The sequence below is a fragment of the Pseudonocardia sp. genome, assembly GCF_029263155.1.
Classification (GTDB): domain Bacteria; phylum Actinomycetota; class Actinomycetes; order Mycobacteriales; family Pseudonocardiaceae; genus Pseudonocardia.
Genome location: NZ_JAJCYB010000032.1, coordinates 1 through 56,728, shown reverse-complemented (window position 1 = coordinate 56,728; position 56,728 = coordinate 1). Strand labels below are relative to the sequence as shown.

Sequence of the window (56,728 nt, the reverse complement as noted above, 5' to 3'; positions counted from 1 at the left end):
CGAGTCGTCTCGCATGGTCATGTCGGATCGGCCGCGCGTCGCCCGGATCGCCTATTCCGGAGCGGCCGCGGGCCGTAGGACGTGACGGTAGAACAGCGCGCCCACCACCGCTCCTGACACGGGCCCGATCACGTAGACCCACCAGCCGTCGAACTGCATGCTCACCAGCATCGGTGCCAGTGTCCGTGCCGGGTTGAAGGAGCCACCCGACACCGGCAACGTCGCGAAGATCCCGGCCGCCACCATCAGCCCGACGGCGAGTCCCGGCGCCAGCGGGCCGGGCGAACGGTCGTCGAGCACCGTCGCCATGATCGTCACCATCAGCAGGAAGGTGATCAGGAACTCGGCGAGCAGCGCCGCGGGCGCCCCCCGGTCCCCCGGGGTGGTGGCGCCTAGGGCGAGCTCGGCGGCGCGTCCGTCCAGGCCGAAGATCGCCCAGTTGCTCAGCGCGGCCAGCAGCGCGCCGACGGACTGCGCGGCCAGGTACCCGGGCACCGCGCGCCACGGGAAGCTGCGCACGACGGCCAGGCCGATCGTGACGGCCGGGTTGATGTGCGCCCCCGACAGGTGGCCCACCGCGTAGACGGCGACGAGCACCGCGAACCCGAACGCGAGGCTGATCGCCGCGCTGTTCAGTGCGGCGTCGGGGGTCAGCAGCTGGGCGGTCGCGAGCACCGTCGCCGTGCCCAGCCAGACGAAGAAGAAGGTGCCGACCGCCTCGGCGGCCCAGGCCCCGAGCCGGACCCGGGCCGGCGACGGCGGGCGTTCCCCGACCGTGCCACCGGCCGGGGAACGCTCCGTCTCAGACACCGGCGAGGTCGCGCGGGCGCAGGACGACCTTGCTGTAGCCCTCCTCGCGCTTGTCGAAGCGGGCGTAGGCGTCCGGCGCCTCGGTCAGCGGCAGCTCCTTGGAGACCACGAAGCTCGGCGTGGCCCGGCCCTCGATGATGAGGTCGCGCAGCTGCCGGTTGTAGGCCTTCACGTCGGCCTGCCCGGTGCCCATCGTCAGGCCGCGCTCGAAGAAGGTGCCGATGTCGATCAGCAGCCGACCCTCGGCGGCCTCCGGGCTGGGCGCGCCCGGGTCCGACGGCAGGTACAGGCCGACGGTGCCGATCCGGCCGGTGGCGCGGACGGTGTGGATGAGCTGGTTGAGCACCACCGCGGGCTGCTCCTCGCCCGCGGAGACCGTCGCCTGGTAGCCGACGGCGTCGATGCCCTTGTCGGTGCCGTGCCCGCCGGTGCCCTCCTTGATCGCCTCGACCGGGTCGCCGGCGCTGAAGTCGACCGGCACCGCCCCGATCTCCTCGGCCAGCCGGAGCCGGTCGGCGACCTTGTCCACGACGAAGACCTTGGAGGCGCCGCGCAGCAGCGAGGAGTAGGCGGCCATCAGGCCGACCGGTCCGGCGCCGTAGACGGCGACCGTGTCACCGGGCGAGACCTGCGCCATCGCCGCACCGTGGTAGCCGGTGGGGAAGATGTCGGCGAGCATCGCGAAGTCGTTCTCGTGCTCGGTACCCGCCGGCAGCGGCAGGCAGTTGAAGTCCGCGAACGGCACCCGCAGGTACTCGGCCTGGCCCCCCCGGTAGGGGCCCATCGAGACGTAGCCGTAGGCGCCGCCGCCGAAGCCGGGGTTGACCGTCAGGCAGAACGCGGTCTTGCCGGCGAGGCAGTTGGTGCAGAACCCGCAGGCGACGTTGAAGGGCATGCAGACCCGGTCGCCCTTCCTGATGCTCGTGACGCCGGACCCGACCTCCTCGACGATGCCCATGTTCTCGTGCCCGAACACCAGCCCGGACTCCGCGCCGGTGCGGCCCTCGTACATGTGCAGGTCCGAACCGCAGATCGCGGTGGTGGTGATCCGGACGATCACGTCGGTCGGGGCCTCGACGCGCGGGTCCTCGACGTCGGTGACCTGGACGTCGTACGGGCCCTGGTAGACGACTGCTTTCACTGGTCCTCCTCGGTGTCATGAGCGGAGTCCCTCGGGTAGCCGTGCGGGTCGGGCCCAAACCGACACCGACCGATTTCCGGCGGGGCCGCGCTCCGAGGGCGCGGTCCCCGGTGCCGGGCGGGGAGTGCGGCTAGGCTGACCGATCGTCCGACTGCGGCCCGAGGAGTGACGTTTGGCCCCGCGCACCCGCCCCAGCCCGGCCCGCGAGCGGCTGCTGGACTCCGCAGTGCGCGTGTTCGCCCGTCGCGGTTACCACGCCACGGCGGTGGCCGAGGTCCTGGAGGTCGCGGGGGTCCCGTCGGGCGTGCTCTACCACCACTTCGGGAGCAAGGAGGCCCTGGCGGCCGAGGCGGTCGTCCGGGCCGGCCGGGAGGTCGCCGCCGTGTTCGCCGAGGCGGACGGTGGTGTGGTCGATCGGCTGCACGCCCTGCTCGACCACTGGCAGCGGAAACTGGTCGACTCCGGCTACGTCGAGGGTTGCCCGATCGCCTGCTCAGCGCTGGAGTCGGTCGGCGCGGCGCCCGCCGTCCGCGACGCGGCCGCCGCGGTCTACCGCGGTTGGATCCGCGGCATCGCCCACGGGCTGCGGGCCGAGGGATGCGACGGGGAGACCGCCGAGCGGGAGGCCACCGTCGCCCTCGCCGCGCTGGAGGGCGGGATGCTGCTCGCCCGGACCACGCGGTCGACCGGCCCGCTGGACGCCGCACGGCTGGTGCTCGACGACGTGCGGCGCCGACACCCGGTCCGGTGACCCGGGTGTCCACATCTGCTGCCCCGTGACGTCCTACCTTCCGACGGTGACGGTCACCGTCGGAAGGAGGTCCCGATGGGATTCGTCGGTTTCATGAGCAGCGCGGCCGGGCGGTTGACCCGGATCCTGGCCGGAATCGTGTTGATCGTCGTCGGTCTGGCGGTGGTCGGCGGCATCGGCGGGGTGGTCCTCGCGGTCGTCGGTCTCGTGCCGCTGGCTGCGGGGGTGTTCAACTTCTGCCTGCTGGGGCCGCTGTTCGGGGTGGGTCTGCGCGGCGGGTCGCGGACGGGCGGGTGAGCGCTTCCGGTCCGCGGCCCCGTGCCGCGGACCGGCATACTCGCGGGGTGCAGGAACCGGAGCTGCGGGCCGCCCTGGTGGCCGCCCTGCCGCGGCTGCGCCGGGTCGCCCACCGGATCGCCTGCCCGCCGACCGAGCCCGACGACCTGGTGCAGGACACCGTCGAGCGGGCCTGGCGTGAGCGCTCCGGCTTCCGCGGAGGGGCGGCGGTGTCCACGTGGCTGCACCGGATCCTGGTCAACCGGGCGATCGACCTGTGTCGCGCGACGCGGCGGGCCCGTGCGGGCTCGGCCGGGACGGCCGATCCCGATGACATCGGCGACTTCGAGGTCGACGATCCCGCGGCGCTGGCCTGCCGGGCGTCGGACGTGCGGGCGCTGCGCGCGGCCCTGTCGCGGCTCCCGACGGCGGACCGGACCGTCCTCGCCCTGCATGACGGCGAGGGTTGGACGGCCCGGCGGGTGGCTGAGGTGTGCGGGCTGACCACCGCCGCGGTGCAGAAGCGCGTACAGCGCGGGCGGATACGGCTGGTCCGGGAGCTGGCCACTCCCGCCGAGCGGGCCGGGCGCCCGGCGCCGGAGTGCCGGGCCGCACGGGCGGACGCACCCGCATTCGCCGAGGGTGCGCTGTCCGGCCCGCGCCGGGCGGCGGTCGAGGAGCATCTCGGCAACTGTGACCGGTGCCCGTCGCTGTTGCAGGCGCTGATCGGGCTGCGGCGCGCCTGGGAGCGGGCGCCGGGCCCGGGGCCGGTGCCGCCCGAGATCCTGAGCAAGGTCGAGGACCTGCTCGGTGCCGACGTGCTCGTCGATCCCTGGGCGGCGACGCGGTCGCGGTGAGCCGGCCGTCGTGGTCGGCAGGTCGGGGCCCCGCTGGTGCGGGGCAGGATGGGCCCATGTCAATCACCGACCGACTCGGGGTGGACCTGTCCTCCGCGGCGGCTGTCGTGCTGGCCACCATCGGGATGTACCTCGCCCTGCTGGTTCTGGTTCGGCTGTTCGGCCAGCGCAGCCTGTCGTCGATGTCGGGTACCGACATGGCCTGCGTCGTCGCGCTCGGCGCCGTGATCGGCCGGGCCTCGCTGCTCCAGGTGCCCACCCTCGGAGCCGGGCTGATCGCGCTGGGCACGCTGTTCGTCCTGCAGCGGCTGTTCCTGCTGGGGCGGCGGCGGGTGGGTGGGCTGCTGTCCAACGACCCCGTCGTGCTCGTCGACGACGGCCGGGTCGATCTGCAGGCGCTGCGCCGTGCGCGGGTCGGTGAGGACGACCTGCGGCAGCGGCTGCGGCTGGCCGGGATCACCCGGTGCGAGCAGGTCGCTCTGGCCGTGCTCGAGCGCAACGGCGCGATCAGCGTGCTGCGGGCGCCCGGGAAGCTCGATGCGTGGCTCGCCGCCGACCTGCCCGGTGGCGTCCGGTGAGCGCCGTGCTGGTGCCGGGGGTGTCCGGCACCGGGAAGTCGACGGTGCACGACCTCGCCGAGACCGAGCCGCTGGTGCGCGCCGACGGGTCCGGCACCCTCAGGCTCGTCGGGATCGCCGACCCGTAGGCCGTCGCCGCCCCGCTCCGGTCGCCGCCTCGAACGCGTGGCCGACCTGCAGCACCAGCAGGTCACCGTGCGCCGGGCCCACGATCTGCAGCCCGACGGGCAGCCCGTCGGGCGTGAACGCGGCGGGCACCGACAGCGCCGGGTGCCCGGTGGCCGAGATCAGGTACGCCGAGGCCATCCAGTCCAGGTAGTGCGGGTGCGGGACGCCGTCGATCGTGGCCGGGTGCTCCAGCGTCGCCTCGAACGGCGGCACCTGGGACACCGGTGCGAGCAGCACGTCGTAGCGGGTGAAGAACTCGCGCATGCGGTGGAACAGGGCGGTGCGGGCGACCTCGGCCCGGGCCAGGTCGTCGCCGCTCAGGCGCCTGCCGTCGGCGATGTTCGCCGCGAGCGCGGGCTTGAGCCGGCCGGGGTGGGCGTCGAGCGTGGGCCCCATCGACAGCGCGAACAGCCACGCCCGCCAGGTGCGGAACACCTCGTCGGCGCCGCGCAGGTCGGGACAGGCCGGTTCGACGACGCAGCCCAGCTCCTCGAACACCGCGGCCTGCGGGGCGAGCGCGGCGGTGACCGCGGGATCGACGGTGACGGCGCCGCCGAGGTCCGGGGCCCAGGCCACCCGGAGACCACGGAGGTCACGGTCCAGGCGCACGCCGAAGGTGGAGCCCGGCGCGGCCAGCGCGATCGGCGAGCGCGGGTCCGGGCCGGCGAGCACGGACAGCAGCAGCGCCGCGTCCGCGACGGTCCGGGCCATCGGGCCCTGCACCGCCAACGTCGCCCACGGCGCGGTGCTCGGATACGTCGGGACCCGGCCCGGTGACGGACGCAGCCCCACGACGTTGCAGAACGACGCGGGGTTGCGCAGCGACCCGCCCATGTCGGAGCCGTCGGCCAGCGGGTGCATGCCGCAGGTCAGCGCCGCCGCCGCGCCGCCGCTGCTCCCGCCGGCGCTGCGGGTGAGGTCGTAGGGGTTGGCGGTGGTGCCGAACACTGGGTTGAACGTGTGCGACCCGGCCGCGAACTCCGGCACGTTCGTCTTCCCGACCGTGATCGCCCCCGCGCCGCGCATCCGCTCGATCACGAGCTCGTCGGCGTCGGGCACGTGGTCGGCGAGCAGTGGCGAACCGAACGTCGTGCGGATCCCGGCGGTGAGGTGGGTGTCCTTGTGCGCGACCGGCAGGCCGTGCAACGGGCCCACCGCCTCCCCGGCCGCGAGCCGGGCGTCGGCGGCGTCGGCCGCGGCGAGCGCGCGCTCGGGCACGCGCGTCACCACCGCGTTGACGTCGCCGTCGACCTCCTCGATGCGCTCCAGGTGCGCGGTCACCAGCTCGCGTGCCGAGATCTCCCGCCGCCGGAGCGCACCCGCCATCTCACGCGCGGTGAGAAGGCAGGGATCCATCAGTGGTCGAGCGCGTGGGGGTCGCGGCCGGCGGACATGAGGAAGCGGTCGCGCCAGGACACGTCGGCGGGTACCGGGGTCAGCGGCTCGGCGAAGATCCCCTGGTCCCGCCAGTACTGCGCCTCCGGCTCGGTGATCTCCCACAGGCCCCTCGCCTGCTCCTCGGTCAGCGGGCAGGCCCGCGACCCGAGGTGCATCGCGATGTCGTGGGCGAGGAAGGACCGGGCCACGGCGAGCCGCACGAGATGGTCGCGGACGGTGACGTCGCCGACCTTCGTCTCCCCGTCGGTGACCGTGCGGGCGGCGGCGCAGGCGGCCTCGGCCAGGCGCCCGACGGCGGCGGCCGGGTCGTCGCCGACCTCCCCGGCGGTGCCGCCGAGCGCCTCGGGCACCGCCGCGTCGTCGCGGGCGTGCCGCGCGATGGCCTCGGTGATCGGCGTGGGACGGTCGTGTCCGGGGAACAGCGGCGGCAGCACGGTCGCACCGTCGCCGGGCCGGACCCGCCCGATCACCTCGACCAGCACCTGCTCGGAGATCACGAACAGCTCAGCCTCGCGGATCATGCACATGCTCCTTCATCGGTTCCGAGACCACGCGGGTGGCCACATCGGCGTGGCCGTGACGGCGACACCAGCTCAATATGTAGCGCGCGTGCTCTCCGCACCAGCGATAGACCACCGATGCGGGCACCGTCGGCTCGCCGTGCTCGCCGCGCCGCCAGATCAGGTCGCCGAGGTACTCCCGCCCGATCTTCGCCGCCGTGTCGTACCGGACGTTCGCGGCTGCGGCGAGCGTGTGGTGGCTGACCGCGCGCCCCGACGCGATCGCCCCGGCCATGCGACCCGCCGTGCGCCCGCGCCCGTGCGCGAAGTAGGCGTGGATCGGCGGGATCGCGGGCTGCTCCGGGCGCGCCGGGGTGCCACCCGCCGCCACCTCGCGCACCATCTCGAACAGCACCTGCGGGCCCGCCGACTTCGAGTAGATCCCGCGGACCTCCTCGTGCACCACGACCTCCTCCAGGTGGTCGCGCTCCGCGCCGTGGCCCTGCGTCGCCATTACGACCGGGGACGCCCGGTCCGCGTCGCGCAGGATCTGCAGCACGTCGAGGCCGTCGAAGGTGAACTCGGCCTCGGAGTTCCACATCAGGTCCGAGACGACGATGTCGTGGCGCAAGCGGCCCCGGACCGCGCGGACGACCTGCGCCCGGTCGAGCGCGACGGTCACCGAGCCCGCCGGGAACCGGGCGGCCAGCGCCGGTTCGATGATGCGTCCGAGCGGCGACGCCACCAGGATGCGCAGAGGCTCGTCCACGATGCAAGATCTTGCATGCAGGTGCGGACTTCGGGCAAGGATGCAGCCGGATCGGGTCCGGTCTGGCCAGTCCTCCCCGTTACGGACGCCGCGGTTCTCGGCAGGATTCCAGGCGGCGCAGGTCGGTGCCCCGACCCGCGTGCGCCGCCGGGCCCGAGGGGGTGTGGGGACGCCAGGTGGCCGCCTCCGGGCGGCCTCCTGCCCCCGCCCGGTCCCGCGAGCCGACGCATCCGCGTACCTTCCGGCCATCTGCGCAGGTCCGGACATGCGCAGATGAGCGCGACATGCGCAGCTCCCGCCCCCGGCCCGACGGACCGGCGAGGAATTCGGGTGCCCGAGGGTCGGGGTGGAGCTAGGGTCCGCGCCATGCCTGGTTGACGTCCGGTACCGCCCGCGGCCCGTCCGCTCGCCCGACGCATGGTCGGGTGGGCGCTGCTGGCCGACTCGATCCCGCTCTACCCGCTGTACGCGCTGCTCTTCGCCGACACCGGGCTCACCGACGCGGAGATCTCCGCGCTGTTCGCGATCTGGGGCGCCGTCGGACTGGCCGCCGAGGTCCCCTCGGGTGCGCTCGCCGACCGGTACTCCCGCCGCAGCTGCCTCGTCGTCGCCGGCCTGCTCCAGGCGGGCGGGTTCGCGCTGTGGGTCACGCTGCCCGGGTTCGCGGGGTTCGCCGCGGGGTTCGTGGCGTGGGCGCTGGGCGGCGCCCTGATCTCCGGTGCGCAGGAGGCGCTGCTCTACGACGGGCTCGCCGCCGTCGGGGCCGAGGAGCACTACGCGCGGGTGCAGGGCCGGGTCGTCTCCGCGGAGCTGCTGTCGCAGGTCCCGGCGACACTGGCGGCAACCGCGCTGTACGCCCTCGGCGGCTACCCGCTGGTGGGTTGGGTGAGCGTCGGGGTCGCGCTCGGTGCGTCGGCGTTCGCCACCCTCCTGCCCGAACCCGCGCGTACCGACGCAGACGACGGCGGGGACGGGGACGGCTACGTCGCCACGCTGGTCGGCGGCGTGCGGGAGGCGGCGGCGAGCCGGCCGGTGCGCACCGCGCTGGTGGCCGCGGCGGTGGTCGGCGGATTCGACGCCGTCGACGAGTACTTCCCACTGCTGGCGCAGGACCAGGGCGTGCCGGTCGAGCTCGTGCCGTCGGCGATGCTGGTGATCGCGGTGGCCGGCGCCGCGGGAGCGGCCTGCGGGGGCGTTGCGATGCGGCTGCCCCCGTGGGCCCTGGGCCTGGTGTTCGGCGGGTCGCTGGTGTTGTTCGGGGGGTCCGGCCTGCTCGGCTACCCGGCCGGCCTGGTCGTGGTGGCGGTGTTCTACGGGCTCTACTGCTTGGTGCTCGTCGTCGTCGACGCCCGGCTGCAGGAACGGATCGACGGTTCGGCCCGGGCCACCGTCACGTCCGTGGCGGGGTTCGGGGTGGAGACCGTCGGCCTGGTGTTCTTCGGGGTGTGGGCGGCCGGTGGCCCGGCCGCGATCGTGGGGGTCTGGCTGCTCGCGGCGCTGGCGCTGCCGTGGTGGCTGCGGGCCCGGCCCCTCAGGTGAGCCCGCGCACCGCGCGGCGGGCACGTTCGATGTTGGGCGGCGCGGGGACGTCGGGCAGCAGGTCGGACGCGGCACGCAGGGAACGCAGGGCGATCGTGGCGCCGAGATCGGTGGTGGGCAGCCCGGGAAGCCCGTAGCAGCGCCGGGCCCAGCGCGGGAGGGTGGCGAGTGCGAGCGTGGCGATCGCCGGGATCGCCACCTTGACCGTGCGCGGGGCCCGGCCCTTCGGGGCGAACAGGTTCATCGTGGCCCGGCGTGCCTCGTCGGTGAGGCGCAGGTCCGGGCGGCGACGCTCGAGGTATGCCGCCATCTCCGCACGCGACGACGGCGCGTCGATCAGGCCGATCACTCTGGCCGCGCGCACGCTCTCGGCCAGGTACGCGTCGGCGCCGGGGCCGTCGACGATGCCCGCTCGCAGCGCGACGTGCGCGTAGGACTCCACCTCGGTGGCGTGCACCCACAGCAGGTTCTCGGGCTCGTCGAGGCGGAAGGTCTCGCCCGTGTCGGGGTCGAACCCGCGCAGGCCCGCGTGCAGCTTTCGCACCCGCGCCGCGGACCGCTCGACGTCCGCGGTGCTGCCGAACGTGCGCGTGCCGACGAACTCGACCGTGCGCTGGAACCGCGACCACGCCCGGGCCGGGTCGAACAGCGCCGAGTTCTGGTACGTCCCGCCCATCACCCGCGGTTCCAGTGACTGCAGCAGCAGCGCCCGGAACCCGGCCACCCACATGACCGGCTCGATGTGCACCCGCCAGGTCACCGAGCCGGGCCCGAACAGCCCGAGGTCCTCACGGGTCAGCGCGCTCGTCATCCCTCCATGGTGCGCCGGTTCCGTCGCGGTGGCGCGCCGAGTTGCAGCATGGCCACCTTCACGCAACGAGATTGCATGAAGGTGGCCTTCCTGCAATCAGGACGGCTCCTCGGCGGCGCGTTCCCGGGCCGAGCGCGCTCAGGACGGGTCGGTGAGGAACGCCGTGGCTGCCGCGGCCAGGTGCGCGGGATCCTCCACCCCGCACAGCTCGCGCGCGGAGTGCATCGACAGCACCGGGATCCCGACGTCGACGGTGCGGATGCCGAGCCGCGTGGCCACGATCGGGCCGACGGTCGACCCGCAGGGCACCGTGTTCCTCCCGACGAACACCTGCGTCGGCACCCCGGCGTCGCGGCAGGCCCGCTGCCACGCCGCCGCACCCGGGGCGTCGGTGGCGTAGCGCTGGTTCGCGTTGACCTTCAGGGCCGGGCCGCCGTTGGGCACGCTGCGGTGCCCGGGATCGTGGTGGCCGAGGTAGTTCGGGTGGGCGGCGTGGGTGACGTCCACCGAGAGGCAGCGCGACGCCGCGAACACCGGGCCGCGGGCGTCGAACCCACCGGCCAGGCGCGTCAGCAGCGTCTCCAGCAGCGGCCCGCCGGCCCCGGTCGCCGTGTTGCTGCCGATCTCCTCGTGGTCGAAGCCGACGAACACCGGGATGACCCCGTCCGCGCGCTGCGCCGCCGCCAGCAGTGCGCCGAGTCCGGCGTGCACCGACGCGAGATTGTCCAGCCGTGGCGCCGCGAGCAGTTCCTCGTGCTCGCCGAGCCGGGCAGGCGGGTGCACGTCGTGGACGACGAGGTCGAAGGCCGCCACCTCGTCGGGATCGACGCCCGCCTCGCCGCTCACGAAGTCGATCAGGTCGCCCTCGTCGGGGGCGCCCAGGCCCCAGACCGGCAGCAGGTGCTGCTGGGCGTCGAGCTTGACGCCCTCGGAGTTGACGCCGCGGTCGAGGTGGATCGCGAGCTGCGGGACCCGCAGCAGCGGGCGGTGCACGTCGACGAGCACGGTCGAGCCGCCGTAGAGCGCGAGCCGCCCGGCCAGGCCCAGGTCACGGTCGAGCCAGGAGTTCCACAGCGCACCGCCGTAGACCTCCACGGCCGCCTGCCGCCACCCGCCCGCACCGACGTCCGGGTTCGGCTTGACCTTCAGTGTCGGCGAGTCGGTGTGCGCGGCGAACACCCGCAGCGGCGAGCCGCGCTCCGCGCCCGCGGGTACCGACCAGGCCAGGATCGTGCCGTCGCGCACGAGGTAGCGCCCGCCCGGACCGCCGATCCACGGCCCGGTCTCGGACTGCTCGGTGAACCCGGCGGCGCGCAGCCGGCGGACGGCCTCGGCCACCGCGTGGTACGGCGTCGGCGAGATGGCGATGAAGTCGGCGAGGTCGTGCGCGAGATCGGCCACCGGTGCATCCTGCCCTCGTGTGGGACGTGGTGGTGGTGGGGGGCGGGTCGGCGGGCTGCGCGCTCGCCGGGCGCCTCGGGGCGCGCACGCTGCTGCTGGAGGCCGGGCCGGTGGTGCTCTCCCCGGATCAGCGTGACGTCGCCTCGCTCCCGACCGCCGGGCCGTACAACTGGTCCTACGACGCCGAGCTGCGCACCGGGCAGCCGCACGTCGTCCCGCGGGGCCGCGGGCTCGGCGGGTCGAGCGCGATCAACGGCGCCAACTGGGTGTGGGCCACCCCTGCGGACGCCGACGGCTGGGGTCCCGGCTTCACCTGGGCGGACCTGCGGCGCTGCTACCGGCGCGCGGAGTCCGACGCGGTGCACGGCACGACCGGTCCGGTTCCCGTGCACCGACCGTCCGGCGCGCTGCTGCACCCGGCGGCGACGCGGTTCCTCGACGCGGCGCAGCGCCTGGGTTTCCCGGCCGAGCCCGACAAGAACGCGGGCGCCACCGCGGGCGCCGGGCCGGTGCCGAGCAACAGCGTCGACGGGGTGCGCGTCAACGCGGCGATGGCGTACCGGCCGGTGTCGGTGCGCGGGGACGCCGACGTCGACCGGGTCCTGTTCGACGGCTCCCGCGCGTGTGGCGTCGTGCTCGCGGACGGCGAGGTGATCGAGGCGGGGCAGGTCGTGCTCGCGGCCGGGGCGGTCGGCACGCCGCGGCTGCTGCTGCGCTCCGGGATCGGGCCCGGGCGCCCGCGCGTCGACCTCCCGGTCGGGCAGGGCTTCTCCGACCACCCCGCCGTCTTCGTCCCCTTCGTCGACGACGACCCGGCGCCGCACCCGCACGCTCCCGGCAGCCAGGCGGCGCTGAACCTCGACGCGGGCGCCGACCCCGCGGGCGACGTCGAGGTGCTGGCGTTCGTCCGCCCGTTCGCCCCCGGCGGGCCGCGCCACCTCATGTGCGCGCTGCAGCGCCCCGACAGCCGCGGCGAGCTGACCGCCGACCGCATCGACTACCACTACCTGCGCACCGAGCACGACCGCCGCCGGCTCCGCCACGCCATCCGCACCGCCGCCGAGCTGCTCCGCGCCGGGGTCGGCCGCCGCGTCGAACCGGGGGGCGATGTGCTGGGCAACGACCGCGCCCTCGACGGCTGGATCGCCGCCCACCTGACCACGTCGGTGCACCTGTGCGGCACCGCGGCGATCGGCCGGGTCGTGGACGCGCAGCTGCGCGTGCTGGGGGTGGAGGGACTGCGGGTGGCCGACACCTCGGTGCTGCCGACGGTTCCGCGCCGCGGCCCGGCCGCGACGGCGGTGGCGATCGGGGAGCGCGCGGCCGAGCTGCTCGGCGCCGCTCACGCCAGGCCGGACGCCGCCAGCGGGTCGTAGCCGTCGGCCTGCAGCAGCGCCTGCATCTGCCGCCGCCGCACGCCGATGTTCGACCCCTCGATGACCGGGTAGGCCAGCGCGTCGTGGAGGTACCGGAGCAGCGGGAAGCCGTTGTCGTAGGCTGACACGCCCACCAGCCCGATCAGATCGTTGATCACCGCCACGCCGGTCTCCGAGCCGAGCACCTTCGCGTGCAGCGCCCACTCCAGGCCGGACGGGTGCTGGGACAGCGCCGCGTCCAGCGCCCGCCAGGACAGCAGCCGGACGGCCTCGATGCGGGCCTTGGCGTCGGCGAGGACGTCGGCGACGGCCTGGTGCTCGATGATCGGCACGGCCCCGCCGCGCTTCTCGGTGCACGCGAACCGCAGCGCGACGTCGAAGGCCTGCCGCATCGCGGCCACGGCGAACGTGCCGATGGACGCCCCGCTGCCGACGAACGCGGCGCGGGTCAGCTCGACGCCCTGGCCCTCCCGCCCGACCAGGTTCGCCCGGGGCACACGCACGTCCACGAGCCGGATCCGGGCGGTCAGGCAGCCGCGCAGGCCGGGGAGGTCGTAGTAGTCCTCCACCTCGATGTGGCCGGCGAGGTGCTCGCGCTCGGCGACGATCACCGACACCCCGCCCGGGGCGCGGCACACGATGGTCATGATGTCGGGCCCGTCGCCGTCCCAACCGGGCAGGTGCGAGGCCCACGCCTTGCGCCCGTTGACGACCCAGTGGTCGCCGTCGGGGACGGCCGTCGTGCGGGTGCCCTCGGCCGGGGCGGGGGCGTCGAAGTTCGCGCTGCCCCCGGGTTCGGAGTAGGCCATGGCGGCGACGGGGGCACCGGAGTCGGCGAGGAAGGGCGCCACGAACCGGTGGATCTGCTCGGGCGTGCCCGCCGCGTACACCGGGACGAGCGCGATCAGCGGGCCGGCCATCGAGATGACGAAGTCGGGGCTGTGCGCCGCCCACTCCTCGACGAGGATCGCCGCGTCCACACCGCTACCCGCCGCGCCGCCGAACGGCACCGGGATCAGCCCCTTGAGGAACCCGGCCGCGACGGCCTTCTCGAACGCCGGGCGGGCCAGGGCAGCGCGGCGCGGCGGGTCCGGCTCGGCGCGTACCGCCTCGGCGAGATCCCGCAGGTGGGCCTCGGCGAACTGCCGTGCCACCTGCGTGAGCTGCTCCTGCTCGGGGGACAGCGAGAACGAGACCACGGGTGCTCCTCCGTCGACGGGTCGGGGAGCTCAGCCTCCGTGCGGCCCGCCGCGCAGTCTTGTCACTGCGCGCACGGTGGCTGTGCAGTTCGGGCACCGCCCGAGCGGCGGACCTCGGTGGGCGTGCACCCGAACTCGCGGCGGAACGCGCGGCTGAACGACGCCGGGTCGTCGAACCCGCAGGCGAGCGCGACCGCGGTGACCGTGGCCGTCGTGTCCGGGTCGGCGAGCAGGGCCGCGCTGCGCTCGAGCCGCAGCCGTCGGACGGTGGCCGCGAACGACCCGTTCCCGTCGGCGAACGCCGCGTGCAGGGTGCGCGGCGCGATCCCGAAGCGCCGGCACACGCTGCGCACCGACAGCGTCCGGTCGCCGAGCCGTCCGCGCACGTGGCGCAGGACCGCGGCCCGCAGCAGGTCCCGGGGCCGGTCGGGAACCGGTCCGCCCGCGACGGTGGCCGTCACGGCGCTGGCCAGCGCGTGTTCGAGATCGGCGGCCGGGCCCGCGGTGGTGTCGACGTCCCAGAGCGACGTGAGGATCGATGCCACCACGCGGCCCGGGCCGGCCGCGTCGAAGCACCCGCCCAGGCGCCGGCCCAGCGCGCTGGGGCGTCCGTCGAGCACGTCGTGGGGGAGCCGGTAGGACAGCATCTGCCACGGGGCGTCGAAGTCGAAGTGGTAGGGCTCGCTCGTGTCGACCACCGTGAACTGGCCCGGTCCGACCACCGACTCCGTGGCGCCCTGCCGCACCGCGCAGCGGCCCGCGACCTGCAGGTTCACGAAGTAGTACGCACCGTCGGTGCGGGAGACCTCGGACGGGCCGTGCGTGGTGCGCTGCGGTCGGGACCGGATGTGCGCGCGCACGACCCGGTGCAGCGGGCGCGTCTCCACCCGCGCGGCGAACCCGGGAGCGTCGTCGGTGCGGTGCGGGGTCAGCGGGACGAACGCCTGGCAGATCACCTCGTGCCAGTAGCCGAACTGCTCGTGGTCGGGCCGCGCAGTGACGTCCCAGACCGTCATGCGACCGCCCTCCTCCGTCGGTCGGATTGTCGTCCGGGCCGCCGCGGACGGTCAATCGCCGATCGGCCGGGCGGGCTGCAGGAACCGGCGCAGCGGGGCGAAGACGTCGTCGCGGCCGCGCAGCTCGTCGGGTGTCATCCAGGCCAGCTCCGACGCCTTGTCCGGCTCCGCGACCCGCGCCCGCCCGCCCGTCACCGTGCAGGCGACGAACAGCGTCACGTAGTGCCGCCCGATCTCGGGCATCGGGTCGTCGGTGAAGCCCAGCCGGGCGGTGGCGACCACGGCCAGCCCGGTCTCCTCGGCCACCTCGCGCACCGCGGTCCGCTCGGGCGACTCCCCGAACTCCTGGTGCCCACCCGGCAGCCCCCAGGTCCCGGCGCCGTGCGCACCGTGGCGGCGCAGCACCAGCCAGCGGTCCCCGTCGGCGACGACCGCCGCCACCCCGACGCGCACCTGAGCCATGTCGCCGACCCTAGGGTGGACCCGTGAACCCGCTCCTCTCGCCCGACGCGCCCGCGTTCCCCGACTTCGACGCCATCCGCGAGGAGCACTTCCGGCCCGCGTTCGCGGCGGGGATGGTCGAGCAGCGGGCGGAGGTCGACGCCCTCACCGCCGATCCCGCTCCGGCGACGTTCGCGAACACGGTGGAGGCGCTGGAGCGCTCCGGGGCCACGCTGCGCCGCGTCGGCGCCGTGTTCTTCACCCTCGCCGCCTCGTGCAGCACGCCGGGCATCCGGGCGATCGAGGCCGAGATCGCGCCGCAGCTCGCCGCGCACGCCGACGCGATCACGCTCGACCCGGCGCTGTACGCGCGACTGGACGCGGTGCCTGCCGACGGCCTGGACCCGGAGTCCCGGCGGCTGCTGGAGCGCCATCTCCGCGACGCCGTCCGTGCCGGTGTCCGGCTCGGCGGGGCCCAGCAGCAGCGGCTGCGGGAGCTCAACGCCGAGCTGTCCGCGCTGTCGACCGAGTTCGGCGCCCGCCTGCTCGCCGGGGCCAACGACGCCGCGGTGCTGGTGCGCGACGTGGCCCGGCTCGACGGCCTGTCCGCCGACGCGATCGCCGCCGCCGCCCGCGCCGCCACCGACCGCGGCCACGACGGCGCCTACCTGATCACGCTGGTGCTGCCGACCGGGCAGCCCGCGCTCGCGTCGCTGACGGACCGGACGCTGCGCGAGGAGCTGCACACCGCGTCGGTCACCCGCGGCGCGCTCGGCGACGGCAACGACACCCGCGAGCTCGTCGGTCGCACGGCCGCGCTGCGGGCGGAGCGGGCCGCGCTGCTCGGACACCCCAACCACGCGTCCTGGGTGGTCGAGATCGGCACCGCGGGCACCGTCGAGGCGATCGACGCGATGCTCGCGCAGCTGGTCGCGCCCGCCGTCGCGAACGCCCGAGCCGAGGCCGCGGAGCTGTCCGAGCTCGCAGGTTTCCCGATCGAGCCGTGGGACCGCGCCTTCTACGCCGAGCGCCTGCGCCGCGAGCGCTTCGACCTCGACGCCGCCGCGCTGCGCCCGTACTTCGAGCTGGAGCGCGTGCTGCACGACGGGGTCTTCCACGCCGCCGGCAAGCTCTACGGCCTGCACTTCACCGAGCGCCACGACCTGCCGCGCTACCACCCCGAGGTGCGCACGTTCGACGTGGCCGACGAGCGCGGGCCGCTGGGCGTGTTCGTGGCCGACCTGCACTCGCGCGACTCCAAGCGCGGCGGCGCCTGGATGAACTCCTTCGTCACCCAGTCACACCTGCTCGGCACGCGCCCGATCGTGCTCAACACGCTCAACATCGCGCGCGGCGAGCCGACCCTGCTCACCGTGGAGGAGGTGCGCACGCTGTTCCACGAGTTCGGGCACGCGCTGCACGGACTGCTCTCCGACGTCCGCTACCCGACGTTCTCCGGTACCGGGGTGCCGCGCGACTTCGTCGAGTTCCCGTCGCAGGTCAACGAGATGTGGCTGGACGATCCCGAGGTGCTGGGGAACTACGCCCGCCACCACGTGACCGGCGAGCCGCTGCCGGTCGAGGTCGTCGAGCGCCTGCGGGAGGCGCGCCGCTTCGGGGAGGGCTTCGCCACCACCGAGTACCTCGCGGCCACGCTGCTCGACCTGGCCTGGCACCGGCTCGGCCCCGACGACGCCGTCGACGACGTGCTCGCGTTCGAGGCCGCCGCGCTGGCCGAGGCGGGCGTCGACATCGCCGTCGCGCCGCCGCGGTACCGGTCGACCTACTTCAACCACGTCTTCGGCGGCGGCTACAGCGCGGGCTACTACTCCTACATCTGGAGCGAGGTGCTCGACGCCGACACCGTCGACTGGTTCGCCGAGCACGGCGGGCTGCGCCGCGAGAACGGCGACGCGTTCCGGCGCGCCCTGCTCTCCCGCGGCGGCGCCGTCGACCCGATGGACGCCTACCGGGCCTTCCGGGGCCGCGACCCGGAGATCGGACCGCTGCTGACCCGCCGCGGCCTGGCCGACCGATGAGATCCGGGCGTCACTGACGTCGGAACCCGGGACGACAGCTCGGGAGGGGCGGACAATGGGTGATCACGAGGACCGGTACGGGTGGATCGCGGCGGAGTTCGGCAGGCGGGTCGAGGCGGTCCCGCCGGAGGCCTGGGACGCCCCGGCGCCGTGCGCGGGATGGGCCGCCCGGGACGTGGTGCGCCACCTCACCGAGTGGATCCCGGCGTTCTTCTACGACCGCTGGGGCATCGACGGCGCCCCGATCCCGCCGGTCGACGACGACCCGGTGGGCGCCTGGACGGCGCTGGACGCCACCCTGCGCGCGGCGTTGTCCGACCCGGCGGTCGCCGCGTCCGAGCGCGACACCCCGATGGGCCGCCGGACGTTCGCCGCGACGCTGGACATGATCGGCACCACCGACGTCTTCCTGCACACCTGGGACCTCGCGCGCGCCACCGGCGGCGACGAGCGCCTCGATCCCGCCGAGGTACACCGGCTCTACGAGGGCATGCTCCCGCTCGACGAGATGCTGCGCACCAGCGGTCACTACGGCCCGCGGGTCGAGGTGCCCGCCGACGCCGACGAGCAGACCCGGCTGCTGGCGTTCATCGGCAGGCGGCCGTAGCCGGCCACGGCTAGGCCGCGACGGTCGCCTCCAGGATCACCCGGGTCGCCTCGGCGGGCGCGTCCCACTGCGGGAAGTGGCCGCAGCGCTCGAACCAGTGCAGGCGGGCGTCGGGGAACCGGCCCGCGGCCCGGGCGGCCTGTGCCGGCACGGTGACCAGGTCGCGCCGCCCCCAGCCGATGACCAGGCGCCCCGGCGCGGTCGCGGCGGGGGCCCCGGCCTGTCGGGGCCCGTCGACGAGCGCGCGCAGGGTGGCGTCGGTGCCCGGTGCGTCCGCCAGGCCGGCCACCTCGTTGATCGCCGTGGCCGCCGGGACCGCCCACGGCCGCGCCGAGAACTGGGCGAGCAGCGCGGTCCGCCCCACCGGGTTGCCCAGCAGCGTCGGCAGGGCCGGGCGCAGGCCCCGCACCAGCGCCACCGACGCGCGCAGGGACGCCGAGAAGACCCTGAGCTCGCGGTCGTTCCAGAACCCACCCGGGTCCAGGGCGACGACGTGCCGCCCGATGCCCCGGCGGGCCATCTCCAGCACCATCCGCGCACCCAGCGAGCTGCCGACGAGGTCGGCGCCGGTCAGGTCGTGGTCGGTCAGGAACCCGGCCACCGCGTCGGTGAGCGCCGCCACGGACGGCTCACCCGCCAGTGGCGGGGTGCCGCCGAACCCGGGCAGGTCGAGCAGCACGACCTCCCGTTGCGTGGCCAGATCGGGGACGATCCGGTCGAAGGAGTGCCGGGATCCGCCCAGTCCGTGCACGAGTACCAGGGGTGACCCGCTTCCGCGGCGTTCGTGCTGGAGTTCCATGACCACGACGGTAGGTGGACCCGCCCGCAGCGGCAGGCCGAGCGGGCCGGTCGGGTCACGGCGGCGTGGACCCCGTTCCGGCCCGACCGCCGCCGCCGATCCCCCGCTGCGCGCGGTCCGCGGCCGGGGGACGGTGCAGCAGGGTCATCGCGGCGCCGGCGAGCAGGCCCCAGAACGCGGAGCCCAGCCCGAGGAACCCGGTCCCCGCGGCGGTCACCACGAACGTGACGGCCGCGGCCTCCCGCCCCGCGGGCTCGCCGAGCGCCGCGGCCAGCGACGCCGCGAGCGCGCCGAGCAGCGCCAGCCCGGCGACCGCCTCGACCAGGACCGGCGGTGAGCTGACGACGACGGCCGTGGCGAGCCCCGCACCGAGGCCGAGCACCGCGAGCGCCACCCCGTTGCTGACCGACGCGATCCAGCGTCGCTCCGGGTCCCCGGCCTCCGGACCCGCGACCAGCGCGGCGCTGATCGCCGCGAGGTTCACCGCGTGCCCGCCGAACGGGGCGCCGGCCAGCGTGGCGAGCCCGGTCGTGCCCAGGATCGGCCGCAGCGGGGGGCGGTAGCCGAACTGCGCGAGCACCGCCATCCCCGGCACGTTCTGCGAGGCCATCGTGACCAGGAACAGCGGCAGCCCGATCCCGACCAGCGTGGACGGCTCGAACGCCGGCGCCGTCCAGACCAGCGCCGGGGCGAGCGACCCGGTGCCCGGCCCCGGTCCGGTCGCCACGATGACGCCCACCGCGACGACCAGCGCCGCCGGCACGGCCCACGGGCGCGCGAACCGCCCCACCAGCACCCAGACGGCGACGACCGGCGCGGCGAGCAGCGGCACCTCGGCCACCGCCCGCACCGGCGCCAGGCACAGCGGCAGCAGCACCCCGGCCAGCATCGCGCCTGCCACGTGCGACGGGATCGCGGCCACCAGGCGGGCCAGCGCCGGCACCAGCCCAGCCACGACGATCAGCACCCCGCACAGCAGGAACGCGCCCACCGCGGCCGCGAACCCGCCCGGCGGCGCCCCCGCACCGATCAGCAGGGCCGCGCCGGGCGTCGACCACGCGATGCTGATCGGCATCCGGTGCCGCAGCCCCAGCCACACGGCCAGCAGGCCGGAGGTCAGGCACACCGCCAGCAACCCCGACGCTGCCTGCCGCTCGTCCGCACCGGCCGCGCGCAGGCCCGCGAGCACGACGGTGAACGCGCCGGAGAACCCGACCAGCGCCGCCACGACCCCCGCCAACACCGCCCGCCCCACACCGTCCTCCCCACCCCCACCCCACCGGCACTGCAGTGGGGTGGCTTCACTCCGACCCGGTTGCAGTGAAGCCACCCCACTGCGATCGGGGCCGCTACAGCGTTCCGTTTACGGAACGGTGCGACCATAGCCGGATGTCGCGGTCCTCGGAGGGTCGGCCGGCGCTCGCCGCCGGGGCGGCGGGGGTCGGGCCGCGGGTCACGGCGTTGCGGGCGGAGCGGGGACTGTCGCTCTCGGAGCTGGCGCGGCGCGCGGGCGTCGGCAAGGCCACGCTGTCCGGGCTGGAGGCCGGCACCCGCAACCCCACCCTGGAGACGCTGCAGGCCGTCACCTCGGCGCTGGGGCTGCCGCTGGCCGCGCTCGTCGGCCCGGGCGCGGTGCGCGGCGCCGCCGTCGAGGTGGAGCTGCTCCGCGTCTTCGACGACGGCCCCGTCACCTACGAGCTCTACCGCCTGTGGCTCCCCGCGGGCACCGCCCAGACCTCCCCGGCCCACCACGCGGGCGTCACCGAGCACATCACCGTGTTCGCCGGGACGTTGGAGGCCGGTCCGGTGGACGCCCCGCTGCGCGCCGGCCCCGGCGAGCACGTGGAGTGGGCCGCCGACACGGCGCACGGCTATCGGGCCGCCCCGGGCGCCGACGTCCACGCCGGCCTCCTGATCCGCTACCCCCGCCCCTGACGACGCGGGCGGCGTGCCGACACGGCGAACTCGGCGTGTCCGCCGATCGGGTACGCCTCAGGCGCGGTGGTCGCCTCCCGTGCGGGGGACGTCGGGGGTTGCGGTCGAGGAAGCCCACCGGCTCGAGCGTGAAGCCGGTGTGGTCGACGGGCATCATGGGCCAGTCCGTCGGACTCCCGGGTCAGGCGCCCGCGGCCGAGTTGCAGCAAGGCCACCTTCACGCAACGGGATTGCGTGAAGGTGGCCTTCCTGCAATGGGGGCAACCCGGGCCACCGGGCGACGGGCGGGCGGGGCCGTGACCGAGCCGCTGCCGCCGCCGGGCCCGGGCGTCACGTCGAAGGGGATCTCCGCGGCTCTCACGCTGCCGCAGGCCACCACCTACCGCCTGCTGAACCTGCCGTCCGGGAGGAGTACCTGGTGGCCTGCCGGATCTGCGCGACTTCGCGGTCGACCGCCGCGCCGCGCCGCGCCGCTCGCGCTGCCGGTCGTGCCGCCACCGCCTGCCGCCGCACGCGCCGTCGCTGTCCACCGGCGGGAGACACGCCGAGCGGCTCGTGCCGCTGCTGGCGCCAAATCGGGCGGAAGCGGCCGCGCCACCCGGCTACTCTCGACCGATGATCTCCTGAGCCGACGCCGCGCGCTCAGTCCGCCCATCCCAGAAGGAGATCCACATGTCGGAGCAGGGCACGTCCGAGAACCCGGAGCCCACCGAGCCCGAGCAGCCCGACGTCCCGCTCAACCGGGCCGCCCGCCGCAGCAGGGCCAAGGGCAAGGCCGATGCGCCCGCGACGTTCGGGGGCCGACCCCGACACGCCGGCCCGCAGGCCGATCCGACGCGTCACGGGCGGGCCCCGCGCCCGCACACCAAGCGCAGCGTCTGACCGCACTCGTCCCGCCCGGTGGGGAGCGCCGGGCGGGACGAGGATCCGCTACGGGGATCGGGGGCGGTCAGTAGGAGTAGTCGTCCGCGGGCACCGCGGCGTCGGTCACGGTCACGTCGGACTGGGGATCCGCTGCGGGCTCGTCGGCCGGTTCGGCGACGCCCGCATCCTCGGCCGCCGGGTCGGCGGGGGCCGAGTCCGCGGGCGCGGGCACGGTCGGCCCGGTCGGGGCAGGGTCCGGCGCCGGCGCGTCCACGAGCACGGCCGGCGTCGCGTCGGCGGGGTCGGTGTAGCCGGGGAACGTGAAGCCCTGCGCGATCGCGATGCTGATGCCGATCAGCGCCGCGGTCGCGATGGCGGGTGCCGCGAACCGGCGTGCGAGGCTGCGCTTCCGCGGTGCGATCGGCTCGAGGTAGCCGATGACCACCGTCGGGGTGTCGTCGGGCTCGGGCCCGGGATCGACGTCATCGGCGACCACGCTCCGCAACGCCCGGCGACCGCTCGGGGGTCCGGTCCGGACGTCGCGGTCGGGGCGATCGCGATCGGGACGGGTCGGGAGGTCGGTCACGCGCCCGGCGTCGCGCGGGCGGGGGAGTGCGGGCGGCTTCGGCCGTTCTTCGGCGGTTCGCGACCGGCGGGTGTCGGCTGCACTGCGTTGGCGGGGCAGCCCGGCGCCCCGCGTCGTCGGCCGGCGGGTCACCTCGGGGGCGTCCAGGACGCCGGCCCGCGAGCGGCCCGCGGAGGAATGGCCGGGCGACGGGGGAGCGTCCCGCTCGGCGCTGATCCGGGCGATCAGCTCGGCGGTGGTCTCCGAACGCGGGATCGCAGCGGAGGGTTTCCGTGGCATGGGGGGACCTTAGGAAGATCCCACCCGGTCATCGGCGAACCTGAGAGCGCGGGTTGCGTGCGGGCGCCCACAGGTCGCCAGGACGCGCCGGATCGTCCACTTTCGCGCCCTTCGGCGGGGATCGGTGCTCCGTTCGGCCCAGCAGAGTTCTCAGCTCTGCGTCACGACCGGATCACGAAGGGGTGATTTCGCTCCGTTAGCGGATTGTTATTGCGCCCCGGGATGGGGCTACAGTGACCCGCGATGCTCCCCGCTGCTCCCCCGGGGGGTGCGTCCACGTACGTGCCTGTGATCCCGCATGCGCGTATGCCTGCGCCCCCCGCAGATCACGTCCTGCTGGCGCTGCCTCCCACGGCCGCGTCAGCCTCCGTGCTGCGCTCGCTCCGTTCCGACGGGGTCAGTGTCAGCGCAGTCGGGGACGGTATCGGCGTCCTCGACGCCGTCCGCGCCCGCGACCCCGCGCTCGTCGTCCTCGACGTCGAACTGCCCGGCCCGGACCAGTCCGCGGTGCTCGCGGCGGTGCAGCACGAGGCGCCGAACGTGCCGGTCATCGCGGTCACTCCGCGTGAGCGCCGAGCCGCGCTGCTGCGCCTGCTGCGCGGCGACCGCGACGACTACCTGCTCCGGCCGTTCGCCGTCGACGAGCTGGCCGCGCGCATCCGGTTACGGCTGCGGCTCGGTCCGGCGATCGACCACGCGGTGCTGCGGCACGGCGAGCTGGTCGTCGACACCGAGTTCGGCGACGTCGCGGTGGACGGGCAGCAGGTGTCGCTCTCGCCCACCGAGTACGCGCTCCTGATGGCGATGCTGGCCGCGCCCGGCGAGGTCGTGGCCCCTGACCGCCTCGCGCGCGAGGTGTGGTCCGAACCGGCGTCGGCGAACCTCGTGCAGGTCTACATCTCCTACCTCCGGCGCAAGATCGGGCCGGAGCGGATCCGGACCGTCCGCGGCGCGGGCTACGTCCTGGAGCCGTGATACCAGTGTGGGAGGCCGGGGGCTGAACGGGTGTCATCGGTCGGGTAACGCTTCGGGGTGGTTCCGCCTTTCGGTGGCGTCCGCCGGGGCCGGGTCGTGCTATCCAGTGCCCACGCGGGTCGTGAGGGGCTCGGCTCGCCCTACAAGTGGGAGACCGCAGTGATCATCAACATCATCCAGGCCATCATCATCGGTGCCATCCTCGGCTTCGTCGGCCGGCTGGTGGCACCCGGGAAGCAGAACATCCCGATCTGGCTGACCATCCTCGTCGGTATCGTCGCCGCCTTCATCGGGACCTTCATCGCCCGGGCCTTCGGTGTCGCCGACACGAACGGCATCGACTGGATCGAACTGATCATCCAGATCATCGTGGCCGCGATCGGCGTGTCCGTCGTCGCCGGCATCTACGGTCGGCGCGGCGTCCGCAGCTGACGACCCCCGTCCACACGACGGCCCGGCCCCACGGTGGGGCCGGGCCGCTCGCGTCTCAGCTGATGACGCGGACCGTGAACGGGTAGCGGTACTCCCGACCGGCTGAGGCCCGTGCCGTCGCCGTGATCACGACGATGAGGTAGAAGATCACGTAGACCAGCGCCAGCGGGCTCAGCACGAGGGTGATCACGAGAATCCAGCAGATGATCCCCCAGACCGCGGCGTTGATCTGGAAGTTCAGCGACTCGACGGCGTGCCTGCGTACCCACGCCGACGTGCCGCCGCGGGCCAGCAGCACGATCAGCGGCGCGATCAGGCCGAGCGCCACCCACGCGGTGAGGATGCTGCCGATGTGCCCGGCCACCGCCCAGTTGCGGTCGTCGGCGCCGACGATCCCGCCGGAGTCTCCGTGGGGCTGCGGGGGCCACGATCCGGATGGCGGGGGCTCGGACGGCGGGTAGGAGCTCACGGCGTCCATTGAACCGCACACCCGGGTCACGGTGGGATGTCGATCCGGGTGCCGGCGCGGTCCGTGAACCTGCAGCGCGGGGCGTCGCGAAGCTTCATGATCGTCGTCTTGGAACCGGGTGGCGTGGCGTGTGCGGCTCCGGGTTCCGAAGCGCCGATCAACCCGGACCGGCCACGGCTCGATCGAGTGAGACATCGCGGTCTCCGCCGTGCCCGACCGGTGGCGGGTCGGACGGGTGCGACCGCCCTCGGCAGCTGTCTGCCGGGCCGCGCCGATCCGGTGGCGAGACGGCAGCCGCGCGACTGCTGTCTTCCTGCCCTGACGGGAGGGGTGCTCGTCAGGGCGCGAAGGCCGACGCCGCCGCGAGGAACGCGTCGTTCTCCACGACCGACGACACCGTCACCCGCACCCCGTCCGGATGGAACGGCCGCACGATGACCTTGTGCTCCAGGCAGTGGGCGGCGAAGTCGGCGGTGAGCTGACCCAGGGCCAGCCAGATGAAGTTGGCCTGCGACGGCGGCACCCGGAAGCCGGCGGCGACCAGCGCGTCGCGCACCCGCACCCGCTCGGAGACCACCTCGGGGCAGGCAGCGAGCAGCGCGTCGGCGTCGTCGAGCGCCGCGATCGCCGCGGCCTGCGCCACCGAGCTGACGCTGAACGGCGCGCACACCTTGCGCAGCGCCGTGGCCACCTCCGGCGCCGCGATCGCGTACCCCACCCGCAGTGCGGCGAGCCGGTAGGCCTTGGAGAACGTGCGCAGCACCACGAGGTTCGGGTGCGCGTCGAGCAGCGTGAGGCCGTCGACGGCGTCCGGGTCGGTGACGTACTCGTGGTAGGCCTCGTCCAGCGCGACGATCACGTCCGGGCCGACGGCGGCGAGGAAGCGCTCCATCTCCGCGCGGGTGACGACGGTGCCGGTGGGGTTGTTGGGGCTGCACACCATGACCAGTCGCGTCTGCGGGCCGACGGCCGCGGCCATCGCGTCGAGGTCGTGGCGAAGGTCGCCGTCCAGCGGCACGGTCCGGGCCGTGGCCCCGCCGATCTGCGTGACGATCGGGTAGGCCTCGAACGAGCGCCAGGCGAAGAGCACCTCGTCGCCGGGCGCGAGGCAGGTGGCCTGTACGAGCTGCTGGCAGATGCTCACCGAGCCGCAGCCGGTCGCGATCCGGGACGCGTCGACGCCCAGTGCCTGCGCGAGCCGTGCGGTCAGTGCGACGGTCGCGAGGTCGGGGTAGCGGTTGCCCCCCGCCGCGGCCTCCGCGATCGCGGCCAGCACCGGCGCGGTCGGCGGCAGCGGCACCTCGTTGCTGGCCAGCTTGATCGCTCCCGGGACGGCGCGGCCGGGGACGTAGGCGGGTAGGCCGTCGAGGTCGGGGCGGATCGTCGTCACGCTCGTCACCATAAGGTGCCCGGTCAGGTCCGATCGGAACAGTCATGCCACGCTGTGGGAATGACCGACATCCGCACGGAGACCGTTCCTCTGGTCGACGGCAGCGAGTTGCGGCTCACCATCGCGGGCCCGGTGAGTTCGGTCCGCGGCGGGATCGTGGTGCTGCACGAGGCGCGCGGCGTCACCGACACCGTCCGCGGCCTGGTCAGCGGCCTCGCGAGCGACGGCTGGCTCGCCGTCGCCCCCCATCTCTACCACCGCGACGGTGCCGACGTCCTCGACGGCGACGACGGCCAGGTGCAGGAGCAGGTCGACCGGCTCGAGGGCGGCCAGGTCATGGCCGACACCGACACCGCGTTCGGCTGGCTCGCCGACCACGACATCGCCTCCGACCGCATGGGCGTGATCGGGTTCGACCTCGGTGGGTCGGTCGCGCTCCTCGTCGCGGCGAAGCGCACGTTGGGCGCGGCGGTCACGGTGGCGGGCGAGGGGATCGTGGACACGCCGGCGGGCGGCCTGCCCGCACTCGTCGACGCCGCCCCCGGCCTCACCTGCCCGTGGCTGGGCATCTACGGCGAGGACGCGGAGGGCGAGCGGGCCGGGGAGATCGACCTGCTCCGTGACGCCGCCGCGAAGTCCGAGCAGGCCACCGACCTCGTCGTCTACCCCCGCACGGGCTACCGCTTCGACGCCGACCCGGACGCCGCGGCCGACGCCTGGCAGCGGACCCTGAACTGGTTCGACTCGCACCTGCGCTGACACCCACCCCGCGAGTCGGGGTTTGCGTGCGCGCGAGTCGGGGTCACCCTGACTCCTCGCCCGTCGATCACGTCCATCTTCCGAGCCGGTGGTGTGTGGCACCGCCACTGGCGCAACCGGGGCACGGGATTGCATGCTGGCCCGCATGTCTGCCGCCGAGGCCCCCGCCGTCCTGTGGGCTCCCGATCCCGACCACACCGGCCCCCTCGCCGCCTTCACCGCGTGGGTCCGCGAGCACCGCGGCGTGGACGCCCCCGACTACGCGACGCTGCAGCGGTGGTCGGTCGACGATCTCGACGGGTTCTGGTCCGCGGTGGCGGAGTTCCTCGGCGTGCGCTTCCACAGCGAGCGGACGGCGGTGCTCGGCTCCCGCGAGATGCCGGGTGCGCAGTGGTTCCCCGGCGCCACCCTCAACTACGCCGAGCACGCGCTGACCGGCGGACCCGGTCGGGCCGACGGCGACGTCGCCCTGCTGTTCGCCCGCGAGGACGGCCTGGAGCGCACCGTCACCCACGCCGAGCTGCGTGACGCCGTCGGCCGCGCCCGCGCCGGCCTCGTGCGCGCCGGCGTCGGCGTCGGCGACCGGGTCGTGGCGCTGGCTCCCAACTCCGTCGAGACGCTCGTCGCGTTCCTCGCCGCGGCCAGTCTCGGCGCGATCTGGTCGTCCTGCTCACCCGACTTCGGGCCCCGCGCCGTGCACGATCGCTTCGCACAGATCGAGCCGGTGGTCCTCGTCGCCGTCGACGGATACGTGTACGGCGGCAAGCGATACGACGTCCGCAAGAACGTCACCGCCCTGCAGGAGCAGCTGCCGACGCTGCGGCAGACCGTCCTGATCCCGTACGTGGAGGACGGAGCCACGCTGGACGGCACGACGTCGTGGGCCGACTTCACGGCCGAGCCCGCCCCGCTGCAGTTCGAGCCGGTGCCGTTCGACCACCCGCTCTGGGTGCTCTACTCCTCCGGCACCACCGGGCTACCGAAGGGCATCGTGCACGGCCACGGCGGCATCGTGCTGGAGCACATGAAGGCGCTGGGCCTGCAGATGGAGCTCGGCCCGGGCGAGCGGTTCTTCTGGTTCACCACCACCGGCTGGATGATGTGGAACCTGCTGATCGGCGGCCTGCTCGTCGGGTCGACGGTGGTGCTCTACGACGGCAACCCCGGCCACCCCGACCTCGGCGCGCTCTGGCAGCTCGCCGAGCGGCACGGCGTCACCTACTTCGGGGTGTCGGCGCCCTACATCCAGGCCTCGCTCAAGGCCGGGCTGCGCCCGCGCGACCAGTTCGACCTCTCCGGGCTGCGCGCCATCGGCTCCACCGGCGCGCCGCTGTCGGAGGACGGCTTCCGCTGGGTCGCCGACGCGGTGGGTGAGCACATCCAGATCTGCTCGGTCTCCGGTGGCACGGACGTGTGCGCGGCGTTCGTCGGCTCCGCGCCGAACGTCCCCGTCTGGATGGGCGAGATCTCGTGCGCCGCGCTGGGCGCCCGCGTCGTCGCCTACGACGAGAAGGGCGAGGAGCTCGCCGACGAGGTCGGCGAGCTGGTCATCACCGAACCCACGCCCTCGATGCCGGTGATGTTCTGGAACGACCCCGAGGGCACTCGCCTGCGCGAGGCCTACTTCGACGAGTTCCCCGGCGTCTGGCGCCACGGCGACTGGGTCCGCCACACCCCCCGCGGCTCGTACGTGATCTACGGTCGCAGCGACTCGACCCTCAACCGGGGTGGCGTCCGCATGGGTACGGCCGACTTCTACGCGGTGGTGGAGGCCTTCGAGGAGGTGGCCGACGCACTGGTGATCGACACCACCGAGCTCGGAGCGAAGGACGAGGGCGCGTTGCTGTGCTTCCTCGTGCTGGCGCCCGGAGCGTCGCTGGAGGACGTCGAACCCGCCCTCCGCAAGGCGCTGCGCTCCGAGCTGTCGCCGCGCCACGTGCCGGACCGGTTCGTCGTCGTGGAGGCCGTGCCGCGCACCCTCAACGGCAAGAAGTGCGAGGTGCCCGTCAAGAAGATCCTCGCCGGCGTGGCCCCCGACCGCGCCGTGAGCAGGGGCGCCCTGCAGAACCCCGACGCACTGGCCCCCTTCCTGGCTCTCGCGGCCGGGGGGTCGTGAGGCCGTCCGGCGGGTCTTGTAGGCTGACCGTCGAACGGCTTCGGGAGGCTTCGCCTAGTCTGGTCTATGGCGCCGCACTGCTAATGCGGTTTGGGGTAACCCCCCATCCCGGGTTCAAATCCCGGAGCCTCCGCCCTGGCTCGGCTGTTAGGCTGAGGCAGTACAACTCAAGATCATGCGCCCGTAGCTCAACGGATAGAGCATCTGACTACGGATCAGAAGGTTGGGGGTTCGAATCCCTTCGGGCGCACCATCGTCACACTAGCCCTGACCAGCACGAACGGTCAGGGCTAGATCATTCTCGGTTGGGCTAGTTGATCTCGATCCACGGTCTGATCCACGAACCTTGCTAGCTTCCGCGTCATGACCGCTGTCTCCGAGCCGGCGAAGGCCCGATCTCGCGGCAACATCCGCCGGATGCGCGACCGCGTGCAGGTGCGTGTCTCTGCCGGCGAAGACCCGAGCACGGGTGAGCGGATCATCCTCACCGACAGCGTCCCGATTGAGACCCCGGGCAATCCTCGTGCCGAACGTGAGGCGCTCAAGGCGGCGGAGAAGCTCCGCACGAGGATGCTGGCCGACGCCGACGAGCTGAAGGTCGCTCGCACCCGCGCGACCGTCGGGGCACTGCTGGAGCGATGGATGGCCCAGCACGAGATCGACGCGACGACGCGCATGACCTACGAGTCGCAGATCCGGATGTACATCGTTCCGGCGATCGGTGATGTCCCGCTGGTCCTGTTCGTGCGCGACGCATCGCAACGGCTGGAGACGCTCTACAGCCGGCTCCGGAAGTGCAGGGCGCTGTGCAACGGCAAGCCGTTCGTTGAGCGCCACGCCGAGAAGGGGCCGCACGACTGCGCGGCCGCCGGCTGCAAACCGCACGTGTGCAAGCCCTACGCCGCGTCGAGCGTGCGCTCGATCCACGCCATCCTGTCGGGCGCGTGCAGCGCCGCCGTGCGGTGGGGATGGATCAGCTTCAACCCGATGCCGTCGGTCCGGCCGCCGGCCAAGCCACGCCCGCAGCCGCGCCCGCCGACGAGCGAGCAGATGGCCCGCATCGTGGAGGCCGCCTGGACCTCGTCGGCCGAGTGGGGTCTTTACGTCTGGCTCTCCGCGGTGCTCGGCGCCCGCCGGGGCGAGGTGGTCGCACTCCAGTGGGAGGACATCGACCTGGCCGCCGGGGTCGTGCGACTGGACGAGAACTACGTCCGGACGAACGACGGCATGGTCCTCAAGGACACCAAGTCGCACCAGATGCGGCGGGTGTCGATCGACGCGCCGACCGTCGAGCTGCTCCGGCAGCACCGGGAAGAATGCGCAGGCCGGCTCGCGCTGCTCGGCGTCTCCTTGATGGACCACACGTGGGTGTTCTCCGCGAAGCCGGACCTGAGCAGCCCACGTGACCCGGCGTCGCTCACTCGTCGCTACGGGCGCCTCGTGGCCAAGCTTGGCGTCGACACCATGCTCAAGGAGCTGCGGCACTACTCCGCGACGGAGCTGCTCACCGCGGGCGTGGATCTGCGCACCGTGGCCGGCCGGCTGGGGCATGGCGACGGCACAACGACGTTGCGCCACTACGCCGCCTGGGTCGGTTCGGCCGACACCGCGGCAGCCGGCGTCATCGGGGGCCGGATGCCCGTCCTTCGTCCGGTCGACCGCTCGTAGGCCCGGCGACCCGGCACGATCCGCGCGTACGCTGAGGCACGATCGCTTCCCGGTCGAGCCGAAGGTGGGGACAGCGCCGAATATGGCCGAACTCGCGACCAGCTCCAGCGAAGCGCTCACGGAGAGCACGGCCCGTCGGGCGTTGACACTTGCGTGTCAACAGGTCGGGCTCCCGCACGGCTACGCCGAGCTGATCCGTATCGGCTCCAATGCGGTGTTCAGGGTGGACGCGGCGACCATCGCGCGGGTGGCGCCGTCGCTGGCCCACCGCGAGAACGCGCAGAAGCAGATTGACGTCGCCCGCTGGTTGCGAGATATCGACTACCCCGCGACTCGCGCGCTCGACGTCGAGCAGCCCGTCGACGCCGAGGGCCGGGTCGTGACGTTCTGGGAGTCGATCGCTCCTGAGACCCGCTACGCCCCGATCCGCGATGTTGCGAGACTGACACGACGGCTCCACGACCTCGACCTGCCGCCGACGTTGGCTCTTCCGGTACTTCAACCCTTCGGAGCGCAGGGCGAGCCGTTCCCGAACCTTGCCGCGATTCCTCGCGCTGATGCTCGGTTCCTCCGTGAGAGGCTCGAATGGGCACGCTCGCGGTTTCCGTCGCTCCCGTTCGTCCTGCCCTCCGGTCTCGTGCACGGCGATGCCAACGTGGGCAACGTCTTGGTCGACGACGAGGGCCGTGCGGTCCTGATCGACCTGGACAGTTTCTCCACCGGCCCGCGCGAATGGGATCTCGTTCAGACCGCATTGTTCTACGATCGACTCGGTTGGCACACGCGCGACGAGTACGTGGAGTTCGTGGACGTGTACGGATACGATCTGATGTCCTGGCCCGGCTATGGCGAACTTGCTGATATGCGTGAGATTGCGATGACAACGTGGCTGTGCAGAAAGGCCGAAGATTCGTCCAGTATCGCAGCGGAGGCCCGAAAGAGGGTAGCGGCGATTCGGACGGGTTCAAGCAGACGTGACTGGGGCGCGTACTAAAGGGGCTCTTCCCAGTTGAGGGTGTAGACGGCGGACGGCTGGAGCGCGGAGGGGTCGGCGCGTCGGTGCCCGGGTAGAGGTCGAGGCCTCCCGAGGATGGGAGCTCCGACACTGCCCACCTAGCTAGGCCGGCTTGCGGACTAGGGCCTCAAGTACGCTCAAACGGCCCTCGTCCGCACTCCGGGCCGTGTTGATCTGAGATTCTCCAATCCGCTCGCCCATGAGCGTCTGCAGCCCCAGCGGCGGCAGCCCGTGTTCCTCCAACCGCCGGCGGTTCTCCCGCAAGTCCGGCAGGACCTCCTCCGTCTTGTCCCGGAAGATCACGATCTCGAACCCTGCGGTGAGAACTTGCTCCCGTGTCTCCTCGGGCGAACACAAAAAGCTCGTGCCCGGCCCTGCCGCCCAGGGCAGCGGGTAGTCGGGCTCGCCTTTCGGCCCGGCTCCGTAATGGGAGAATGCGAACACCGCGCCGGGGCGAAGCACACGAAGCGCCTCGGCATAGAAGCGCCGCTTGTCGTCGATGTTCATCGCCACGTTCTCGGAATAGGCTCGGTCGAACCCATCGTCCTCGAAGGGCAGATCGGTCGCGCTGCCCTCCACCACGCGCACGCGATCCGAGAGGCCGGTCGCGGCATTCAGCTCCTCCGCCGCGCGGCAGAACTCCGGCGTCAGGTCGAGCGAGGTCACGTGGCAACCGAAGTGCGTCGCGGTCCACCGCGCCGGTCCGCCGATCCCGCCGCCGATGTCGAGGATGCGCTCGCCGGAGAGGGGTTCGAGGAGCGCTACCATCTCCTTTGTCGCCTTCAGCCCCCGGCCGTGGAAGTGGTCGAGTGGGGCGAGCGCGTCGGGCGTAATCGGGCCCGCCTCGCTGCCTCCTGCCGCCCTAAGCGCAGCGAGGATGCGGGCTGCGATGCCCTCGCTGGCGTAGTGGTCTTGGACCTTGTTACCGGCTGCGGTCATGTTTCGTTCTCCTCCCGAGCCGCCCGCGGTCGATGGCTTGAGGGGGTTCGTATGACAAATCCCTGAGAGGCTCAAGGCTAGTTAGGAAGACCGTGACATGCCTGACGCTACCTTCGCGACCCCTGATGTGACGACGTTCTGCCGCCTCGACGAGCTGGGTCTGGTGGTGGTCGGCCAGCACCTCCAACCGGATCGGGCGGTGCTGGCCTGCCGGGTCGCCGACGACGCGGTCGAGGAGGCGGACCGCTGGGTGCCGGCGCTGCGGCTGCGAGGGTCGCCCGCGGGACACCGTCACCCGTCGCCTGGCGCACGAGCCGGTGGGCTGGCGGCCGACGACGCTGCTGCTGTCGATCCGCCGCTACCGGTGCGCTGGCTGCGAGCATGTGTGGCGCGAGGACACCAGCCGCGCCGCCGAGCCGCGGGCGAAGCTGACCCGCACGGCGCTGCGATGGGCGCTGGTCGGGCTGGTCTGCCAGCACCTCACCGTCGCGCGTCTCGCCGAGGCCCTGGCCGTGTCGTGGAGCACCGCCAACAACGCCGTGCTCGCCGAGGGCCAGCGCGTCCTGCTCGACGACCCGACCCGCTTCGACGGCGTGAAGGTCATCGGCGTCGACGAGCACGTGTGGCGCCACACCCGCCGCGGCGACAAGTTCGTCACCGTCGTCATCGACCTCACCCCCGTCCGCGACAAGACGGGCCCGTCACGGCTGCTGGCGATGGTGGAAGGCCGCTCCAAGCATGCGTTCACGACCTGGCTCGCGAGCCGGCCGAGGCCCTGGCGCGACGGGCTGGAGGTCGTCGCGATGGATGGGTTCACCGGGTTCAAGACCGCCACCACCGAACAGCTGCCGACCGCGACGGCGGTGATGGACCCCTTCCACGTCGTCCGCCTCGCCGGTGACGCGCTCGACCGCTGTCGACGGCGCGTCCAGCAGGACCTGCACGGGCACCGCGGGCGCAAGGACGACCCGCTCTACCGCGCCCGCCGCACCCTGCACACCGGCGCCGACCTGCTGACCGACCGCCAGCGTCAGCGGCTCACCGCGCTGTTCGGGGTCGAGGACCACGTCCAGGTCGAGGCCACCTGGGGCGTCTACCAGCGCATGATCGGCGCCTACCGGCACTCCGACCGGGCACAGGGCCGGCAGGCGATGAGCAACCTCATCACCAGCCTCAGGGCTGGCGTCCCGGCCGTGCTCACCGAGCTCCGGACGCTCGGGCGGACGCTGAAGAAGCGCGCCCAGGACGTGCTCGCGTACTTTGATCGGCCCGGCACCAGCAACGGCCCGACCGAGGCGGTGAACGGGCGCCTGGAGCACCTGCGCGGCTCCGCCCTGGGCCTCCGGAACCTGACCAACTACATCGCCAGGAGCCTGCTCGAGACCGGCGGGTTCAGACCGCGACTACACCCTCAATCGTGAAGAGCCACTAAAGGCTCTGGCCGCCGGCAGCTGAGGATCCGAGTCGGCGCCACGTTTGTCGGACAGTTCCGCGTTTCTACGCGACGTCTGGCGTCGCTCCTTGCCGTTTCCGGAGAGTTAACGTGGGATAGGACTTGAGCCCACACCTCGGGGATTCGGCCCACACCTTCCCGGGTCCCTTGTCCTGGCCGCCTTGCTCGTCGCGCTGGCGGTGTCCAGGGTCGCGCAGCCATCGCGTAGCGACGTCGTAGGCGCCCTGTACTCCGTCGGCGCGCAGTGGACGATCGCGAGCGAGGAGCAGGCTTTGATGAACTGAAAGCTTAGGCCGGTGCTTGCCGGTAGGTGCAGCTTGCATATATTGTCGGGGTGCGAGTATCACCGAGTAGTCGGAGGCGGTCAGCGTGTCAAATATCCCTCCACAATTGGAGACGTATCGCCCGTTTCCTTCAATGGCACGGTTCCGGATCATATCCGAGACTCACTATGTGGTGTGTGAGCCTTACGCGCTTCGCCCAGGTGAAGAGGTGAGTTCAGACGGCAGACTGGATAGCGAGCGCTTTACGCGGGGCATGTTCGCAATTCCTCTCATCGCAGGTATCGGCCTGACAGTCGCATTGGGGATGAGAGGCGCAGGGATCATACCCCTAATCGCCACCTTCGTACTAGGGACCGTCGCTGCCTTCTTTCTGCTTCTTGTGTCGATTCGCATCAGGGTTGACGGTGCCCAACGGAGGGTTGGTGGCAACATTCTCCGCATCGATAGATCAATGACTCGAGCCTGGGACCTGCTGAAGCTTGTCGAAAAGATTACTCATACAACATCGTGGAAAACAGGTCTGGTGGATCGAGATAGGTTGATTCCCGGGTTGCTCTGGCGCTCGGTGTTGACCGCAACTTCTCTCGCTGCCGCTGAGATCGACATAACGAGAGCCGCGTCGCACGATTCGCTTCGCGAACTGGTGGATGCCAAGCGTCGGGACCTCGACCAGGCGGTCTCCTCGCTTGGTGAGATCGAGTTGCGTCTCCGGCAGGTTCTGAATGCGGCAGAGCAGCTCGATCAGCGAGACCGTGACCGTGCGCACGCCGCCGAAAAAGCGCGGGAAGAGTTGGAGCTCAGGCGGCGGCTAAGCAGCTCTGAAACACCCGCGCAATCGGTCGCCGATGACACATCGGAAGCTTTTTCTATTCAAGCGCAAGCGGAAGCGCTCAATGAGCTTCTTGCCGAGAGCGACAAGATCGCTAACGGTATGCGCGGCTACTCCTAAGCGATCGCGCTTGAAATCAAAAAGTTCAACGCGGCATCGGATGGCCATGTCAGCTTGCGAGACGCTGCTACCGCAGCGAACTCCTACTTCGTGACCACATCCGCGTCTCGCGAACGCTAGCGGCGAATTCGCGAACGCTCGGCAGTCGCCCATGACGCGCAAGCCGCTCTCGGAACTCGGTGACGTAGCTGTGACAACGCGCCGACTCCAGACCCTCACCGACGGCGAACGCCTGCGCAGCGATCTGGCATCCCTCGTCGATGTCGCCGCGATCGAGGTGCGCGTCGGCGAGAACCATCGCCACGAAGAAGTCGCTCCGGACGTAGTCGCCGGACGCCGAGTCGAGGGCGCGCGTCGCGAACTCGATCGCTCTATCCGGGCGCCCGAGGTCGCGGTGGCAGTGACCCAGCTCTGCCGCAAGCTCAGCGTCGTCGAAGTAGTCGAGCCATGCGGGTCCGTCGCCCGGAGTGTGCCGCTCGAAATGCTCGATCGCGGCGCCCATCGCCCAGTCGCACGCCGTCGCGTCGCCGAGTCGAGCGAGTGCGCGCGCTTCCATCGCGTAGAAGTGCGACGTCAGGATCGCGACGCCGGTGGATTCCGTCCCGAGTCGTGCCGCACGGGCCATGTTCGCCGCTTCCCGGTACCGGCCGAGGAAGCTGGCCTGGTGGCTCATTGCGTCGAGGATGCTCGCCGCGAGCAGGCGGTCCTCTCCGGCGTCGGCGAACCCGAGGGCTTGGATGAAGTAGCGCTGCGCAAGTCCATGGTGTCCGGCGTCGTACGACATCCAAGCGGCGAGCTGCGTCGACTCGGCGGCTGCGGAGAAGAGGGCCGCTCGGACCTTGGCGGTACCCTGCGCGCGTAGCAGCAGAGGCAACTGGCCGCGGAGGTACTGCACGAGGGCGTTGCGCGCGTGTGCGCCGCCAAAGGTGCTGTCTATGCGGTCGAACGTTGATCGCATCGTGCGTAACCGCTCGACGTCGGACGCGCCGACCTTCTTCGGACCCGAGCCCGAACCGAGCTGCTGTTGCGCGTCCACCAGCCACGCCATCGAGGCGTCGTGCCAGGCCCCGACGTTGGCCGGGGCGTTGCTGAGAGCGGCGGTTCCCGCGAGGTCGGCTTCGAGCAGCTCGGCGACGCTGCTCACGCCGTCGTCAGGGCGGTAGGGGTAGGCGAGGCCGACGTCCGGTGAGAAGGAGAGCGTCGACCGGAACCCGAGTTCGTCGGGCGAGACGCGCCGGCCGAGCCGGACGGCGAGGGCCTCCCGGATCGCGTCGCGGGTCGCGTCGTCCCGGGGGGAGACGCCGGACAGCCAGCGACTGACGTAGGTGTGGTTGAACCGCTTCCCCGCGGCGCGCCCGGCCGCGGAGTCGTTGACGGCCCGCGCGAACCTCTTCCGGCCGACCTCACCGCGTCCGTCGAGGAAGCCGGCTTCGGTCATGAGTGCGACGAGGCGTTCGTTCGTCGGCACGACCGCTCACCTCCCTGACCTGCGCCCTGTGCGCAAGTGTGCCCCCTACTGCGCCCTGTTGGAGGCGGTTCCGGACATCCAGGCTGGTTCCTGTGAAGGACAGCCCGGCGCCCGAAACGACAGGAGGCGAGAGATGCCACAGCTACGAGGGAGTGCCGTTCTCGCGTTCCAGCGCCTCGACGCGGTGACGCAGGTCACGGAGGTCGCGTCGGATCGCGGCCAGGTCGTCGGTCGGGATGTCGTCGGTCGAGCGGCCACGGAGGACAGCGCCGAGGTGATCGGCAGGCCAGTCGAGTGCGCTCGACAGCGACGCCAGCGTGCGTGGCTGCCGCCGGCGCTCGTTGAGCACGTGCACCAGTTCGCGGACCGTCGTGAGCGAGACGCCGGAGCGGGTGGCCAGCTCCGTCATCGTCATGCCGCGGTCGTCCAGTCGGGCGCGGATCGCCGCGCCGACAGCCGGCCAGTCCTGGCTCATGTGCTCTCCCGGGTCGAGGTCTGCCGAGAGTAGCTAGAGCGCGCAGCCGCGCGTAGGTCGCGCGTAGAACACCGTTGACGAACTATCAATCTACGCTCAAACTGAGTGTGAAACTGGCAGAGAGCGAGACGGCGAGATGCACGGGCACCGAGATGCAGGAGTGGCAGAACAACCCGAGGAGCGAGCAGTGAGCAACAACCGATCCGACCAGCCGGCCGTCCAGCGGCCGTCCTTCTACACGGCGGCCGAGACCGCCGAGATCCTCCGGCTCGACGAGTCGACGCTGTACCGACACCTCCGCAACGGAACGTTCCCTGGGCTCAAGATCGGCGGGCGCTACGTCGTGCCCGGGGCGGTGCTGGACCGACTTGTCGACGACGTGCTCGTCACGGGCCGCTGCGTCGACCTGGGCGGTTGGACCGAACAGTGGCGCCACGACCAGATCGCCGCGCTCGCCCGCATCGCCGCGGCGAACGTGGAGCTTCCGGGCGGGGTGGCGTGATGGGGACCGTCGGACTGCTGATCTTCTTCGCCGTCGTCGGCGCGGCGATCTGTGCGAAGGCCCGGGTCGCGGGCGGGGCGATCGTGTTCGCGCTGCTGGGCCTGGTGCTGTTCATCGGCACCCCGGCCGGGGCCGGTCTGCCTGACTTGGTCGCGGACTTCCTGTCCACGGTCGGAGCCGCATCCGAGCCGCTGACCGAGGGTTCGGGAGCCGTGGGATGAGCGCCCCGGCGACGAGGACGACCCGACGCGAGCCGATCGGCGGCCACGTGCGGCCGGAGGACTTCCGGCACCGCGCAGCGTGTAGGTCGGTCGATTCGGAGATCTTCTTCCCGACCGCGGTGGCCGGTCCGGAGTTCGAGGCGCTGGTGTCGGTCGCCAAGACCGTGTGCGCAGGTTGCCCGGTGCGGGAGCAGTGCCTGACCTGGGCGCTGACCCACCAGCCGGACGGCATCGCGGGCGGGATGACCGAGCACGAACGCCGTCACGAGCTGACCCGGCGCCGTGGTCGTCGGCGGGGCCGGCTCCCGCGGCCACGGACCCCGCAGCGGCCGGTGAACGCATCGCGCGCCGAGGTCGCCGAGGCCGGACGGGCCGCGATCGCGGCCGGCATGTCGGTGCAGGACGCGGCGGGGGAGTTCCTGGTCTCCGCCCGCACCGCGGGCCGCTGGGCCCGCGCCATCCACCCCACGACGTCGACCCACGTAGGGGAGGGGAGCGCCGGCGGCCACCGGGCTCCCCTCCAGATCTCCCACACAGCAACCCAGGCAGGGACACGAGCGGAAGGACACGATTCTAGATGAGTACCCGGACCAATCACGAGCCCGACGACCGCCCCGAGGCGGTGCAGCAGGCCGAGGTCGGCGCCCGCGCCTGGCGCGCGGTGGTGCACGCGCAGCGGGGCGCCGCGCCCGATCACGCGGACTTCTACAACCTGGCCGGGCACCTGGTCGACACGTTCGCCGCGATCGAGTCGTTGGCCCGGCTGCTGGCCGACCCGGTGTGCAGCTACGCCGACCGGCAGCCGCCCGGGAAGCGGGTCTACGACGACGCACGCGGGGTGGACCCGTGGCGGGAGGACCCGCGGGAGCGCCTGGCCGACGCCCGCTGTGATCTCGACCAGCTGGCGATTGCGGCCGGATGCGCGCTGGACGTGGCCAACCGGTTCTGGAGCGCGATCAGCCACATCGGCGTCGAGGACGACCCGGCCGCCGGCCGCGCCGAGGGCGAGGTGTCCCGATGACCCGCCAGGTACGCGCGATCGGCGGCCCTGCCGCGGTGGTCGCGGGGTTGCATCGGTGGATCGACGGGCACGACGCGCACGTGCAGGCCGCGGTGTGGCTGCTGCTCGCCCACGAGGTGTGGCCGCGGCGGACGGAGTTCGTGGCGGCGTGTGTGAACCACAGCCCGGACGGCGGGTGGTGGATCGACTTCCGCGCCGCGCGGATCGCGTTCGACAACGGCCGGTTCGACGCCGCGTCGTCGACGGAGCTCGCGGTGCTCGACCTGGCGATCACGCTGGGGACGGACCGGTTCCGGTTCCGGGCGATGGGCCCGGGCAACGCCCGCGCGGTCGCCACGGCGGTCGCCCACGCGGTGGGAGCGGACCGATGAATCTGCTCCTACTCCTGGTGGTGCTGGGGATCCCGGCTGCGGTGTTGTGGCGGCGCGGCTCGTACGCCTACGCCCTGCTCTGCGTCCTGCTCGCCGGGTTCCCGGCGTGGGCGCTGCTGCGCCAGCTCCCGTGGTGGGGATACCTGATCGTCGCCGTGGTCGGTGCCGCGGTGGGGTGGCATCACCTGTCCCGCTCGGCCGCGCTGGTGACCCGCTGGTCCAGCCAGTCCCGGCGCAAGGCCGGCGTCGCGTCCACCTTCGACATCCTGCGCCACGCCTCCGCCCGCGCCATGCGCCAACGGGCGGCCACGGTCCGCCCGTCGCTGGCCGAGCTGGGCCGGTGGGCGCGATGGCGACTGCCCGCGGTCGAGGTCGCGATCGAGCTATGCCGCACGGGCTGGTTGACGGTGTGGTCCCCGATCGAGGACGTCGTCATGATCTTCGGTGGTCCGCGCACCGGCAAGACCGGATGGCTGGCCGGCCGGATCCTCGACGCCCCCGGCGCCGTCCTGGTCACCTCCACCCGCACCGATCTCTACGAGCTGTGCGCGCCCCTACGTGCGCAGCGCGGCCCGGTGTACGTGTTCAACCCGGTCGGGCTCGGCGGAAAGGCGTTCGCCTCGACCATCACGTTCGACCCCCTGACCGGGTGCACGGATCCGGTGACTGCCGCCGAGCGGGCCAGCGACTTGATCGCCGCTGTGTCCCGCGCGGGTGGGGGTGGGGATCGGGAGTTCTGGAACGGCCATGCCCGCCGCGTCCTGGCTGGGCTGCTGCACGCCGCCGCGCTGGGCGGGAAGTCGATCCATGATGTGGGCCGCTGGGTGGCCGAGGTCGACGACGCCGCGCGGGAGGTCCCGCCGCTGCTGCGCCGCTCGACCGTGCAGGCGTTCGAGCAGGACCTGGCTCAGTTCTTGGGCACGAACACGAACACGAGGACGTCGATCACCTCGACCGTCGCGCCGGCGTTGGGGTGGCTCAACCATCCCGACGCCGCCCGCTCGGCGAAGTCCGGCGCTGGGGGCGGTTTCGACGTCGAGCGGCTGCTCGCGGAGCGGGCGACGGTGTTCCTGCTCGGCGGGGAGGAGACCCAGACTGGTCCGTTGGTGTGTGCGCTGACCGGGCACATCGCGCGCCAGGCGCGTGCGCTGGCCGCGGTCGCGCCGAAGGGCCGGCTGGACCCGAACCTGACGTTGGCACTGGACGAGGCGGCGCTGATCTCCCCGGTCCCGTTGGAGTCCTGGACCGCGGACATGGGCGGGCGCGGGGTCACGATCATCGCTGCGTTCCAGTCCCGCGCGCAGCTGTTGGCCCGGTGGGGCGATCACAGCACGGCGACGATCTTGAACAACTGCGGTGCGGTGATGGTGTTCGGCGGCACCCGCGACCGCGACGACCTGCAGTTCTGGTCCACCCTCGCCGGGGACCGCGACGAGCCGACGCTGACCACGGACATGCACGGCCGGGTCGCGTCGCGGACGACACGACGGGTGCCGGTGCTCCCGGCGGCGCAGCTGGCGAATCTGCCGTCGGGGCGGGTGATGTTGATCCGCCGGGGCCTGGCCCCGGTGATCGGGCGGGTGCAGATGGCGTGGAAGCGCCGCGATGTCCGCTGGCGCGCCTTCCAGATCGCGCACCCCGCGCTCGCCGGCCGACTCGCCCGCTGGGCCGCGACGGCGCGTCGCTGGTGGTCGCGTCTGACCGGCCCCGTCGTCGCCGCGCTGCGGTGGATCGGCGCCCTCGTCGGCAGGTTCTGGCAAGCCGCCTGCGCCGCCATCGCGCGGGCCTGGCGCTGGATCCGGGAGCACCTGACCCCCACCAGCACGCACGACGTCCTGATCGACCTCGACGCACCGACGGTCGAGCTGCCCGTCCAGGCCGCGCACACCAGCAACGCCCACACCCCCGGAGGTGCCTCATGATCGACTACCCGAACAACGACCGCCCCGACGGCGCCCGGCCGTCGGTCGCCGAGATCGCCGCGTTGACCCGGCGGTTGCGGGAGCTGTCCACGCCCGGCCGGGCGGTGGACCCGGGGGAGCGAGCGGCGTTCCTGGCCGACAAGGACGACTTGATCGCCCGCATCACCGACAGCAACGCCGCGACCGACGCCGATGCGGCCACAGGCCGGGAGCTGCACCAGCACACCGCCCGAATCGGGCGCACCGACCAGAGTGCCGACCCGACGGTCCAGGCCGTCACGTTCGACGTGGCCGGTTACTACACCGACGCCCATCTCGCCGCGCTCGCCGAAGCCCGTGCCGCGGGCGACACCGAGCGGGCCGAGCGGTTGCAGGATGCGCCGTGGTCGGCCCCGGCGGAGGACGAACGGGTGCCGGCGATGCCGGACTGGATGCGCGAGCAGGCCCGCCGCACCGAGGCTGCGATCGCTGACGGCACCGACGTGCCCGGCCCGCCTGATGATCTGGCCCGCTTCACTGATCGACTCGCTGCGCTCCGCGGGCAGACCGTCGAGGACGACCCTGAACGCCGCGAGCAGCTCGCCCGCTGGCACACCGACGACACGGCCGACGCCCTCGATGTAGACGACCTGCACCAAGAGCCGGGCGGGTCGCGCTCCGCCACGGACGACGGGCCGGGTCTGCCATGACCGGCCCGAACCGAGACCCCGAGTTCGCCCGCGCCGACGCCCTCGCCGGACTGGCCCGTGATCTCGACGATCTACGCCGTGCGGTCGACCCACTGCGCGAGGTCGGCGCCCGGGTCAACGACCTGGCCCGACTGGTCGGGCAGCTCGCCGACACCGTCGCCGCGATGACCAAGCGGCCGGCCACGACCCCGACGCCGTCGTGGTTGCTGCTCGCGGCCGACGAGACGGTGGTCGAGCGGGTGCTCGCCGAGTTGTGCGCCTGGCTGCACACGATCTACCTGCGCTATCCCGACGGAGCCGCGACGCTGCCGCAGTGCTGGCTTTACCACCCCGACGTGGTCGAGGAACTGCTGTGGCTCATGCACGCCTGGTGCGCCGCCTACCAGGGCAAGGGCGCGTCGGTGCAGCTCGCGGGGGACTGGCATGACCGGCAACGCCCCGGGGTCGTCCGTCGGATCCGGTCGTCGGCTGGGTCGTGCTCGATCGAGCGCCACCAGACCCGCGCGGACTGGGACCAGCGCCCGACCGGTGCCGCCCCGGTCCCCGGCATCGACACCGTCGAGGTGATCACCGCGTGGTGGGCCGACCGGCGCGACGACCCCGCCCCGGAACCGGCCGCTGCGCCGTCACCGGTTGGGGTGGCCCTGAACGGCGGGCCCCACCGATGACCACCACCCGCACAGAGCCGGGCGCCCGGGTGATCCGGGCCGTGATCTGGCTGCCCGGGCTCGCGGTCGCGCTCGGCGCCGCGGTCGCGACCGCGCACGGTCTCTACGAGGTCGCCCACGCCGCCCGCGTCCCGGCCGGAATCGCCTGGCTCTACCCGCTGATTACCGACGGGCTCGCGCTGGTCGCCTACGCCGCCACCGCCCGCCTGTCGGGATCGGCAGCCCGCTACGCCTGGTCGGTGGTCGTCCTCGCCGCCGGCCTGTCCGGGCTCGCACAGGCCGCGTTCCTCGCCTCCGGGTCGGCGGTCGACGCGTCCCCGGCGCTGCGGTTCGGGGTCGGGGCATGGCCCGCGATCGCCGCCGCGATCGTCGCGCACCTGCTCTACCTCCTCGCCACCGACGAACACCCAGCAACGGGCACCGCGGACGATCCGGCCGCCGGTGGTGTTCAGCCGGATCCGTTCAACCCGCCCCTTGTTCAACCCGAGCCCTCCACCGTTCAACAGGCCACGGCCCACGCTGTTCAACCCGCGCTGCCCGCTGCTGTTCAACCTCCACGCGAGGTCGCCGCCCCCGCCGGCCGTCCGGCGCTTGCCCCGGCACCGGTTGAACAGCAGGCCGTTGCTCCGGCCCGGGAGCGGGCGCGGGCGGCCGCGATGCGGCACGCCCACCGCCACGGCGCCCTCCCGACGGTCACCGAACTGGAAGCCGCGGCCGAGGTCTCCCGAGGAACCGCCTCGGCCGCCCTCAAGCACCTCCGAGCCCAGCCGACACCCCTGCACCTGATCACCCACAGCACCGATCAGTCAGACCCGAGCGAGCACGACGACGACCCGACCATCGAGAAGGCGACCCAGCCATGACCGACATGAGCCGCACCAGCAGCCCGACCACCACCAGCGAGCCGAACACGAACACCGAGACCCAGCACTACGCCAAACAGACGAACGAGAACCCAGAACGAGACCCAAGAACCAGAAGATCAATTGCAGCACACCTTGGCATCCTGATCGACGGGTCCGGGCCGGCCTTCGGCCGGCCGCAACCGACGCTCCGCGCGGTTGATCTTGCTGCTGCGACCTTCAAGATCGTTCCTGTGGGGAGGTGGTCCCCGTGGTGATGAGCATCGCGTCCGGCTACTCACCGGACTACCTGCTCAGGGAGGTGGCGACCGGCCGGGAGAACTACTACACCGGCGCCGTCTCGGAAGGAGAGCCTCCGGGCCGCTGGTGGGGTGCCGGAGCGGAGCGGCTGGGGCTGTCCGGGCTCGTCGACGCGCAGGACATGCGCGCGCTCTACGAGGGCTTCCTCGACCCGCGCGACCCCGGGTTCAAGGACCCGAAGAAGTGGGACGAGGTGGCGACCCTCGGCCACACCGGCCGCAAGTACGCCAGCGAGGACGACCTGTACGCCGCGGCGATTGAACAGCAGCCCGACGCGAGCGCTGAACGGCGCGCTGAACTCCATGTTCAAGCGGGCAAGTCCGCCCGGCACAACGTGGCGTTCTACGACATCACGTTCAACCTGCAGAAGAGCGTGACGCTCGTACACACCGCGTTCGAGGCGAAGGAAGTCGCGGCCCGCCGGGCCGGGGACGAGGAGACCGCGCAGGCATGGGCCCGTTGCCGCACGGCCGTGGAGGACGCGATCTGGGCGGGCAACAACGCCGGCCTCGCCTACATGGCGGAGAAGGCCGGCTACACGCGGATCGGGAAGCACGGCGGTGCGGCGGGGCGGTGGGCCGATGCCCACGAGTGGACGGTGGCGTCGTTCTTCCAGCACGACAGCCGCGACCACGATCCGCACCTGCACATCCACAACGCGGTCCTCAACCGGGTGCAGGGGCCGGACGGCAAGTGGCGCACGATCGATTCGCGTGCGCTCTTCAAGTTCCAGCGCGCGGGCGCCGCGGTCGCGGAGCGGACCACCGAGGAGCGGCTGACGCACGCGCTCGGGGTGGTGCTGGCGACCCGCCCGGACGGGAAGGCCCGCGAGATCGTCGGCGTCGCGCAGGAGGCGATGGACCTGATCTCGACCCGCAGGCGGACTCTCACCGCGAAGGCCGACGAGCTGATCAGCGCGTTCGAGGACCGGTACGACCGAGCCCCGAACGGGCTGGAGCGCGACCGAATCGCGCAGCAGGCCACGCTGCTGACTCGGCGGTCGAAGTCGCACACCGGGGAGACCCGCGAGCAGCTGCTCGACCGCATCGACGAGCGCGTGCGCGCCGACATCGACGGCGGCCTGGCCGGCGTCGCTGATTCCGTGCTCGCCGCGCGCGACAACAGGCCGGCGCCGATGGAGTGGTCGCCGCAGGCCGTGATCGAGACCGCGCTCGCGGACATCCAGTCCCGCAAGGCGGGCTGGCACCGAGGAGATCTCAGCGGAGCGATCAACGCCGCGCTGCCCGACTACCTCGGCATCACCGACGGCGCCGACGTCGGCCGGCTCGTCGACACGCTCACAGACGAGGCCCTCAAGTACGCCATCGTGCTCGACGGCAACCGCCCCGGGGACGAACACCTCCCCGCCGAGCTGCGCCTGGACAACGGCTCCAGCGTCTACCAAGCCCCCGGAGCGATGCTCTACGCCACCCCCGATCAGGTCCGCACCGAACGCGCCCTGGTCGCGGCCACCGCCACGGGCGGAGGGACGGCGCTGCCGTACGACCGAGCGCAACGGTTCATCCAGGAGCTGGCCGAGTCCGGGATAGAACTCGGGGTCGACCAGGCCGCCGCCGTCTGCGGCGTGCTGACCTCCGGTGCGCGGATCGAGACCCTGATCGGGCCGCCCGGGACCGGGAAGTCGTTCGTCGTCGGGACGATCGCCCGCGGCTGGACCGACCCCGCCCACACAGGCGGGGAGACCCCGCGGCGGGTCTTCGGCCTGGCGACCTCGCAGATCGCGACCGAGGTCCTCAAGTCCGAAGGTGTGACCGCGAGCAACGTCGCCGCCTGGCTCTGCGCGCAGCGTCGGCTCGCCGCCGGCCCCGGCTCGGGCGGGCCGCGTCCCGTCGACGGAGATCAGGCGTGGCGGCTGCACGGCGGGGACCTGGTGGTCGTCGACGAGTCCGCGATGACCGACACCGCCGCGCTCGCCGCCATCCACAGCCATGTGGACGCGGCCGGAGCGAAGCTGCTGCTGGTCGGGGACCACCGCCAGCTCGCCGCGGTCGGGGCCGGAGGCGGGATGGATCTGATCGCACAGTCCGGCGCCAGCTACGAACTCGCCGAGGCCCGCCGGTTCACCCAAGCTTGGGAGCGGGAGGCGTCGCTGCGGCTGCGCGCGGGCGACGAAACCGTTCTGCGCGAGTACCACAAACAGGGCCGGCTGATCGACGCCGGAACCGTCGAGCAGGCCGAGCAGGCCGCGGTCCGCGGCTGGCTCGGCGACACCCTCGCCGGTCGGCAGTCGCTGCTCATCGTCGACACCAACGAACAGGCCGCTCGCCTGTCCGCGGAAGTCCGCGCCGAGCTCGTCCGGCTCGGCCAGGTCGCCGAGAACGGGGTGAAGCTCGGGCTGCAGGGCACCTACGCCGGGGTCGGCGATCTCGTCGAGGCCCGCACCCTGGACTGGACCGTCCAGGGCGTGGAGGGCAACACTCGCCCCGCGATCACCCGCGAGCGCTACCGGGTCCACGCCGTGCGCGACGACGGCGCCCTCGAGGTCGCGGTGATCTGCGGCCGGACCCCGGACGGTGACGTCCTGGGCGAACGGATGGTGCTCCCCGCCGGCTACGTCGCCGAGCACCTGGCGCTGGGATACGCCTCGACGAAGAACGCCGCCCAGGGCGCGTCGGTCGACACCAGCCACACGGTGGCCACCCCACGGACCAGCCCCGCCGGGCTCCTGGTGCCGATGACCCGCGGCCGCGACACCAACACCGCCTACGTCGTCACCCTCGCCGCGGTCGACGACGCCGCGCAGGGCAACGACACCCACACGCTGCACCGCGACCCCGTCGCCGTGCTCGCCCAGGTGCTGAACACCACCACCGCGGCGGACGCGGCCAACCGGTCCGCGCTCGCCACCGCCACCCAGGCCGCCACCGACGCCGGCAGCACGCGAACCGCGGGCGACCTGCTCGCCGACGCCGCCCAGCTCGCCGCGACGGAACGGACCGCGACCTGGCTCGACCAGCTCGCCCAGGACGGCGTCCTCGACCCGGCCGAGCGGTCGCGCATCGCCGCGGAAGACGGCGCCGCCACGTTGACCCGGATCCTGCGTCGCGCCGAACTCGCCGGGCACGACCCGAAGCAGGTGCTGCACGACGCGATCGCCGAACGCCCCTTCGACGGAGTGCGCAACGCGTCCAACGCGATCTACAGCCGCATCCGCACCGAGCACGCCGACCAACTCGACCCGGTCGGCGACTCCTTCACCAGCTGGACACCCCGCGTCGACAACCCCGAGTGGCGCCGCTACCTCGCCGCACTCGCCGAGACAGCCGACCAGCGCGCCGACCAGCTCGGCGCCGAACTCGCCGACACCGCGCCCGACTGGCTCACCAGTGCGATCGGAACCGCGCCCACCGACAGCGACGCCCGCACGGAGTGGGAACGCCGCGCGGGCCTGGTCGCCGCGTACCGGGAGATGCGCGGCCACGACGACCCCGCCGACGCGCTCGGCCCCGCCCCGAAGCCGGGGCAGGTCGAGCAGTACGCCGCGTACCGCGCGGCCTGGCGGACACTGGGCCGACCGGAGATCGAACGCGAAGAGCTGGAGATGACCGATGGCCAGCTCCGGATGTGGATCCGCGCCGCACACAGGGAGGAGGCGTGGGCGCCCCGGTACGTCGGCAACGAACTCGCCGGCACCCGCCAGGCCGCGGCCACCCACCGCCAGACCGCCGAGCTGCGCGCCGCCGAAGCCGACGCCAGCCCCGCCGAGCGTGAGCGACTGCGCACCGAGGCCGCGCAGGCCCGCGCGCTCGCCGAGACCCTCGACGCGCAGGCGGAGAAGCTCCAGGTCATCGACGACGCCCGCGCGCACTTCCTCGCCGACAATTCCCGAACCCTCGGCTACGGCCGCCGCTGCGAAGCGGAGCTCACCCGCCGCCACATCGACGACACCGAGCCCGAGCAGCTCGTCACGGCCGACGAATGGCTCGCCGCCGACCACCACGCGACGGCCGAGGACGACCAGCACCGCGCCGTCACCGAGACCGACCTGATCGACGACGATGCCGACCACACCGCAGCCGCGCCACACGACGTGGTTGTGGAAGCACCGGATCGCGACATCCGCGAGATCGCCGCCGACGAACCCACGCCGGTGCACGAGGACACCGTCCGGATCCCGACCCCGGAGCAGACCGCCGACGACTACGCGGATGCGACTCGTGCGCTCGCCGAGATCAACGCCCGCCGGGCCATCGACCTACAGGAGGAGACCGAGCACCGGGCCGCCGAACTCGACCGCTGGCACACCGACGACCAAGCCGCCGAGACCGCCGACATCGACGACTACACGGACGACACGGACAGCTGTAACGAAGCGATGCCTCGTTGAGCATTGCCGGCGCGGGTGGCGGTCATCCCGCCGCGCGCACCGGAACGTCGATCGGAGGCGTCCCGGAGCAGCGCCACGCCCACCGCAAGGTGGCCCGGATCGCCTCGCACCAGCCCGGCCGCGACTCGACGAGATCCGGACGTCGCACGTCGAGCAGCTCCGCGGCCAGGTACTCCGCCTCGATCAGCTCCTCACGAGCGCGCTCGTCGTGCCGGGATACCGGAGGCCGGGCCAATCGCCGCGGCCCCGACGCCGGCCGCACCACCGCACACGCCATCCACCGGCACGTCACGATGACGCCGCCGGCGTACCAGTCCGTGACACCCCGCTTGGCCTGCTCAGCGTTCCGACGCTCCGCATCCGCCCACACCGCGACGAACTCGTTCAGCGGCACACGAAGATTGCGCTCCGGGATGCGCTCGACGTCCTTCTCCGTCACCTCCATAGGCTCCAGGGTCGCACGGGCCACCGACGGTTTGCGACGTCCGAGCAGGTCACCGGGTCTGTCAATCAAGGAACCCGATCGAGCCTCGTTTCCTTAACCCGCACGGTGTCATTGCCCCTGTTTGCCGCGAGCCCGGCGAACACGTCGTCGAGGTCACGGACGTCGTCGTAGTTGACGTCGATCGCGGCGAAGTGCTTGCGAGCACAACTGATCTTCTGGTTCTCGACGGGCCTACGTTCGGCCTCGGCGAGGCTGCCCTTGGTCTCGCGCACCAGGTAGACGTGGTCGGTGTGCTCCATAACCAGTGCCCAGTCGGGGTTGTAGGTTCCGATGGGCGTGTCGACGGTGAACCACGAGGGCAGTTTCATGAATAGCTTCACGCTGCGGTTGGCGTCGAGCGCCCGCGCAAACCTTCGCTCGACTGCCGAGTCAATCTCCACGTGGTCAAACGGGCACTTGTCGGGGTTATCGACCTTCTGCACCCGTTCGGCGTAGCGCTGAATCTCCTGGCCGGCCGCGGGTTCGAGCCGGCGCATCTCCCAGGCGAGTCCGGGCACCGGCTCGTAGGTGAGGCCGTCGACGAGCTGGTCGCGCAGGAGGCCGTTGATCGTGGTCGTGACCAGCGACAGGAACGCCTGCGGGTTGACCAGGAAGTCGCCGAGCCGCCCGCAGCCGGTGAGGATGCGGACCAGGGTGCGCCGGGTCAGGTCGGTCTCGTTCTGCAGGTCGGCGAGGATGTCGGGCAGGACGACCGGGGGGGCGGTGTCGTAGTCGCGCTGGTCGACGACGCGGTCGGTGCGCAGGCCGGCGGCCGTGTGTTCGATCTCGACGGTCCGCACCCGCACCTTCGGCGCGACGATCGACGAAGCATCGGCGATGGCGGCGCAGGCCTGTACGACGAGCTGCTCGGAGTCGAGCTGCACGCGGTAGCGGGTGCGCCGGCTGATCCGGTCCCAGAGCTCCTGGAAGTCCGGGTGCAGCGTCACCTGTTTGTGGAAGCGAACCTGGACGCGGGTCGCGCTGTCGCGGACGCGGTCGCGGAAGAGGAACGCGGTGAGGGCGTCGACGACCTGTGCCCGGATCGGCACGTAGTCCTCGGGCAGGTGCAGTTCGAACGACGGTTCCTCCGGCCAGAACTTGTCGAGCACCGCGCCGCCGCCGTCGAGATAACCGGCGTCGCGCAGGTGCGTCCAGAGCTCCATCGACCGCTCCTTGCCGAGGTGGACGTCGCTGTCCTCCGGAGCGGCGAGGGCGGCGAACGCCTGCCGCGGCACGATGCCGAAGCGCTGGCCGGTGTCCTCCTCGTACTCCTTCTGCAGGGTGGCGGCGAACTGCCGGTACGACTCGTTGGCGATGATGGTGAGCCGGTTGACCGCCGGATCGTGCAGGCGCTCGCCCGCCTGGTTGACCGGGAGCCGCAGGCCGCGGCCAATCTCCTGGCGCTTGCGGTCGGTGGAGCGGGACTCGTTGAGCGTGCAGATCTGGAACACGTTCGGGTTGTCCCAGCCTTCCCGCAGCGCGGAATGGCTGAACAGGAACCTCAGCGGCACGTCGGTGGACAGCAGCCGCTGCTTGTCACGCATGATCAGGTCGTAGGTGTCGGAGTCGGCCTCACCGGTGCCCCGCGTGTCCTTCAAGCCGTTCTTGTCGACGCTGAAGTAGCCACCGTGCACCTCGCGGACGGCGGGCAGGTTCAAGGTCGCGTATCGGGGCTGGGCACGCAGCTCCTGGTAGGCCTCCTCAAACCAGCGGCCGATCTCGCCGAGCACAGGCCGGCCGGCGGCGTCGACGCCGCGGTAGTTGGCGACCCGGTCGAGGAAGAACAGCGACAACACCTTCACCCCGTGCGGAGCGAGCGCCTTCTCCTTGTCCAGGTGCTGGCGGACGGTCTCGTACACCTGCTTGCGCCGGACGTCCTCGGCGAAGGCGCCGAGCGGCTCGGCCATGCTGACCTCACGCCCGTTGCTGAAGTCGACGGCCTCGGCCCCGGCCCGAAAGTGGATGTCGTCGACGATCCAGCCGTCTGCGTACTCCTGCCGGCCGCCGGACAGAACCGACAAGTCGCTGCCCCTCTTGACCCACGCCTTCTTCGGCTTGCCCGCGGTGCCTGCACCGGCATGGAACTCGATCTGCGCGCGGATCTTGGCCGGGTCGACCTGCAGCAGCCGGACGAAGGCCGAGTGGAAGTCGGAGTCGGGGACGACGCTGGCCACCTCGATCTGCTTCACGAGATTGAGGTCGTAAGCCTCGATCGGGCCGAGCCGGTACACGCGGTTGTACGGATTCTTGTGGGTGGCGGAATAGCGCAGCGTGCAGAATGGGTGCAGCCGGGCGATCGCGGCCCTGGCCGCGGCCGACTCCATGTTCTGAGGTTCGTCGATGATGACGACCGGCCGAGTGCCTTGGATGAACTCGATGGGCCGGTAGCCCGACATCCGGTCCTGCTCCCGATTGATGATGTTCGCTTTCGCCGGGTCAGTCGTCTCCTGAGTGTCCTTCTGGAACGCCTGGATGTTCATCACCAGCAACTGGATCGTGTTGGCGGTGGCGAATTGCCGCACCCGTCCGAGGTGCTTGGAGTCGTACATGGCCGCGTCGAACGGCTGCCCGTACATGCCGGTGAGATGTTCGCGCAGCAGCTCGATGCTGGCCCGCACACCCTCGCGGATAGCCACGCTCGGCACGACGATGACGAACTTGGTGAAGCCGTAACGCTTGTTCAACTCGAAGATCGTGCGTAGGTAGACGTATGTCTTGCCGGTGCCGGTCTCCATCTCAACCGAGAAATCCATGCCACTCAGGTCGTCGCTCTTTGGTAACAGGTGGCGATCTTGCACTGCCCGCAGGTTGGCCCGCACAGACTCAGTAAAAGCCTCAGGATCAGCTGGAATCGGATTCGGTACGCCCATCTCGGTTACGGCGAGCTGGTTCGTCGCGCGCGAGGTCATGCTGAACAGAGTTGGTGCAACTGGCAACCCCTCGAACAGGTCGGTCACGGCCTGGATGGCGTCGCTCTGGTACTGCAGAGTCGAGTCGAACTTGATCGTGAGTGGCGCCATCGGTCAGACGATCCGCAGGGTCAGGTCGGTCTCCTCGCGGCGGTTATGTGCTCGTACCGTTTGCAGGGCATTGACCTTTACTTCATCGTCGGCAAATGCGCCGTCTGTTGCAATAATCATCGACGGGCCAGCTGCTATCATCTGCTCTAGCGCAATTGTGGACAAATTTGCGTCAAGGAAGAGCAGTAAAGCCCCACCACCGACTGAGTATGCCACTAGATCGCCTGGAAGATCCATGGTTGAGATATCGGTGGTCAGCGGGAATCCAGCTTTAGTGGATAGTTCAGACGCTATTTCGGCCGTGTTAGAGGACAAGCTTGTGTTAGTGATGCTCAGTGCTACCTGTTCTGTTAGCTCGTCGACTGAATGGATGCTCGGCTGCCAGGTTGAGAAGTTCGAGGCGCTCAATCGGTACACTCTAAACCCAAGATCCATCGGCTCGCTAATCAAGGGCGGTTGCGCGGCAGATTCTGCGGCGAACTCGCGAACCACTCGACGCATGCGCTCTACGGTAACGTCTGATACGGTCCTCATCCCCAAGTCGAGCGCACTCTGTCCAGCAGGCTTCGACGTGTCCACCGGCTGTGGGAGTTGGACGAGGAGGTATCGCCTCTGTGCGCCCGCCCTGTTAGATTCTAGAACGCCGTGAGCAAGTGAACCTGAGCCAGCGAAGAAATCAAGGATCAGGTCGCCGCTATCCGTCAAGTACTCAATGATCTTCGCGAGGTCTCCATAGTGTTTCGGATTGTCAAAGACTCGCGCTCCATCGAAGATCTTATCGAACTTTTGCGTGGCGGTCTGCGCGTAGCTGAAGTTGACACTTCGCATAGCCTGCGTGTCAAGATGAAACATTTCTGATCGTTGACTAGGGATCGTACTTTCGTCGGGCCCGAAGACGACCCGTCCGGAGGCTATTGCCTCGCTCATGCGGTCTTCCGTGAATCGCCAACCGCTTTTGGGGATCTTGCAGGGCAGGCCGGTGGTTGGGTGCAGCACCTCGTACCTCGGTCCGCCTGCACCAGGCCAGCTGATGTCGGCGTCGTCCCGGAAAGGACCTCTATTATCGACCTTGTTGTAGCGCTTTAGTGGCACACGAGGGTCATCATCTTCGGTCCACTCGTTGTATAGATCGCGTAGGCCTGCGCGAATCTCCTCGAAATTATCGCCGTGCGTGCTTCTGAGTTCTTCGAAGCGCTCACGAACCTGCTCAACCCCCGGCTTTGGTGCACGCAGCATTATTCCGTTGTCTGAGAAGTAGGACTTGTTTCGAGCAGCAATAACCATGTACTCGTGGCCTACAGAAAAGAGCTTGGCGTCATTCTTTCTGTTTCTGTCCCAAACAAGAGTTGCGATGATATTCTCTGATCCGAAAATCTCGTCGAGGATAAGACGTAGATTGTCTAGTTCGACGTCGTCAATCGAGACTACAAGAAATCCGTCGTCGCGGAGGAGATTGCGAGCCAGAAAGAGCCTGGGATACATCATTGACAACCACTTGGAGTGGTAGCGCCCGCCGGTCTCGGTGTTGGCGGAGGTCCTGAATCCCGCGTCATCGACCTGGCCGGAGTACTTGAGGTAGTCGGCGAGGCCTTCGCGGAAGTTGTCGGGGTAGATGAACTCCTTGCCGGTGTTGTATGGCGGATCGATGTAGATCATCTTTACTTTACCGTAGTACGCCTTCTGTAAAAGCTTGAGGACTTCCAGGTTCTCGCCCTCGATAATCACATTCTGGGTGGTGTCCCAGTCGACCGATTCCTTTGGCATCGGCACCAGAGCGCCCAGCGACGGTTCCTGGATCACCCGCATGCAGTCGGCCTTGCCCGGCCAGGTCAGGCCGAAGCGTTCCGGGCCGGGGTCGACCCACTCGCCGAGCGAGCGAGCGAGCGCATCGACGTCGACCTTGCCCTCGCGGAACGCCTCGGGAAACGTCGCCCGCAGTACATCGATGCGCTCGGCGAGAGGATCGGCTGAACGGAGGTCGAAGCGCTCGGGGAGGTCGGGCTGGTCGGTGCTCACGCGCTGCTCCATCGGGACGTGCGGATCTACTGGACGGTGAAGCGGAGGGTCATGATGCGGTCCACGGCCTGGTCGGCTTGCAGCCGGGTGGCGACGTCGTCGAGCAACTCCTCCTTGCGGAGCTCGATCTCCCGCGCAGCCTCGCGGGAGCGGTGCCAGGCCTCGTTGCGGTCGGTCTCCGCCTGCTTGACCCTGCGCTGCAGGGCCAGCTTGTCGGGCAGGTTCGCCGCGGCCCGCGCCTCCCGTTTGAGCTGCTTGATGGCAGCGTCGAGGTCGTCGACGGCCGCCCGCGCGCCGGCCTGCTTGTCGGCGGCCCAGCGGTCGAGCTTGTCGACCTCCTCGTCGAACCACGTGCCCTGCTTCGCACTGATCGCGGCCAGGACGTCCTGCATTCGGGCCGAGGCGGCGGAATCGAGCTGGGCGGGCACGGGGACCGGGCCGGTGGCAACGATGCGGGCGGGCAGGTCGAACAGGCGCCGGGCCTGGCCGGGGTACAGCGCGATGCCGGAATCGGTGACCGCGGACACGACGAGGTGGTCCTCGGTGACCTCACCGTCGCGTCGCAGGTGATCCACCACCAACACACCGGACACCCCGACAAGCGACTCGATCGCCGCCGCACGCACCGCACGACCCGAGTAGCCGAGCACCACCTCGGCGTCGGGCGTCGGCAGCCGGGCGGCGCTGTCCACGACCGCGGTTGCGAGCGGATGCCGGCGTCGGTAGCGGTGCGCGTCGGGGTTGTCCGAGCGGGACAGCTGGTAGCGGCCGGTCGGGATCCGCGGGGCGAAAGCGGGGGCGGCGTCCAGGTCGAACGTGCGCGTCGCCTCGTCGATGCGGGCGATCGGGCGCAGCAGGTGAGTGGTGAGCTGCCACAGCTGGCGCTCGGCCTGCTCGATGAACTCGGTGCTCTCGTCCAGGCTGACCCGCAGCCGCTCGTGTACCTCGGTGTCGAAGTTCTCCAGCAGCTTGCGGCGTGTGTCGTCCATCGTCTCGGTGATGCGCTCGTCTAGCTCAACCCGCAGAGCGGAGAACGCCGACTCGATCTCGGCGGCCGTCCGGCAGTCTTGGTAGATCTCCGTGACACGCCGCTCGATGTCCACTCCCGACTCGATGCTGCCCAGCACTTCGTCGCTGGCGCCGAACACGCCGGAGAACAAGCGGAACTTCTCGTCTAGCAGCTCGAACACCCGCACGTCGGCGGCGTTCTTGCGGTTGAGGAAGTTAATGACGACCACGTCGTGCTGCTGGCCGTAGCGGTGGCAGCGGCCGATGCGCTGCTCGATGCGCTGCGGGTTCCACGGCAGGTCGTAGTTCACGACCATCGAGCAGAACTGCAGGTTGATGCCCTCGGCCGCCGCCTCTGTGGCGATCATGATGTCGGCGCCGGACCGGAATTGGTCGACCAGCGCCGCTCGGGTGTCGGCGGTGCGCGACCCGCTGATCCGGTCGGTGCCGCGGTGTCGCTCCACCCAGTCCCGGTAGATGGTCTTCGATCCGGCGTCGGTGTTGGTGCCGTTGAACAGCACGATGCGCCCGCCGTAGCCCGCCTCGTCGAGCAGCCGGACGAGGTACTCCTGCGTGCGGCGGGACTCTGTGAAGATCACGGACTTATTTGCCGCCCCGAGCACCCGCGCCTTCGCGAACCCGATACGAAGGGCAGTGAGCAGGGCGTGGCCCTTGGCGTTCTCGGTGATCGAGACGGCCAGGTCGCGGAAGCCCTGCAGCTCGGTGATCTCGGCGGCCAGCGCGGCGCGCTGCGCGTCCGTCAGAGGGACGGGCTCGCCGTCGAGTTCGTCGACCTCCCACTCGTCGACCGACGTGCCGAGATCGTCACCCTCCTCGCCCACGACGTCGGAGATGCGGGCGGAGCGCAGCTTGTCGTCGCCGCGGAGCTGGTCGGCGAGCCGCCGGCTCAGGGTGTCGAGCGCGCCCGCGATGGCGAACGTCGACGACGCCAGCAGCTTGCGCATCACCAGCACCATAAGGGTGCGCTGGCCCGCCGGCAGGGCCTGTAGCTCCGGGCGGCGCAGGTAATCCGAGACGAGGTCGTAGAGCGCCTGCTCGTCGTCGCCGGGAACGAACTCCTGGGTGATCGGGACGCGGTTGGTGTAGCTCACGTACTCGACGACCTGCCGGCGCAGGGTGCGGTGGCACACCGGTGCCAGCCGGTGCTGAAGCTCGTCGAAGCGTCCACCCTCGATCAGGCGCGAGTACTGGGCGCGAAAGCTCGCTGCGTCCCCGAAGTGGTGCTCGTCGATGATGCTGACCAGTCCGTACAGCTCCATCAACGTGTTCTGCAGTGGCGTGGCGGTCAGCAGCAGCTTCGGGGTGGTGGATAGCGCGGTGCGGATGGCGGAGGCGATCCGGTTGCCCGGCTTGTAGACGTTTCGCAGGCGGTGGGCCTCGTCGAGTACGGCCAGGTCCCAGCGCACGGCGGCCAGCTCGGTGGCGCGGCGGGCGGCGAACTGGTAAGAGCAGACGACGACGACCGGGTCGTCGCCCGGGTCAAACGGGTTGCGTACACCTGCCTTGCGGGCCGCGTTGAAGGACGCCGTCTCCAGGATGCGGGCTGGCAGGAAGAACTTGTCGGCCAGCTCCTGCACCCACTGCTTGCGCAGGCTGGCCGGCGCGACGACCAGGATGCGGCGGCGCTGCTCGGCCCACCGCTGCGTCATCACGAGGCCAGCCTCGATCGTCTTGCCGAGACCCACCTCGTCGGCCAGGATCACACCTCGCGACAGAGGCGAGGAGAACGCGAAAAGGGCCGCGTCGACCTGGTGCGGGTTGAGGTCGACCTGGGCGTCAAGTAGTGCTGTGCCGATGCGGGCCGGCGCGTTCCCGACGTGCTGTTGCAGCAACTCACGCGCATATAGCTTCGCCTGGTGGTCGATCAGGTGCACGCTTCCCCCTCGCGGCTGGGACCGCCGACCTGGCCCGCCCCATCTGCTGATCGGCGGCGGCCGCCGAACTGTTTCGGGCGAGTCGTCCCGTCCGGGGTCATAGCGATGTCCGTGTCATCAGCGCGTCGACGACCAGCCCCCGTGCCCCGATCACCTTAGCCACTCTCGGTCACCGATCGCTCGCACGGCGCCAGAGCGCCGTCACCGGCGACGAGGCGTGGTGAGCCTTCATGATCTCGCGATCGGTCGCGACGCAGTGAGGCGTATGGCGTCCGCTGAGAGACACGCTCAAGGCCGCGCGGCCGAGAAAGTTCTGATCGACCGCCTCCGGCGGGGGCCTGCCGGCCCTGTGGCTTAACACGGCCGGCCTCACCGTCAAGGGCGCTCCGCTGCGCTCCGCGTCGCTGCGCGACGGCCTTCGGCCGCCCGTGACCGTGAGCCTCTCCGACCGTGTTGGGACGCCTTACGGCGGCGGGGAACACAGCGCCCCGCCACCCCAAGGGGACGGGCCGACAGGCCCAACGACGCCGGGAGGCCCACCATGCCCGCACGGACCGACCGCAGCCGCAGCGTCGAGCAGCCGAGCCCGACCGCGCAGGCGCGGATGATCACCAAGTCCTCGGTGGTCACGAACCTGACTGTCCGCGCCGCCGGACTCGTTCCCGCCCGGCTCGATCTCGCCCACGTGGGGACCGCAGAGCAGCAGCTCGGCCTGACCCTCGGCACCGTGCTGATCTACATCAACTCTCAGGAATTGCATCAGGCGGGCGGCGAAACCGCAGGTCGGCTGGTCAGTATGTCCTCGGAGTGGCTTGTCTCGGGCCGCTGTCACCGGCCCCTTGACCTGCCGATTTGATCAGTGGCGCCC

At 71.7% G+C, this 56,728-nt stretch carries 51 protein-coding genes, 2 tRNA genes and 2 pseudogenes; 33 read left to right on the top strand and 22 right to left on the bottom strand.

Features of this window, described 5'->3' with window-relative positions; all coding sequences use genetic code 11:
• Positions 1–51: 51 nt before the first annotated feature.
• On the bottom strand, positions 52–810 hold the full coding sequence (locus Q1K26_RS05770) for an MIP/aquaporin family protein (RefSeq protein WP_300008177.1): 759 nt from the start codon (positions 808–810) through the stop codon (positions 52–54).
• Positions 803–1,951 carry a glutathione-independent formaldehyde dehydrogenase gene (locus Q1K26_RS05765; protein WP_300008175.1) on the bottom strand — a complete coding sequence of 383 codons (1,149 nt, stop codon included), beginning with the start codon at positions 1,949–1,951 and terminating at the stop codon, positions 803–805. The genes Q1K26_RS05770 and Q1K26_RS05765 overlap by 8 nt, the downstream gene beginning before the upstream one ends.
• A gap of 172 nt (positions 1,952–2,123) precedes the next feature.
• On the opposite strand from Q1K26_RS05765, the gene Q1K26_RS05760 reads away from it, so the two are divergent.
• From Q1K26_RS05760 to Q1K26_RS05740, 5 genes are all read left to right on the top strand, one after another.
• Positions 2,124–2,702, top strand: a complete 579-nt coding sequence (locus Q1K26_RS05760; protein WP_300008173.1) for a TetR/AcrR family transcriptional regulator — start codon at positions 2,124–2,126, stop codon at positions 2,700–2,702.
• Positions 2,703–2,777: 75 nt separating this feature from the next.
• Positions 2,778–2,999, top strand: coding sequence for a YgaP-like transmembrane domain (locus Q1K26_RS05755; protein WP_300008171.1), 222 nt, complete (start codon positions 2,778–2,780; stop codon positions 2,997–2,999).
• Positions 3,000–3,046: 47 nt separating this feature from the next.
• Positions 3,047–3,835 (top strand): RNA polymerase sigma factor, encoded by a 789-nt coding sequence (locus Q1K26_RS05750; protein WP_300008169.1) that lies wholly within the window; start codon positions 3,047–3,049, stop codon positions 3,833–3,835.
• 56 nt (positions 3,836–3,891) lie between these two features.
• Positions 3,892–4,413 carry a YetF domain-containing protein gene (locus Q1K26_RS05745; RefSeq protein ID WP_300008167.1) on the top strand — a complete coding sequence of 174 codons (522 nt, stop codon included), beginning with the start codon at positions 3,892–3,894 and terminating at the stop codon, positions 4,411–4,413.
• Entirely contained in the window at positions 4,410–4,541 is a 132-nt protein-coding gene (locus tag Q1K26_RS05740; protein ID WP_300008165.1) for a hypothetical protein, read from the top strand. The genes Q1K26_RS05745 and Q1K26_RS05740 overlap by 4 nt, the downstream gene beginning before the upstream one ends.
• On the opposite strand, the gene Q1K26_RS05735 is transcribed toward Q1K26_RS05740, so the two are convergent.
• From Q1K26_RS05735 to Q1K26_RS05725, 3 genes are read right to left on the bottom strand one after another with little or no spacing between them, the layout of a single operon-like run.
• Complete coding sequence (locus Q1K26_RS05735; protein ID WP_300008163.1) at positions 4,513–5,937, bottom strand: amidase; 1,425 nt, start codon at positions 5,935–5,937, stop codon at positions 4,513–4,515. The two genes, Q1K26_RS05740 and Q1K26_RS05735, sit on opposite strands and share 29 nt — an antisense overlap.
• Positions 5,937–6,500: a hypothetical protein gene (locus Q1K26_RS05730; protein ID WP_300008161.1), complete on the bottom strand. Its 564-nt coding sequence runs from the start codon at positions 6,498–6,500 to the stop codon at positions 5,937–5,939. Before Q1K26_RS05730 ends, Q1K26_RS05735 begins: the two co-directional genes overlap by 1 nt.
• Positions 6,484–7,248 carry a hypothetical protein gene (locus tag Q1K26_RS05725; RefSeq protein WP_300008159.1) on the bottom strand — a complete coding sequence of 255 codons (765 nt, stop codon included), beginning with the start codon at positions 7,246–7,248 and terminating at the stop codon, positions 6,484–6,486. Before Q1K26_RS05725 ends, Q1K26_RS05730 begins: the two co-directional genes overlap by 17 nt.
• Positions 7,249–7,665: 417 nt before the next feature.
• Here Q1K26_RS05725 and Q1K26_RS05720 point away from each other — a divergent pair, with 417 nt between their 5' ends.
• Positions 7,666–8,787 (top strand): MFS transporter, encoded by a 1,122-nt coding sequence (locus Q1K26_RS05720; RefSeq protein WP_300008157.1) that lies wholly within the window; start codon positions 7,666–7,668, stop codon positions 8,785–8,787.
• Here the strand turns inward: Q1K26_RS05720 and Q1K26_RS05715 are convergent.
• On the bottom strand, positions 8,780–9,598 hold the full coding sequence (locus tag Q1K26_RS05715; RefSeq protein ID WP_300008155.1) for an oxygenase MpaB family protein: 819 nt from the start codon (positions 9,596–9,598) through the stop codon (positions 8,780–8,782). The two genes, Q1K26_RS05720 and Q1K26_RS05715, sit on opposite strands and share 8 nt — an antisense overlap.
• A 138-nt stretch (positions 9,599–9,736) precedes the next feature.
• Entirely contained in the window at positions 9,737–10,999 is a 1,263-nt protein-coding gene (locus tag Q1K26_RS05710; RefSeq protein ID WP_300008153.1) for a M18 family aminopeptidase, read from the bottom strand.
• A 17-nt stretch (positions 11,000–11,016) separates the two neighbouring features.
• Here Q1K26_RS05710 and Q1K26_RS05705 point away from each other — a divergent pair, with 17 nt between their 5' ends.
• Complete coding sequence (locus tag Q1K26_RS05705) at positions 11,017–12,375, top strand: GMC family oxidoreductase N-terminal domain-containing protein (protein ID WP_300008151.1); 1,359 nt, start codon at positions 11,017–11,019, stop codon at positions 12,373–12,375.
• Here Q1K26_RS05705 and Q1K26_RS05700 read toward each other — a convergent pair.
• The 3 genes from Q1K26_RS05700 to Q1K26_RS05690 form a co-directional block, all read right to left on the bottom strand.
• Positions 12,342–13,574: an acyl-CoA dehydrogenase family protein gene (locus tag Q1K26_RS05700; RefSeq protein WP_300008150.1), complete on the bottom strand. Its 1,233-nt coding sequence runs from the start codon at positions 13,572–13,574 to the stop codon at positions 12,342–12,344. The two genes, Q1K26_RS05705 and Q1K26_RS05700, sit on opposite strands and share 34 nt — an antisense overlap.
• A gap of 62 nt (positions 13,575–13,636) precedes the next feature.
• On the bottom strand, positions 13,637–14,590 hold the full coding sequence (locus tag Q1K26_RS05695; RefSeq protein ID WP_300008148.1) for a helix-turn-helix domain-containing protein: 954 nt from the start codon (positions 14,588–14,590) through the stop codon (positions 13,637–13,639).
• Positions 14,591–14,641: 51 nt separating this feature from the next.
• Entirely contained in the window at positions 14,642–15,052 is a 411-nt protein-coding gene (locus Q1K26_RS05690) for an NUDIX domain-containing protein (protein ID WP_300008146.1), read from the bottom strand.
• A gap of 23 nt (positions 15,053–15,075) precedes the next feature.
• Here Q1K26_RS05690 and Q1K26_RS05685 point away from each other — a divergent pair, with 23 nt between their 5' ends.
• Positions 15,076–17,070, top strand: a complete 1,995-nt coding sequence (locus tag Q1K26_RS05685; protein WP_300008144.1) for a M3 family metallopeptidase — start codon at positions 15,076–15,078, stop codon at positions 17,068–17,070.
• A gap of 55 nt (positions 17,071–17,125) precedes the next feature.
• On the top strand, positions 17,126–17,677 hold the full coding sequence (locus Q1K26_RS05680; RefSeq protein WP_300008143.1) for a TIGR03086 family metal-binding protein: 552 nt from the start codon (positions 17,126–17,128) through the stop codon (positions 17,675–17,677).
• Positions 17,678–17,687: 10 nt separating this feature from the next.
• On the opposite strand, the gene Q1K26_RS05675 is transcribed toward Q1K26_RS05680, so the two are convergent.
• Both Q1K26_RS05675 and Q1K26_RS05670 read right to left on the bottom strand, forming a co-directional pair.
• Entirely contained in the window at positions 17,688–18,476 is a 789-nt protein-coding gene (locus tag Q1K26_RS05675; protein ID WP_300008142.1) for an alpha/beta fold hydrolase, read from the bottom strand.
• 55 nt (positions 18,477–18,531) lie between these two features.
• Complete coding sequence (locus tag Q1K26_RS05670; protein WP_300008141.1) at positions 18,532–19,731, bottom strand: benzoate/H(+) symporter BenE family transporter; 1,200 nt, start codon at positions 19,729–19,731, stop codon at positions 18,532–18,534.
• 134 nt (positions 19,732–19,865) lie between these two features.
• Between Q1K26_RS05670 and Q1K26_RS05665 the strand changes: the two genes are divergently transcribed.
• Together Q1K26_RS05665 and Q1K26_RS05660 are read left to right on the top strand one after the other, a co-directional pair.
• Positions 19,866–20,411, top strand: a complete 546-nt coding sequence (locus tag Q1K26_RS05665) for a helix-turn-helix domain-containing protein (RefSeq protein ID WP_300008139.1) — start codon at positions 19,866–19,868, stop codon at positions 20,409–20,411.
• Positions 20,412–21,083: 672 nt separating this feature from the next.
• Positions 21,084–21,293 carry a hypothetical protein gene (locus Q1K26_RS05660; RefSeq protein ID WP_300008137.1) on the top strand — a complete coding sequence of 70 codons (210 nt, stop codon included), beginning with the start codon at positions 21,084–21,086 and terminating at the stop codon, positions 21,291–21,293.
• Between the two features lie 67 nt (positions 21,294–21,360).
• On the opposite strand, the gene Q1K26_RS05655 is transcribed toward Q1K26_RS05660, so the two are convergent.
• Positions 21,361–22,140, bottom strand: a complete 780-nt coding sequence (locus tag Q1K26_RS05655; RefSeq protein WP_300008135.1) for a hypothetical protein — start codon at positions 22,138–22,140, stop codon at positions 21,361–21,363.
• A 306-nt stretch (positions 22,141–22,446) separates the two neighbouring features.
• Between Q1K26_RS05655 and Q1K26_RS05650 the strand changes: the two genes are divergently transcribed.
• Together Q1K26_RS05650 and Q1K26_RS05645 are read left to right on the top strand one after the other, a co-directional pair.
• Positions 22,447–23,115 carry a response regulator transcription factor gene (locus tag Q1K26_RS05650; RefSeq protein WP_300008133.1) on the top strand — a complete coding sequence of 223 codons (669 nt, stop codon included), beginning with the start codon at positions 22,447–22,449 and terminating at the stop codon, positions 23,113–23,115.
• A 159-nt stretch (positions 23,116–23,274) separates the two neighbouring features.
• The gene (locus tag Q1K26_RS05645) at positions 23,275–23,547 is read left to right on the top strand and encodes a GlsB/YeaQ/YmgE family stress response membrane protein (RefSeq protein WP_300008192.1); all 273 of its coding nucleotides are present in this window, start codon (positions 23,275–23,277) and stop codon (positions 23,545–23,547) included.
• Positions 23,548–23,602: 55 nt separating this feature from the next.
• Here the strand turns inward: Q1K26_RS05645 and Q1K26_RS05640 are convergent, their stop codons facing one another.
• Positions 23,603–24,016 (bottom strand): DUF4870 domain-containing protein, encoded by a 414-nt coding sequence (locus tag Q1K26_RS05640; protein WP_300008131.1) that lies wholly within the window; start codon positions 24,014–24,016, stop codon positions 23,603–23,605.
• A gap of 337 nt (positions 24,017–24,353) precedes the next feature.
• A complete protein-coding gene (hisC, locus tag Q1K26_RS05635) occupies positions 24,354–25,418 on the bottom strand; it encodes a histidinol-phosphate transaminase (RefSeq protein ID WP_300008129.1) in 1,065 nt (354 codons plus the stop codon).
• Between the two features lie 48 nt (positions 25,419–25,466).
• Between hisC and Q1K26_RS05630 the strand changes: the two genes are divergently transcribed.
• The 6 genes from Q1K26_RS05630 to Q1K26_RS05605 all read left to right on the top strand — a co-directional run bounded on the left by Q1K26_RS05630 (position 25,467) and on the right by Q1K26_RS05605 (position 30,943).
• On the top strand, positions 25,467–26,165 hold the full coding sequence (locus Q1K26_RS05630) for a dienelactone hydrolase family protein (RefSeq protein ID WP_300008127.1): 699 nt from the start codon (positions 25,467–25,469) through the stop codon (positions 26,163–26,165).
• 145 nt (positions 26,166–26,310) lie between these two features.
• Positions 26,311–28,281 (top strand): acetoacetate--CoA ligase, encoded by a 1,971-nt coding sequence (locus Q1K26_RS05625; protein WP_300008126.1) that lies wholly within the window; start codon positions 26,311–26,313, stop codon positions 28,279–28,281.
• Positions 28,282–28,324: 43 nt separating this feature from the next.
• Positions 28,325–28,414 (top strand) — tRNA-Ser (locus tag Q1K26_RS05620).
• Between the two features lie 44 nt (positions 28,415–28,458).
• Positions 28,459–28,534: transfer RNA gene (locus tag Q1K26_RS05615), tRNA-Arg, on the top strand.
• Between the two features lie 110 nt (positions 28,535–28,644).
• Positions 28,645–29,949, top strand: a complete 1,305-nt coding sequence (locus Q1K26_RS05610) for a site-specific integrase (protein ID WP_300008124.1) — start codon at positions 28,645–28,647, stop codon at positions 29,947–29,949.
• Between the two features lie 82 nt (positions 29,950–30,031).
• Positions 30,032–30,943, top strand: coding sequence for an aminoglycoside phosphotransferase family protein (locus Q1K26_RS05605; RefSeq protein WP_300008122.1), 912 nt, complete (start codon positions 30,032–30,034; stop codon positions 30,941–30,943).
• A gap of 123 nt (positions 30,944–31,066) precedes the next feature.
• Here the strand turns inward: Q1K26_RS05605 and Q1K26_RS05600 are convergent, their stop codons facing one another.
• Complete coding sequence (locus Q1K26_RS05600; RefSeq protein WP_300008120.1) at positions 31,067–31,903, bottom strand: class I SAM-dependent methyltransferase; 837 nt, start codon at positions 31,901–31,903, stop codon at positions 31,067–31,069.
• Positions 31,904–32,000: 97 nt separating this feature from the next.
• Between Q1K26_RS05600 and Q1K26_RS05595 the strand changes: the two are divergent.
• Positions 32,001–33,324 (top strand): annotated as a pseudogene (locus tag Q1K26_RS05595) (ISL3 family transposase).
• A gap of 524 nt (positions 33,325–33,848) precedes the next feature.
• A complete protein-coding gene (locus tag Q1K26_RS05590; RefSeq protein WP_300008119.1) occupies positions 33,849–34,589 on the top strand; it encodes a hypothetical protein in 741 nt (246 codons plus the stop codon).
• A gap of 67 nt (positions 34,590–34,656) precedes the next feature.
• Here Q1K26_RS05590 and Q1K26_RS05585 read toward each other — a convergent pair whose 3' ends face one another.
• Together Q1K26_RS05585 and Q1K26_RS05580 are read right to left on the bottom strand one after the other, a co-directional pair.
• Complete coding sequence (locus tag Q1K26_RS05585) at positions 34,657–36,057, bottom strand: XRE family transcriptional regulator (protein ID WP_300008117.1); 1,401 nt, start codon at positions 36,055–36,057, stop codon at positions 34,657–34,659.
• A 142-nt stretch (positions 36,058–36,199) separates the two neighbouring features.
• Positions 36,200–36,532, bottom strand: a complete 333-nt coding sequence (locus tag Q1K26_RS05580; protein ID WP_300008115.1) for a helix-turn-helix transcriptional regulator — start codon at positions 36,530–36,532, stop codon at positions 36,200–36,202.
• 187 nt (positions 36,533–36,719) lie between these two features.
• Between Q1K26_RS05580 and Q1K26_RS05575 the strand changes: the two genes are divergently transcribed.
• The 11 genes and pseudogenes from Q1K26_RS05575 (at position 36,720) to mobF (ending at position 47,437) form a co-directional block, all read left to right on the top strand.
• Entirely contained in the window at positions 36,720–37,034 is a 315-nt protein-coding gene (locus tag Q1K26_RS05575; RefSeq protein ID WP_300008113.1) for a helix-turn-helix domain-containing protein, read from the top strand.
• Positions 37,034–37,255: a hypothetical protein gene (locus Q1K26_RS05570; protein ID WP_300008111.1), complete on the top strand. Its 222-nt coding sequence runs from the start codon at positions 37,034–37,036 to the stop codon at positions 37,253–37,255. The genes Q1K26_RS05575 and Q1K26_RS05570 overlap by 1 nt, the downstream gene beginning before the upstream one ends.
• Before the next feature lie 47 nt (positions 37,256–37,302).
• Positions 37,303–37,518 (top strand): annotated as a pseudogene (locus Q1K26_RS05565) (WhiB family transcriptional regulator); the annotation flags it as partial.
• A 314-nt stretch (positions 37,519–37,832) separates the two neighbouring features.
• A complete protein-coding gene (locus Q1K26_RS05560) occupies positions 37,833–38,276 on the top strand; it encodes a hypothetical protein (protein ID WP_300008109.1) in 444 nt (147 codons plus the stop codon).
• Positions 38,273–38,647, top strand: a complete 375-nt coding sequence (locus Q1K26_RS05555) for a hypothetical protein (RefSeq protein ID WP_300008108.1) — start codon at positions 38,273–38,275, stop codon at positions 38,645–38,647. The genes Q1K26_RS05560 and Q1K26_RS05555 overlap by 4 nt, the downstream gene beginning before the upstream one ends.
• Positions 38,644–40,569 carry a TraM recognition domain-containing protein gene (locus tag Q1K26_RS05550; RefSeq protein ID WP_300008106.1) on the top strand — a complete coding sequence of 642 codons (1,926 nt, stop codon included), beginning with the start codon at positions 38,644–38,646 and terminating at the stop codon, positions 40,567–40,569. The genes Q1K26_RS05555 and Q1K26_RS05550 overlap by 4 nt, the downstream gene beginning before the upstream one ends.
• On the top strand, positions 40,566–41,258 hold the full coding sequence (locus tag Q1K26_RS05545; protein ID WP_300008104.1) for a hypothetical protein: 693 nt from the start codon (positions 40,566–40,568) through the stop codon (positions 41,256–41,258). The genes Q1K26_RS05550 and Q1K26_RS05545 overlap by 4 nt, the downstream gene beginning before the upstream one ends.
• Positions 41,255–41,926 carry a hypothetical protein gene (locus Q1K26_RS05540; RefSeq protein ID WP_300008103.1) on the top strand — a complete coding sequence of 224 codons (672 nt, stop codon included), beginning with the start codon at positions 41,255–41,257 and terminating at the stop codon, positions 41,924–41,926. Before Q1K26_RS05545 ends, Q1K26_RS05540 begins: the two co-directional genes overlap by 4 nt.
• A complete protein-coding gene (locus Q1K26_RS05535; RefSeq protein ID WP_300008101.1) occupies positions 41,923–42,789 on the top strand; it encodes a hypothetical protein in 867 nt (288 codons plus the stop codon). The genes Q1K26_RS05540 and Q1K26_RS05535 overlap by 4 nt, the downstream gene beginning before the upstream one ends.
• Complete coding sequence (locus Q1K26_RS05530) at positions 42,786–43,046, top strand: hypothetical protein (protein ID WP_300008100.1); 261 nt, start codon at positions 42,786–42,788, stop codon at positions 43,044–43,046. The genes Q1K26_RS05535 and Q1K26_RS05530 overlap by 4 nt, the downstream gene beginning before the upstream one ends.
• Complete coding sequence (gene mobF / locus Q1K26_RS05525; protein ID WP_300008191.1) at positions 43,046–47,437, top strand: MobF family relaxase; 4,392 nt, start codon at positions 43,046–43,048, stop codon at positions 47,435–47,437. Before Q1K26_RS05530 ends, mobF begins: the two co-directional genes overlap by 1 nt.
• 22 nt (positions 47,438–47,459) lie before the next feature.
• Here mobF and Q1K26_RS05520 read toward each other — a convergent pair whose 3' ends face one another.
• From Q1K26_RS05520 to Q1K26_RS05505, 4 genes are all read right to left on the bottom strand, one after another.
• Positions 47,460–47,882 (bottom strand): hypothetical protein, encoded by a 423-nt coding sequence (locus Q1K26_RS05520; RefSeq protein ID WP_300008098.1) that lies wholly within the window; start codon positions 47,880–47,882, stop codon positions 47,460–47,462.
• Positions 47,883–47,947: 65 nt separating this feature from the next.
• Positions 47,948–50,941: a DEAD/DEAH box helicase family protein gene (locus tag Q1K26_RS05515; RefSeq protein WP_300008097.1), complete on the bottom strand. Its 2,994-nt coding sequence runs from the start codon at positions 50,939–50,941 to the stop codon at positions 47,948–47,950.
• Between the two features lie 3 nt (positions 50,942–50,944).
• The gene (locus Q1K26_RS05510) at positions 50,945–52,957 is read right to left on the bottom strand and encodes a site-specific DNA-methyltransferase (protein ID WP_300008095.1); all 2,013 of its coding nucleotides are present in this window, start codon (positions 52,955–52,957) and stop codon (positions 50,945–50,947) included.
• Between the two features lie 26 nt (positions 52,958–52,983).
• Positions 52,984–55,860, bottom strand: a complete 2,877-nt coding sequence (locus Q1K26_RS05505; protein WP_300008094.1) for an SNF2-related protein — start codon at positions 55,858–55,860, stop codon at positions 52,984–52,986.
• 541 nt (positions 55,861–56,401) lie between these two features.
• Between Q1K26_RS05505 and Q1K26_RS05500 the strand changes: the two genes are divergently transcribed.
• Positions 56,402–56,716: a hypothetical protein gene (locus tag Q1K26_RS05500; RefSeq protein ID WP_300008092.1), complete on the top strand. Its 315-nt coding sequence runs from the start codon at positions 56,402–56,404 to the stop codon at positions 56,714–56,716.
• Positions 56,717–56,728 lie beyond the last annotated feature (12 nt).

Coding starts and splice junctions, on each gene's coding strand:
- Q1K26_RS05755 (WP_300008171.1), top strand. CDS start 2,778: ATGGGATTCGTCGGTTTCATGAGCAGCGCGGCCGGGCGGTTGACCCGG.
- Q1K26_RS05745 (WP_300008167.1), top strand. CDS start 3,892: ATGTCAATCACCGACCGACTCGGGGTGGACCTGTCCTCCGCGGCGGCT.
- Q1K26_RS05735 (WP_300008163.1), bottom strand. CDS start 5,937: ATGGATCCCTGCCTTCTCACCGCGCGTGAGATGGCGGGTGCGCTCCGG.
- Q1K26_RS05730 (WP_300008161.1), bottom strand. CDS start 6,500: ATGATCCGCGAGGCTGAGCTGTTCGTGATCTCCGAGCAGGTGCTGGTC.
- Q1K26_RS05720 (WP_300008157.1), top strand. CDS start 7,666: ATGGTCGGGTGGGCGCTGCTGGCCGACTCGATCCCGCTCTACCCGCTG.
- Q1K26_RS05715 (WP_300008155.1), bottom strand. CDS start 9,598: ATGACGAGCGCGCTGACCCGTGAGGACCTCGGGCTGTTCGGGCCCGGC.
- Q1K26_RS05695 (WP_300008148.1), bottom strand. CDS start 14,590: ATGACGGTCTGGGACGTCACTGCGCGGCCCGACCACGAGCAGTTCGGC.
- Q1K26_RS05690 (WP_300008146.1), bottom strand. CDS start 15,052: ATGGCTCAGGTGCGCGTCGGGGTGGCGGCGGTCGTCGCCGACGGGGAC.
- Q1K26_RS05680 (WP_300008143.1), top strand. CDS start 17,126: ATGGGTGATCACGAGGACCGGTACGGGTGGATCGCGGCGGAGTTCGGC.
- Q1K26_RS05675 (WP_300008142.1), bottom strand. CDS start 18,476: ATGGAACTCCAGCACGAACGCCGCGGAAGCGGGTCACCCCTGGTACTC.
- Q1K26_RS05665 (WP_300008139.1), top strand. CDS start 19,866: ATGTCGCGGTCCTCGGAGGGTCGGCCGGCGCTCGCCGCCGGGGCGGCG.
- Q1K26_RS05660 (WP_300008137.1), top strand. CDS start 21,084: ATGTCGGAGCAGGGCACGTCCGAGAACCCGGAGCCCACCGAGCCCGAG.
- Q1K26_RS05655 (WP_300008135.1), bottom strand. CDS start 22,140: ATGCCACGGAAACCCTCCGCTGCGATCCCGCGTTCGGAGACCACCGCC.
- Q1K26_RS05650 (WP_300008133.1), top strand. CDS start 22,447: ATGCCTGCGCCCCCCGCAGATCACGTCCTGCTGGCGCTGCCTCCCACG.
- hisC (WP_300008129.1), bottom strand. CDS start 25,418: ATGGTGACGAGCGTGACGACGATCCGCCCCGACCTCGACGGCCTACCC.
- Q1K26_RS05630 (WP_300008127.1), top strand. CDS start 25,467: ATGACCGACATCCGCACGGAGACCGTTCCTCTGGTCGACGGCAGCGAG.
- Q1K26_RS05625 (WP_300008126.1), top strand. CDS start 26,311: ATGTCTGCCGCCGAGGCCCCCGCCGTCCTGTGGGCTCCCGATCCCGAC.
- Q1K26_RS05610 (WP_300008124.1), top strand. CDS start 28,645: ATGACCGCTGTCTCCGAGCCGGCGAAGGCCCGATCTCGCGGCAACATC.
- Q1K26_RS05605 (WP_300008122.1), top strand. CDS start 30,032: ATGGCCGAACTCGCGACCAGCTCCAGCGAAGCGCTCACGGAGAGCACG.
- Q1K26_RS05600 (WP_300008120.1), bottom strand. CDS start 31,903: ATGACCGCAGCCGGTAACAAGGTCCAAGACCACTACGCCAGCGAGGGC.
- Q1K26_RS05580 (WP_300008115.1), bottom strand. CDS start 36,532: ATGAGCCAGGACTGGCCGGCTGTCGGCGCGGCGATCCGCGCCCGACTG.
- Q1K26_RS05570 (WP_300008111.1), top strand. CDS start 37,034: ATGGGGACCGTCGGACTGCTGATCTTCTTCGCCGTCGTCGGCGCGGCG.
- Q1K26_RS05560 (WP_300008109.1), top strand. CDS start 37,833: ATGAGTACCCGGACCAATCACGAGCCCGACGACCGCCCCGAGGCGGTG.
- Q1K26_RS05555 (WP_300008108.1), top strand. CDS start 38,273: ATGACCCGCCAGGTACGCGCGATCGGCGGCCCTGCCGCGGTGGTCGCG.
- Q1K26_RS05550 (WP_300008106.1), top strand. CDS start 38,644: ATGAATCTGCTCCTACTCCTGGTGGTGCTGGGGATCCCGGCTGCGGTG.
- Q1K26_RS05545 (WP_300008104.1), top strand. CDS start 40,566: ATGATCGACTACCCGAACAACGACCGCCCCGACGGCGCCCGGCCGTCG.
- Q1K26_RS05540 (WP_300008103.1), top strand. CDS start 41,255: ATGACCGGCCCGAACCGAGACCCCGAGTTCGCCCGCGCCGACGCCCTC.
- Q1K26_RS05535 (WP_300008101.1), top strand. CDS start 41,923: ATGACCACCACCCGCACAGAGCCGGGCGCCCGGGTGATCCGGGCCGTG.
- Q1K26_RS05530 (WP_300008100.1), top strand. CDS start 42,786: ATGACCGACATGAGCCGCACCAGCAGCCCGACCACCACCAGCGAGCCG.
- mobF (WP_300008191.1), top strand. CDS start 43,046: ATGAGCATCGCGTCCGGCTACTCACCGGACTACCTGCTCAGGGAGGTG.
- Q1K26_RS05520 (WP_300008098.1), bottom strand. CDS start 47,882: ATGGAGGTGACGGAGAAGGACGTCGAGCGCATCCCGGAGCGCAATCTT.
- Q1K26_RS05515 (WP_300008097.1), bottom strand. CDS start 50,941: ATGGCGCCACTCACGATCAAGTTCGACTCGACTCTGCAGTACCAGAGC.
- Q1K26_RS05500 (WP_300008092.1), top strand. CDS start 56,402: ATGCCCGCACGGACCGACCGCAGCCGCAGCGTCGAGCAGCCGAGCCCG.